This window comes from Cysteiniphilum litorale (assembly GCF_003428165.1).
Lineage (GTDB): Bacteria > Pseudomonadota > Gammaproteobacteria > Francisellales > Francisellaceae > Caedibacter > Caedibacter litoralis.
Genome location: NZ_QLIQ01000008.1, coordinates 1 through 57,671 on the forward strand (window position 1 = coordinate 1; position 57,671 = coordinate 57,671).

Annotated in this window: 61 protein-coding genes (1 of these 61 running past the window's edge); 8 read left to right on the top strand and 53 right to left on the bottom strand. The window is 37.1% G+C overall.

All coding sequences use genetic code 11. The features are described from left to right. Positions 1–574 precede the first annotated feature (574 nt). The 19 genes from DNJ75_RS04780 to DNJ75_RS04870 form a co-directional block, all read right to left on the bottom strand. A complete protein-coding gene (locus DNJ75_RS04780) occupies positions 575–1,231 on the bottom strand; it encodes a hypothetical protein (protein WP_117002050.1) in 657 nt (218 codons plus the stop codon). Between the two features lie 80 nt (positions 1,232–1,311). Further along, the gene (locus DNJ75_RS04785) at positions 1,312–1,878 is read right to left on the bottom strand and encodes a restriction endonuclease (RefSeq protein ID WP_117002051.1); all 567 of its coding nucleotides are present in this window, start codon (positions 1,876–1,878) and stop codon (positions 1,312–1,314) included. Between the two features lie 9 nt (positions 1,879–1,887). Beyond that, positions 1,888–4,149, bottom strand: a complete 2,262-nt coding sequence (locus DNJ75_RS04790; RefSeq protein WP_117002052.1) for a DNA topoisomerase III — start codon at positions 4,147–4,149, stop codon at positions 1,888–1,890. A gap of 18 nt (positions 4,150–4,167) precedes the next feature. Beyond that, positions 4,168–4,623 carry a hypothetical protein gene (locus DNJ75_RS04795; RefSeq protein WP_117002053.1) on the bottom strand — a complete coding sequence of 152 codons (456 nt, stop codon included), beginning with the start codon at positions 4,621–4,623 and terminating at the stop codon, positions 4,168–4,170. Positions 4,624–4,654: 31 nt separating this feature from the next. After that, positions 4,655–5,443 (bottom strand): hypothetical protein, encoded by a 789-nt coding sequence (locus DNJ75_RS04800; protein WP_117002054.1) that lies wholly within the window; start codon positions 5,441–5,443, stop codon positions 4,655–4,657. Positions 5,444–5,469: 26 nt separating this feature from the next. Then, entirely contained in the window at positions 5,470–6,093 is a 624-nt protein-coding gene (locus DNJ75_RS04805) for a hypothetical protein (protein WP_117002055.1), read from the bottom strand. Continuing rightward, positions 6,086–9,085 carry a TraM recognition domain-containing protein gene (locus DNJ75_RS04810; RefSeq protein ID WP_117002056.1) on the bottom strand — a complete coding sequence of 1,000 codons (3,000 nt, stop codon included), beginning with the start codon at positions 9,083–9,085 and terminating at the stop codon, positions 6,086–6,088. Before DNJ75_RS04810 ends, DNJ75_RS04805 begins: the two co-directional genes overlap by 8 nt. Then, the gene (locus DNJ75_RS04815; RefSeq protein ID WP_150468915.1) at positions 9,082–9,876 is read right to left on the bottom strand and encodes a hypothetical protein; all 795 of its coding nucleotides are present in this window, start codon (positions 9,874–9,876) and stop codon (positions 9,082–9,084) included. The genes DNJ75_RS04810 and DNJ75_RS04815 overlap by 4 nt, the downstream gene beginning before the upstream one ends. A gap of 29 nt (positions 9,877–9,905) precedes the next feature. Beyond that, entirely contained in the window at positions 9,906–10,238 is a 333-nt protein-coding gene (locus tag DNJ75_RS04820; protein ID WP_117002058.1) for a hypothetical protein, read from the bottom strand. Then, positions 10,231–10,503 (bottom strand): hypothetical protein, encoded by a 273-nt coding sequence (locus DNJ75_RS04825; protein WP_117002059.1) that lies wholly within the window; start codon positions 10,501–10,503, stop codon positions 10,231–10,233. Before DNJ75_RS04825 ends, DNJ75_RS04820 begins: the two co-directional genes overlap by 8 nt. Before the next feature lie 42 nt (positions 10,504–10,545). Next, positions 10,546–11,004: a hypothetical protein gene (locus tag DNJ75_RS04830; protein WP_117002060.1), complete on the bottom strand. Its 459-nt coding sequence runs from the start codon at positions 11,002–11,004 to the stop codon at positions 10,546–10,548. A 42-nt stretch (positions 11,005–11,046) separates the two neighbouring features. Beyond that, positions 11,047–12,123, bottom strand: coding sequence for a hypothetical protein (locus tag DNJ75_RS04835; protein ID WP_117002061.1), 1,077 nt, complete (start codon positions 12,121–12,123; stop codon positions 11,047–11,049). Positions 12,124–12,127: 4 nt separating this feature from the next. Beyond that, the gene (locus DNJ75_RS04840) at positions 12,128–13,198 is read right to left on the bottom strand and encodes a hypothetical protein (RefSeq protein WP_117002062.1); all 1,071 of its coding nucleotides are present in this window, start codon (positions 13,196–13,198) and stop codon (positions 12,128–12,130) included. Positions 13,199–13,259: 61 nt separating this feature from the next. After that, a complete protein-coding gene (locus DNJ75_RS04845) occupies positions 13,260–13,799 on the bottom strand; it encodes a hypothetical protein (RefSeq protein WP_117002063.1) in 540 nt (179 codons plus the stop codon). After that, positions 13,786–14,967, bottom strand: coding sequence for an ATPase, T2SS/T4P/T4SS family (locus DNJ75_RS04850; protein WP_117002064.1), 1,182 nt, complete (start codon positions 14,965–14,967; stop codon positions 13,786–13,788). Before DNJ75_RS04850 ends, DNJ75_RS04845 begins: the two co-directional genes overlap by 14 nt. Then, positions 14,952–15,212, bottom strand: a complete 261-nt coding sequence (locus DNJ75_RS04855) for a hypothetical protein (protein WP_117002065.1) — start codon at positions 15,210–15,212, stop codon at positions 14,952–14,954. Before DNJ75_RS04855 ends, DNJ75_RS04850 begins: the two co-directional genes overlap by 16 nt. A gap of 113 nt (positions 15,213–15,325) precedes the next feature. After that, positions 15,326–16,216, bottom strand: coding sequence for a type IV secretory system conjugative DNA transfer family protein (locus DNJ75_RS04860; protein ID WP_117002066.1), 891 nt, complete (start codon positions 16,214–16,216; stop codon positions 15,326–15,328). 1 nt (position 16,217) lies between these two features. Continuing rightward, positions 16,218–16,769 carry a DotD/TraH family lipoprotein gene (locus tag DNJ75_RS04865; RefSeq protein ID WP_117002067.1) on the bottom strand — a complete coding sequence of 184 codons (552 nt, stop codon included), beginning with the start codon at positions 16,767–16,769 and terminating at the stop codon, positions 16,218–16,220. 228 nt (positions 16,770–16,997) lie between these two features. Beyond that, positions 16,998–20,078, bottom strand: coding sequence for a P-loop NTPase family protein (locus tag DNJ75_RS04870; RefSeq protein ID WP_157968206.1), 3,081 nt, complete (start codon positions 20,076–20,078; stop codon positions 16,998–17,000). A 209-nt stretch (positions 20,079–20,287) separates the two neighbouring features. Between DNJ75_RS04870 and DNJ75_RS04875 the strand changes: the two genes are divergently transcribed. The 5 genes from DNJ75_RS04875 to DNJ75_RS04895 are packed head-to-tail and all read left to right on the top strand — an operon-like array spanning position 20,288 to position 23,272. Next, positions 20,288–20,476 carry a hypothetical protein gene (locus DNJ75_RS04875; RefSeq protein WP_117002069.1) on the top strand — a complete coding sequence of 63 codons (189 nt, stop codon included), beginning with the start codon at positions 20,288–20,290 and terminating at the stop codon, positions 20,474–20,476. Next, positions 20,469–21,242: a hypothetical protein gene (locus DNJ75_RS04880; RefSeq protein WP_117002070.1), complete on the top strand. Its 774-nt coding sequence runs from the start codon at positions 20,469–20,471 to the stop codon at positions 21,240–21,242. The genes DNJ75_RS04875 and DNJ75_RS04880 overlap by 8 nt, the downstream gene beginning before the upstream one ends. A gap of 46 nt (positions 21,243–21,288) precedes the next feature. After that, a complete protein-coding gene (gene ssb, locus DNJ75_RS04885; RefSeq protein ID WP_117002071.1) occupies positions 21,289–21,780 on the top strand; it encodes a single-stranded DNA-binding protein in 492 nt (163 codons plus the stop codon). A 50-nt stretch (positions 21,781–21,830) separates the two neighbouring features. After that, positions 21,831–22,799 (top strand): hypothetical protein, encoded by a 969-nt coding sequence (locus DNJ75_RS04890; protein ID WP_117002072.1) that lies wholly within the window; start codon positions 21,831–21,833, stop codon positions 22,797–22,799. An 11-nt stretch (positions 22,800–22,810) separates the two neighbouring features. Then, complete coding sequence (locus DNJ75_RS04895; RefSeq protein ID WP_117002073.1) at positions 22,811–23,272, top strand: hypothetical protein; 462 nt, start codon at positions 22,811–22,813, stop codon at positions 23,270–23,272. Between the two features lie 15 nt (positions 23,273–23,287). On the opposite strand, the gene DNJ75_RS04900 is transcribed toward DNJ75_RS04895, so the two are convergent. The 32 genes from DNJ75_RS04900 to DNJ75_RS15305 form a co-directional block, all read right to left on the bottom strand. Further along, on the bottom strand, positions 23,288–24,223 hold the full coding sequence (locus tag DNJ75_RS04900) for an Rpn family recombination-promoting nuclease/putative transposase (protein WP_117002074.1): 936 nt from the start codon (positions 24,221–24,223) through the stop codon (positions 23,288–23,290). Between the two features lie 59 nt (positions 24,224–24,282). After that, a complete protein-coding gene (locus DNJ75_RS04905; protein WP_117002075.1) occupies positions 24,283–26,646 on the bottom strand; it encodes a DotA/TraY family protein in 2,364 nt (787 codons plus the stop codon). A 2-nt stretch (positions 26,647–26,648) separates the two neighbouring features. After that, complete coding sequence (locus DNJ75_RS04910; protein ID WP_117002076.1) at positions 26,649–27,380, bottom strand: hypothetical protein; 732 nt, start codon at positions 27,378–27,380, stop codon at positions 26,649–26,651. A 10-nt stretch (positions 27,381–27,390) separates the two neighbouring features. Beyond that, complete coding sequence (locus tag DNJ75_RS04915) at positions 27,391–28,158, bottom strand: DUF4400 domain-containing protein (RefSeq protein WP_157968207.1); 768 nt, start codon at positions 28,156–28,158, stop codon at positions 27,391–27,393. Further along, a complete protein-coding gene (locus tag DNJ75_RS04920; RefSeq protein WP_117002078.1) occupies positions 28,142–28,837 on the bottom strand; it encodes a DotI/IcmL/TraM family protein in 696 nt (231 codons plus the stop codon). The genes DNJ75_RS04915 and DNJ75_RS04920 overlap by 17 nt, the downstream gene beginning before the upstream one ends. 3 nt (positions 28,838–28,840) lie before the next feature. Next, on the bottom strand, positions 28,841–29,539 hold the full coding sequence (locus DNJ75_RS04925; RefSeq protein WP_117002079.1) for a DotI/IcmL/TraM family protein: 699 nt from the start codon (positions 29,537–29,539) through the stop codon (positions 28,841–28,843). Positions 29,540–29,576: 37 nt separating this feature from the next. Next, positions 29,577–30,191, bottom strand: a complete 615-nt coding sequence (locus DNJ75_RS04930) for a TcpQ domain-containing protein (RefSeq protein ID WP_170137192.1) — start codon at positions 30,189–30,191, stop codon at positions 29,577–29,579. Further along, positions 30,181–31,107 carry a hypothetical protein gene (locus tag DNJ75_RS04935; RefSeq protein WP_117002081.1) on the bottom strand — a complete coding sequence of 309 codons (927 nt, stop codon included), beginning with the start codon at positions 31,105–31,107 and terminating at the stop codon, positions 30,181–30,183. The genes DNJ75_RS04930 and DNJ75_RS04935 overlap by 11 nt, the downstream gene beginning before the upstream one ends. Positions 31,108–31,154: 47 nt before the next feature. Next, positions 31,155–32,318 carry a thioredoxin fold domain-containing protein gene (locus tag DNJ75_RS04940; RefSeq protein ID WP_117002082.1) on the bottom strand — a complete coding sequence of 388 codons (1,164 nt, stop codon included), beginning with the start codon at positions 32,316–32,318 and terminating at the stop codon, positions 31,155–31,157. Between the two features lie 3 nt (positions 32,319–32,321). Continuing rightward, entirely contained in the window at positions 32,322–33,500 is a 1,179-nt protein-coding gene (locus DNJ75_RS04945) for a DotG/IcmE/VirB10 family protein (protein ID WP_117002083.1), read from the bottom strand. After that, a complete protein-coding gene (locus DNJ75_RS04950; protein WP_117002084.1) occupies positions 33,497–34,567 on the bottom strand; it encodes a DotH/IcmK family type IV secretion protein in 1,071 nt (356 codons plus the stop codon). The genes DNJ75_RS04945 and DNJ75_RS04950 overlap by 4 nt, the downstream gene beginning before the upstream one ends. Before the next feature lie 6 nt (positions 34,568–34,573). After that, complete coding sequence (locus tag DNJ75_RS04955; protein WP_170137193.1) at positions 34,574–34,822, bottom strand: hypothetical protein; 249 nt, start codon at positions 34,820–34,822, stop codon at positions 34,574–34,576. A 178-nt stretch (positions 34,823–35,000) separates the two neighbouring features. Then, entirely contained in the window at positions 35,001–35,819 is an 819-nt protein-coding gene (locus DNJ75_RS04960; protein WP_117002086.1) for a hypothetical protein, read from the bottom strand. A gap of 42 nt (positions 35,820–35,861) precedes the next feature. Further along, positions 35,862–36,470, bottom strand: a complete 609-nt coding sequence (locus DNJ75_RS04965; RefSeq protein WP_117002087.1) for a hypothetical protein — start codon at positions 36,468–36,470, stop codon at positions 35,862–35,864. 30 nt (positions 36,471–36,500) lie between these two features. After that, a complete protein-coding gene (locus DNJ75_RS04970; RefSeq protein ID WP_117002088.1) occupies positions 36,501–37,355 on the bottom strand; it encodes a hypothetical protein in 855 nt (284 codons plus the stop codon). Beyond that, a complete protein-coding gene (locus DNJ75_RS04975) occupies positions 37,342–38,478 on the bottom strand; it encodes a radical SAM protein (RefSeq protein WP_117002089.1) in 1,137 nt (378 codons plus the stop codon). Before DNJ75_RS04975 ends, DNJ75_RS04970 begins: the two co-directional genes overlap by 14 nt. After that, entirely contained in the window at positions 38,460–39,551 is a 1,092-nt protein-coding gene (locus tag DNJ75_RS04980; RefSeq protein ID WP_117002090.1) for a radical SAM protein, read from the bottom strand. Before DNJ75_RS04980 ends, DNJ75_RS04975 begins: the two co-directional genes overlap by 19 nt. An 8-nt stretch (positions 39,552–39,559) precedes the next feature. Next, positions 39,560–40,735: a radical SAM protein gene (locus tag DNJ75_RS04985; protein ID WP_170137194.1), complete on the bottom strand. Its 1,176-nt coding sequence runs from the start codon at positions 40,733–40,735 to the stop codon at positions 39,560–39,562. Then, the gene (locus DNJ75_RS04990) at positions 40,735–41,007 is read right to left on the bottom strand and encodes a hypothetical protein (protein ID WP_117002092.1); all 273 of its coding nucleotides are present in this window, start codon (positions 41,005–41,007) and stop codon (positions 40,735–40,737) included. The genes DNJ75_RS04985 and DNJ75_RS04990 overlap by 1 nt, the downstream gene beginning before the upstream one ends. Positions 41,008–41,111: 104 nt before the next feature. Further along, positions 41,112–42,218, bottom strand: a complete 1,107-nt coding sequence (locus DNJ75_RS04995; protein ID WP_117002093.1) for a radical SAM protein — start codon at positions 42,216–42,218, stop codon at positions 41,112–41,114. Then, positions 42,215–43,039: a hypothetical protein gene (locus DNJ75_RS05000; protein ID WP_117002094.1), complete on the bottom strand. Its 825-nt coding sequence runs from the start codon at positions 43,037–43,039 to the stop codon at positions 42,215–42,217. Before DNJ75_RS05000 ends, DNJ75_RS04995 begins: the two co-directional genes overlap by 4 nt. After that, complete coding sequence (locus DNJ75_RS05005; protein WP_117002095.1) at positions 43,039–43,419, bottom strand: hypothetical protein; 381 nt, start codon at positions 43,417–43,419, stop codon at positions 43,039–43,041. The genes DNJ75_RS05000 and DNJ75_RS05005 overlap by 1 nt, the downstream gene beginning before the upstream one ends. A gap of 29 nt (positions 43,420–43,448) precedes the next feature. Beyond that, on the bottom strand, positions 43,449–44,771 hold the full coding sequence (locus DNJ75_RS05010) for a type II secretion system protein (protein WP_157968209.1): 1,323 nt from the start codon (positions 44,769–44,771) through the stop codon (positions 43,449–43,451). A gap of 24 nt (positions 44,772–44,795) precedes the next feature. Beyond that, positions 44,796–45,359: a type 4 pilus major pilin gene (locus tag DNJ75_RS05015; RefSeq protein WP_117002097.1), complete on the bottom strand. Its 564-nt coding sequence runs from the start codon at positions 45,357–45,359 to the stop codon at positions 44,796–44,798. A 28-nt stretch (positions 45,360–45,387) separates the two neighbouring features. Further along, positions 45,388–46,545: a type II secretion system F family protein gene (locus DNJ75_RS05020; RefSeq protein ID WP_117002098.1), complete on the bottom strand. Its 1,158-nt coding sequence runs from the start codon at positions 46,543–46,545 to the stop codon at positions 45,388–45,390. Then, on the bottom strand, positions 46,542–48,350 hold the full coding sequence (locus tag DNJ75_RS05025) for a GspE/PulE family protein (RefSeq protein WP_157968210.1): 1,809 nt from the start codon (positions 48,348–48,350) through the stop codon (positions 46,542–46,544). The genes DNJ75_RS05020 and DNJ75_RS05025 overlap by 4 nt, the downstream gene beginning before the upstream one ends. Positions 48,351–48,384: 34 nt before the next feature. After that, positions 48,385–48,933, bottom strand: coding sequence for a type IV pilus biogenesis protein PilP (pilP, locus tag DNJ75_RS05030; protein WP_157968211.1), 549 nt, complete (start codon positions 48,931–48,933; stop codon positions 48,385–48,387). Continuing rightward, positions 48,926–50,284 (bottom strand): type 4b pilus protein PilO2, encoded by a 1,359-nt coding sequence (locus tag DNJ75_RS05035; RefSeq protein WP_117002101.1) that lies wholly within the window; start codon positions 50,282–50,284, stop codon positions 48,926–48,928. Before DNJ75_RS05035 ends, pilP begins: the two co-directional genes overlap by 8 nt. A gap of 9 nt (positions 50,285–50,293) precedes the next feature. Then, complete coding sequence (locus tag DNJ75_RS05040) at positions 50,294–51,949, bottom strand: hypothetical protein (RefSeq protein WP_157968212.1); 1,656 nt, start codon at positions 51,947–51,949, stop codon at positions 50,294–50,296. Between the two features lie 230 nt (positions 51,950–52,179). Beyond that, positions 52,180–52,581, bottom strand: coding sequence for a helix-turn-helix transcriptional regulator (locus DNJ75_RS05045; protein WP_117002103.1), 402 nt, complete (start codon positions 52,579–52,581; stop codon positions 52,180–52,182). Between the two features lie 28 nt (positions 52,582–52,609). Continuing rightward, positions 52,610–53,836: a WD40/YVTN/BNR-like repeat-containing protein gene (locus DNJ75_RS05050; RefSeq protein WP_117002104.1), complete on the bottom strand. Its 1,227-nt coding sequence runs from the start codon at positions 53,834–53,836 to the stop codon at positions 52,610–52,612. 58 nt (positions 53,837–53,894) lie between these two features. Next, positions 53,895–54,065 (bottom strand): hypothetical protein, encoded by a 171-nt coding sequence (locus DNJ75_RS15305; RefSeq protein ID WP_157968213.1) that lies wholly within the window; start codon positions 54,063–54,065, stop codon positions 53,895–53,897. Between the two features lie 179 nt (positions 54,066–54,244). On the opposite strand from DNJ75_RS15305, the gene DNJ75_RS05055 reads away from it, so the two are divergent. From DNJ75_RS05055 to DNJ75_RS05065, 3 genes are read left to right on the top strand one after another with little or no spacing between them, the layout of a single operon-like run. Beyond that, entirely contained in the window at positions 54,245–54,802 is a 558-nt protein-coding gene (locus tag DNJ75_RS05055; RefSeq protein WP_117002105.1) for a helix-turn-helix domain-containing protein, read from the top strand. A gap of 6 nt (positions 54,803–54,808) precedes the next feature. Continuing rightward, a complete protein-coding gene (locus DNJ75_RS05060; RefSeq protein WP_117002106.1) occupies positions 54,809–55,546 on the top strand; it encodes an ester cyclase in 738 nt (245 codons plus the stop codon). A gap of 8 nt (positions 55,547–55,554) precedes the next feature. Beyond that, positions 55,555–56,307 carry a class I SAM-dependent methyltransferase gene (locus tag DNJ75_RS05065; RefSeq protein WP_117002107.1) on the top strand — a complete coding sequence of 251 codons (753 nt, stop codon included), beginning with the start codon at positions 55,555–55,557 and terminating at the stop codon, positions 56,305–56,307. A gap of 259 nt (positions 56,308–56,566) precedes the next feature. Here DNJ75_RS05065 and DNJ75_RS05070 read toward each other — a convergent pair whose 3' ends face one another. Then, positions 56,567–57,241 (bottom strand): pyridoxamine 5'-phosphate oxidase family protein, encoded by a 675-nt coding sequence (locus tag DNJ75_RS05070; RefSeq protein WP_117002108.1) that lies wholly within the window; start codon positions 57,239–57,241, stop codon positions 56,567–56,569. 68 nt (positions 57,242–57,309) lie between these two features. Next, positions 57,310–57,671, bottom strand: the 3' portion of a protein-coding gene (locus DNJ75_RS05075; protein ID WP_117002109.1) for a hypothetical protein. 919 nt of this gene lie beyond the right edge of the window; only the last 362 of its 1,281 coding nucleotides appear in the window; its start codon lies beyond the right edge, outside the window; it ends in the stop codon at positions 57,310–57,312.

Sequence of the window (57,671 nt, forward strand, 5' to 3'; positions counted from 1 at the left end):
TGATATCACCATATTCTACATGATCAGGGTCATAGCCATGATCATAACCGAAAACACATTCACCTGATTTGACTAGAGCTGTTTTCAGCCTCCTGCCAATCGCTCCACGCGATCCTGTTATCATAATCGTCAAGTGCAATATCCTTAAGCTTCATCTGAAATAACTGACTTATGGGAATTAACTAAGTAGGATTGTATGATTAAGGAAATTGTAAATAAAGAAAGAAAATATAACGAAATGAATCAATATGTAATATTTTTGCTTTGGCTATCACCAGTGGGTATGTGCACTGGTATGAAGCAATTGTCTTACACAAGGATATGTCAACAGGCCATCACACTCGCCGTAGCAACGCGTCAATTACTACGTGATTGACAGTTTTTGTTTAACTTCTTTTCACTTAAGAAGACCTTAATGGAATTCCAGTATAAGCATCACATTGTATTACCGACAAAGTTGGGTATTTAGGTTTCATCTTGCTGCAACACTTACAGTAGTTATTATGGTCTTTGGGGTGTGTTATTTTTATAGCATGCAAACAGATTTAACATAAACCACCGTACATGACATACCCTACAGAATATTATCTTTAACAGCGACCTTGTGACAGGTGAAATCCAAGTTTTCATCTGTGCACGCATTTAACATCGTGTACAGCTCTTCAATGTCAGTTTTTTTCATAGGTTTTAGTTTACCGGATTTGATCAATCGGATATATTCACCCATTGACATGCTATAGGCGCTGGGCGTTACACCCTTGCCAAGGTAAGTATTGGTGTAAGCAACCACCTGATCGCCCTGATAGGCAACATAGGCTTGAGAATAGTTAACCTCTCCAAAGTCAGATTCAATAGGTTTTGTCACGCCAACCACAATACTTTTGACAGTAAACGCTTCTGGTTCAGGCACACGAAGTATCAATTTACGATACCATTTTTTATTCTCAAGCGCAGGAATCAGTTTAAAGCTCTGAATACCAAAAATAATTTCACTGGTAAATTCAATCGGACTCTTAATCAGATAGTAAAACCATAAAAGTGGACGTTTAATATTTAAATAAAACATCGGTAGGCGATTACCTATGCCAGGGTCTGATTTTCTAAGCTTGTAAATATTCATCATGTGATTAATCGAGTAAATAATTTCTCTAATTAACGTAATACCAGCACCAATCAGGTAAACATAAAGGATTATTTGAATGATCATTATTACAGCTCTTGTTTGTTGCATTATCATTATTGCTTATAGGGTATCATACCATAAGCATGAATATAGTCAGCAAAACTCGTCTATGTGTTCTGATTTTTGTTTCATCCAAGGCAATGAGTAATAAGTGTATGCAACTTGTAACCACTAACTAATAGAATATCACTCTCATCGCTACACATAGACTTGTATGATTTACCACCGGTCTTACCCGTATGGATAAAGAGCCCTTTTGAATAGCCTTTTCTAGCTATCGCTTTGCTAAAATCTTCAACGTGCGCTGGATTAATGTGACTATGGTATCGCTTTGCCTGAACTGGCCACCAAACACCACTCAGTTTGACATGGCCATCAAATCCCCCGTCACCTGTGTATCTTGGATTGCGTTTGATTTTAAATCCGCGCATGGCAAAACAATACAAAAGTAGCTCTTCAAATATCAGAGGGTCGATCTTGCGAATATAGCTAAAAAATCTTGGTGCCGAATTTCTAAAATCATCTTTGTTTAGTAGTTTCATGATCGCTCTAGCTTGTCTGATATTGCGATTATGGATGTGCTTTCGCACAATAAAATTCAGCCAGACATTTTCAATGAGCTTGTCGCAAAATCTTTGCATCTTATGTTGCAAATAACTTGCAGGTCTATGATTAATAATTGCATTGATTTCCATAACTGTTCCTTATGCTGATTCAAGATGCTTGCATTTTGGATAGGCTGAACAGCCTAGGAACTTGCCTTTTTTACCCTGCCGAATATACAAATCACTGCCGCATTTAGGACAAGGTTTATCAGCTTTTTCGGGTGCTACTTTTTCAAACTGTGGTTTGCCATGGTTATCAGAGTAGATTGCTTTACACTCAGGATAGCCGCTACACGCCCAGAACTTACGCTTCTGTTTGCCTGTTCTTAAAATCAATGGATGGTTATTGCATTCTGGACATTGAATATCAGAGGTAATGACAGCAGCTTTCGCTTTCGGTGAACCTCTATAGTCATCCATTTTAGTGTCACAGCCTTCTTTGTAACCTGAGCATCCCCACCAGTAACCTTTGCCTTGCTTGGTTTTATGTCTAATCATCGATTTACCACATTTAGGGCATGGGTTGGCGATGACTTTTTCGACCTTGCCATCCATCGAGCGAATAACATCAATATTTTGATGCAGGCTTGTCTGAATACCTTCAATAAAATTCTGGTAAGTTTCCCTGCCTTTGGCAATTTCACTGAGCTTCTGTTCCCAGTCTGCGGTAATCACAATATTGGTTAATGCATCAGGTAGTTGTTTAATAATTTCACGTCCCTTCGAGGTCGAGATAATATATTTACCATCTACTTTGACATAGCTTCTTTGCTTTAGTGTTTCAATAATATCTGCACGCGTGGCTTCAGTGCCTATACCCTGAACTTCAGCAAGCATCTTCTTAGCATTCTGATCGTCGACCTGACGACCACAGTTTTTCATAGCAGAAATTAACGTGGCATCTGTGTAATGCGATGGTGGCGTTGTCATTTTGTCATGAATATTAATTTCATCACAGTTTAATGGCTGATCAACCTGAACCACAGGTAATTCTTTTTCAGTACTATCGTTGCCTTTTTTATCCTGATCTTTATCAGAATGTTTTTGGATAGCTCGCTTCCAGCCTAGCTCAACTGGGACGATACCTTTTGTTTTAAAAAGCTCTTCTTCACAGATGATTTCAATCACTGTTTCATTAAAAACATATTTACCCATAAACTGTGCCAGGTAATAACGCACAATAATTTCGTAAACATTTGCTTCAACCTGACTCATGCTAGCTTTGTTTATCTTCCCACTATTCGTAGGGATAATGGCATGATGCGATGATTCACTCACTTTTTTATCATTCCAGCAACGCGATTTATATTGTGCGTCACAGTGCTGAGTAAGTTCACTATAACCCAGCTGATTAAGATGCCCTAAAATCTGTGCTGTTTCGCCAAATTGAGATAAAGGTAGATAGCCACAGTCAGTACGTGGATATGTCGTTGCTTTATGTGTTTCATAAAGTGCCTGTGCCGCGTTTAAAATGCTTTTAGCATCGTAGCCATGTTTTTTATTGGCAATCTTTTGTAACTCTGAAAGTGATAATGGCAATGGGGCTGCCTGTTCTTTCTTCTTTGTCTCACATGTCTTTACAGTACCAGACTGATTAATGCATTTCTCAACCACTGCTTCTGCAAATCCTCGATCAAGGCAATGCCCCTCTTCGTCACCCTTAAGAAAATCAGGAACTACCCAGTCACACTCTACCTGATCAAATTTGGCTTTTATGATGTAGTAAGGCTTTGGTTTAAAGTTTTCAATTTCAATATCACGTTCCACAATAAGGCGCAATGTTGGCGTCTGCACCCGTCCTACAGAAAACACATTGCTGCTGTCGCCAAAAACAAGTGTGCTTGCTCTTGAGTATGACATGCCACACAACCAGTCAGCTCTTTGCCTGCCAAGTCCCGCCCAAAAAAGATTCTCTGTTTCACTACCCTCTTTCAGATTACTGAGTGCTTTTTTAATTGAGCTGTCGTCTAATGCAGATAACCATAATCGTTTAAGGGGTCCGTTATATCGGGCATTACCCAGAATTAATCTTGCAATTAACTCCCCTTCGCGATCAGCATCGGTTGCAATCACTACTTCACTTGCCTTGGCAATCAGACCCTTTACCACCGCAAGCTGTGCTTTTGATTTAGGATTAGGTGATAACTTCCACCTTTCAGGAATAATCGGCAAATCGTCGAGATTCCAATTTTTATATCTTTCATCATATTTCTCTGGGTCAGCAGGCTGTAATAAATGGCCAAATCCCCAGGTAACTATGTCACTGTGACTTGATAAATACCCTTCTGATTTACTATTACAGCCCAGTACTCTGGCAACATCTCTACCCTGAGAGGGTTTTTCTGCTATAAATACTCTCATTTTATGTTCCTTATGCCTTTACACGCACAATGAAAAATCTTTAAATTCAGTGTTATTATAATGAGGATATGTTCTCATGCGCTGATGTAAAGCATTTCCCTTCGCTGTTATATGTTTAGCTATATAAGCAGTCACTTCAAACTCAAGAGCTTCATAACCATTTGGGTTATTTGTGATCTTCATACAGCCATCTTCATTACTCAATGACTCCAAAAGTTGATCAACTGCAATTGACAGTGCTGCGGTTAAATATTCTTTTTCCTGTGACTGCTTAATTGCTTCTTCCCAGTTATGTGGAATATCTTTGTTACATTTCAGGTAATCAATATAGTTTTGGTAATCGGATTTTTGCATTGCTTGTATATTCAGGTGATAAGCGTGCAGATGCTCATACTCGTCAAGTATAATCACTGTGCTTTTTTCAACGCCTTTTTCTGATCGATATTTGAAATCAAATTTAATTTCATATCCCATAGGTAACTCCAAAAAATTTATTGATGCAATATTAGCTGCTCATATCATGTAAGGCTGCTTCACTATGTTCTAAATCAGTTTGTTCTGATATTTCATTAGCAGTTGTGCTGCCAATGCTCTGATCATCATCGACTAAAGCAGTCACATTTTTTTCATAATCAATATTTTTATGCTTATATTGAATATCTAGCATGCTGTGGTGATAGACTCCATCATAAATGTCATCCGTCAAATTAAGCTTAAGCACAGACTCAAACTGATTATTTGACTCTACAAAAGCTTCACTTCGCGTGGCAAAATCTTCTGCGGTAATGCTTTGATGAACCTTACCATAGCGCATACATTGACTGCCAATCTCCTGCATTGGCGCAAGGATTTTGTTAATTTCATTTTTAGCTTCTGCCTGGGTGATACGTCCATAATAAACGCCACTTTTAATCACCGATAAAGGCAGGTTAAAACGGTAAATCTGTCTTAAAAACAGTGAGATCAGTTTATTATCATAAGTAACCCCCAATTTGATCATACGCTTAGGTCGCACTAAAGCCATGTTTTTCAATGAGTTACTTAAGTTACGATACGTTTGTGTGCCGGTATAAGCTCGCTCACGAGTAGGACATTTTTTAATGAAGTTCTTCAAAAGCGCAATGGCAAATAAATTACCTTTACTGGCATCTTCACAAAGCTGGTTGAGCTTTTTATTCAAGCTTCTAATTACCTGATTTTTTTCACCAAAGAAATGGTCTACTAATTCTTGCCAATATAAATTCGCCACGGCTGATAGTACGATCTCTTGATTATTAATCATTTCATTTTTCATGTGTTTCTCCTATTGTTATTTAATGTTTATTGAACTTCATTAACGTCAACTAAATTGATTGCTGCCTGATAATCTGCTATTGCCTTAATGGGTAGTGGTGGCAACAGATTATTTGCTAAAGCCAGAGGCATGACTTCTTTTTGACGCTCTAGATTAGCAACAGGTAAATCATTCAGATTCAACTGACATATTCTGTTGGTGACTTTATGGATAGACTTCATGTATTTATTTTCTTTCTGCCCCTTGAAAGTGCTGCTTTTAAATATGCCCGTCAATTTTGTGTATTCAAACTGCACATAAACAATATCAAGCAGACCAATAAGTGTGGCAAACTGAAAACAGATTGCGTTGTTTACCATCAGATCATAGTTTGCTTGTGGCTTGGGCTGCCACTTAAAAGGTGGCTTATGTGCTTTATTGATTTTTGTTAAAAGATTAATGTGCTTTCTGTAAAACTTAGCAATACGCATCATATCGCCAAGCAACTCAAAAAGCATAATATAGGCATTAATATCACCTCTTGACGCCATATGATTCAATCGACTGAGCTTGGCCAGCGCAATAAAAACTCGTCTTTTATCAGATATGCGACTATCAAAGAGTCGTTTAGCTTGATTAGAGACAATCTCAAGTTTAATAATCTTATCCATGACTACCCTCTTCTTTACTTCTTTGATCTTTCTTAGCTTTTTTGCCTTTCGTATCTTTATTTATTTGGTTAATTGTATTGCTCGGTTTTATGGTTCGGATGCTACGAATCGTAGCGCTTAAAGGTTGATAAATAGCGCTAGTCTTGAAAGCGCTAGTGTAGTAAAAGCAAACCTTTTCAAATTGTTCAGAACTATTACTATTGGATTGACAGGCATATACGGTATGGTCGATCACATCTGCCTGCATTGCTTTTTCTATTACTAAATCGACATCGTCGTCAATTTTTTCACGTTTGCAGAAGTACTCCCAAAAATCTACGGTGATATAAATACCCTCTTTTGGGCTTGAGCTATAAAATAAGCGATAAGGTTTCCCGTTAATTTCACGTAATGAAAATCGCAACCATTTTTCAAGCTGAGCAGGATTTATCCTCATATCCGCGTGATCATCTTGCTTATCATCTGCCACACTTTCATTTATTTGTTCTATAGACACTTGATTTGAATGTGTTTTTGATTCAGTTTGTCGCTGTGTTTTATCCTGTTTATCGTTGTCTTGAATATTGTGAGATGTATCAAAGTCAGCACTCTCGCCCTCAGACTCTATTGACCTTTTGATATGTCCACCAATAGGTGTTGCAAGTATTGTTTCTGCTTCATCCTTATCAATATCTATAAAGTTTACACGTTTCATAATATCGCGAATAATTTTTGTATCTGGATGAGTAATACCATCCTTGATAAAATCATTCGGCAATATATCTTGTGCAAAATCTGGGTTATCTGGCTTTAAAATAGGAAATCTAACCTTGTATGCTTGATTTGCCGCATTAATAAAAATGGCATGACCATTCGGTAATGACATTAATAGCTCAGGCGTTAACAAACTCACTTTTTCGCTATTGATCGTATCCTTGTTTGATGATCTGAACCCATGACCATTCATGTCATTGACACCACTATCTTGGGTCGCAGACTGCGCAATGATAGTGTCAAAGCTATCACAGATCACTTTAGCATCGTTATATTCTTTAATTCTAAAGATGAGCTTCCAACCCTGCGAGTTAGCAATTACCTGAGCTGCTTTTAACTCACTGCCATCATAAGCAGCTGCCAAATCTTTCAGCGTCTGCGTTGCCCATGAAATGCGAAATCCAGTACCACGAGCCTTATTCAGCAATTGAATAAACTCATCATTAGCAACTTCGGCTGTTTCATCAATATAAATAAAAGCACCTTCACCATGTTTACCAACTTTACGCCCCTGGTCATTCATGACCCCTGCATAATTCGTTAAATCAGCCAGAAAGCTTCTAATGATGGTTGATGACAGCACTTTGTTGGACAGTGAGCTAATACCTATATAAACAATGGCGTTGCGCTTAGGATTATCTAAAATTTCCTTAGCATCATATTCTTTCAGCTGCTTATAACCATTACCGGCTTTTAAGATACGATCACGCGTATGGTACGAAAATAACGTCATCTGTTTTGTGCCATTAATCTTACTAAATAAAGGAAATACGTTATTAATCATCTTGTCGCGATGCTGTAAATCCTTTTGAGAAACAATAAACAACTCAAAGTCGATGCGGTTTACCATATCAATATGATCGATCTCAATGCCTGATGTCTCATCGGTTAGCTCATCCATCTTGTTGCGCACAAATTCAACAATTGCGGCATTTCTTGCCTGAATTTCAGTAATGGGTTTGGCTTTTTCATTTAACTCATTTTCAGCAAGAATCGCCTCTGTACGCTCTGCGACTTTCTCTTTGAATTCAGGATATCGCTCAGGATAAATAGACTCGCAGTAACGCCTTAATAGCTCGAGTGGTCGAGTAATATAAAAATGAAGCGATGCTGGATCTGGTCTAACACCAATTTCATCTAGCGCTTTAGCTGTCTGATTAATTGCCTGCCACGCTGAAGCAGTAAAGGGATCACCTGCCTTTTGTGACATGCCACTGGTCATGCGCCCTGCAACTTGGCTGACATCACTGTAATTACCAAAAAGATTAGCTTTAGCTGATATATCATGCTGCCCCAGCAAAATAACAATCATATCTTCAAGTCGTCCACAATCATACGCAGCACAAAACATATTAATTAAAACATCAAGTGCACCTTTAGGATCACCGTACATAGTCAATCTGTCTCGCTTAATATCAGAAACAATATGCGAAGTCATGCTAACCGTTTTACCAGAACCTGTTGTTCCTAATGTAAAGCCATGACTTGCTCGATCAGCAAGGGTTGCGAAAATATACTGCTCTTTCATGCTATTGATTGCATGATAAGCGGGAACACCTGCCATATATGGCACTAATGGAAAACCAAGACGACTCATCAGCTTATCAAAATTGTTGCATAGCATTTGTAGATCACTAAAACGCGCTTCCATAAACTCTCTATGCATATGCTCTGCAATAACCTTCTTCACCCACTTACTTTTTGCTCGTTGCTGTACAAAAGTATGTAAGCGCTGTCTATGTTCAGCTGTCCATTTAAAACCAGTGCCCATAAACAGATCATATCCTTTGGCTGTTTTTTTACTCGCCATCGTTGGCAGTTGACTGTTTGTCATTATCTCAGGCGCAATAAAACTTAATCTATGCTGATAAATCCACGCTTTAACGCCCTTACGTATAAATAAAAAACCCCAGAAAGCGATAATCATCACAAATATCGTATGGCTGAATGGATCAAAAGGTATCAGCATAAAATCACAACTGATCAGTAAAGCACACACCCATAAAAACAGGCCTGCGATCAGATCAAAAAAGAACAGTGGCGTAAAACGGTTATCAATATTCTTTGTGACTTCAATCATATTAATTTTATGAAAAAAAGCATTAATAACATCAGCTATCCAAATAAGTGGCCTTATCAAGTAATCCACTACATCAATAACGTAGAGTAATACGGCTGATGCACGACTTAATACAGGATGTAGCTCAGCTGTTTTTGAGGACAGACTAGCTTCACTCATAACTGACCCCCTAAACGCTTACTATTAAGTTGGAGAAGATCAGTTGCTAACACCTGCTCCTTTTGTAGTTGATGCTTGTAATTCAACATGAGTGCATAAATTTCCTTTGCCTTCATCACCACAAGTTTTCTGATCACATAAGCCCGTGTTGTTGACTCAGTAATATCTTTAAGCGAATCTGTACTAAAACTGTCAATAGCTGAGTTACTCAACGTGTTGTAAATATTCTTTTGGTCTTCTGTGCTTGCTTTCATTGCACTATTAGCAGTTGATTTAAAAGCTTGCTCTCTTAACACCGGTAATTGATCTTTAGCTTGTGCGTTATTCAATATTTTCGGTGCTGTTTCCACCGTAATTGTCATTGGGTTGGTAATGGAGTCAGCTACATGATCATGACCTACTTTAATCGGCTGAGTTAAATCAGAAATAAATTTTTCTGATTCTTGTGAGGTTGCCTCCAGCGCATTACAGGTTAACTGGTTCAATGTGTCACTGACAGAAAGGTCATCACAGGTATCTATTGGAGTAGACTGTTGTTTTAACTCACTGTTAAAAACGCTGTTCTCAGTCTGTTGATTCCTGATAATTTCATTCGCAAAGCCATTATTCATGGTATCTATCAACGCCGCATTACCGTTAATGTCACCTGAAAGAATATTGCCTGATGCTTTCATTTTCTCATTATGTTGATGAGCATCTTGCAGAGTGTTTTGAACATACTGTTCAACTTGTAATACATCAATATTTAGAACAGCCACAGCACTATTAACTGATAGTACATACACTGCCATGATCGAAACCACCTTAAACCCACCCATCATTACATTCCTATCAGCTTTTTGATTTTATCGGCAACCTCATTACCACTTAGGGCATTAAGCGCCATTTCGCAAAAGCTGGTATTAGTGTATTTGCCCAATGGATTGTTTAAATCCAAGTCTGGCAAACTAGGTAAATGAACGCCATTACCACAAGAAGCATTTTGATTAGTCAGGAAATATGGATTGTCCTGTACTTTGTTATTTAAATTTAAATCCTTACAAACATCTGTCTTAATATCAGGCACATCAAATTTACAGGATGCTGCATAGTTATTATTAATCACGACCAGGCCAAACATTAATGACAAGGAAGCTAAAAAAATCTTATTCACGGATAATCCCCTTATTTAACAGATTCTTATAACGTGATCTAGCACTAGTGCGACAAATAACCACGTTATGATTTGCTCTTGTTCTTCTCACAATCATTCGCCAGAACTCAGCAGGTGAAACACCGGCAACATCACTAACCACAATAACGAACATCACAATCAGCATTAAAAATTGAATGATGGCAAAATGAAGAATCAGGACGCCCATCAATGGCACAATGAGTATCGGGTCAACGCGACTGAATATGCGCGGCTTAAGTGCCATATCCCGTCCCCTAAATCGTAACGCCTGCTCCATAACCCACCCTTAGTTAAACTGGACATCGCCACTTGATGCTTTCTGTGCCGCATTATCAACACCAACCGTTTTACCCACCATATTAATAAACGGGGAAGCAGCAATTAAAATAATACCAAAAATTATTCCAGCCTTGCAGGAATTAGAGGATGGCGCTTCCTGATCGCCTGCTCTTGCGCGTGTTCTTCTATAAAATCCATATAGTCCAACATACACTAGCAGAAATGTCCCAACCACTGCCATAGCAACAAATATGGTCGCTTTTAACTTACCAGCATCGCCAACACTTAAGATTGAAGTTAACCAGTCAAATATAGTACCATTTGTATCCGCAGCAAGTGTTAGTAATGGCGAGCATAATAACAATCCGCCAAATAGCGTTTTTAATGCACTGCGTATAATGTAGCTATTGTTCCCGACTACTTTGTTTTTTCTAATTGCTAGACTTTGTTTATTTTTATGTTTCATTGATTTCTCCTCGTTGATTAATGGATAACTAATGCAGAGCATTTACCCTGCCTGATAAACGTAACTGGTATTACCAATCACAATTTGCTTATTACTGATCAGTGTTACCGTGCCCACAACTGTTTTTTGCCCAACCTGCACGGTCAGATACTCACCATCAAGTTTAATGACAGCACCATTAGGCGTGTTACCCAGATATAAAAGTGTGTGCTGAGCAGCCTTGACTGTCTTGGTTTTGTTTTGCTGCTTATCATCGATGTTTTGTGTACTCGCCTTTGCACCTTTTACATCTGATACAAATTTTTTATTTTTCTCATTTTCTTTATTTGCTTCATTTGCCTTGCTTGCTTTATCAACAATCTGTGTTTCATCAAAATGTTCTGCTTGCTTATCTTCTTGGTAAGATTGTTGGCTGGCAGTTACATCATTTTTGTTGGTATTCATGGCTGTAATAGCTGATTCAATTTTCGATAAATCAGGCGTGCCAAGTTGCTTCATCTGCCCAAGCATATTTTCCTGCACCTGGTTCAAGTTTTTATTTAAGGTCTGTACATTCTCATTTAGCCTTTTCATTGCTGCTTTAATGTCGCTTTGCGTTGCATCCAGTGCTGTTAACTTGTCATTTAACTGTGTCAAGGCATCAGAAGATTCACTGCGTAAAACAGCGAACTGTCCTTTTTGTGCTTTCCATAAGCCCTGTGTAGTAGCGTTATACTGTTGTGTACTCAGGCTGTTATTACTAAAAACCGCTAAAGCTGAAAATATCACTGCACCAATAGCAGCAAGCAGAGTAATATGCTCACTTAGCTTAATTTTTTGCGTTATTTGCATTTCTTTCTGAGGATATAACGCTACCTGATCTACACGTTGCTTAGCATTACTCTCTTTGCGCTTTCGTGATGCAGCAATCTGTGCCTTTTTCTCAGCTCTTTTAGATTTTTTTTCAACTGCTTCTACCTCACTGACATCCTCATGCTCATTTGAGTCAATATCTGATGATGCTTCTTCGGTCTCTTCTGCCTCAGTAAGATCCTCATCATTGAGCTCTTGTATATCTTCAACATTTTCAACATCTTCACCCTGTTCAGATTCACTAAGCATTTTTTTAAATTTACTCATGGGTTTATTCTCCATAAACTTGTTTATTAGTTAGCGTAAGCATTGCCGCCTGAAGCATTTCCTGACGTAACTGTGATTGAAAGCTCATCACTGAAATATAATTTTCATAGGCCTGCATCTGCGTAAGGGAACGCAATACAGCTGAATCAGACATAAAATCAGAAACATCTTTCTGGGTATTGGTAATCTGCTTCAACCATTGATCTCCCTCTGGTGTGCCAAAGTGACTATCTGCAAACTTTTGTAACAATTGCATAACTGATGGCTTTTGAGGATTGTCATTCTGACCAACACGTAAACTTCTAATGGTATCCAGACTGGATGCAGCCAAAGCACGTATTGCATTGGGACGCAGGTAGTTATTTACATAAGCCAATTGATCGCTCGCATTTTTAGTGCTTGGCGCTTCAATTACACCAGGTCCAACGATAATGTTATTAAAAGTACTTGTCGCTTTCATGTTGGTTTTATCAAAGGTATCTCCCTCTGATCCCATCAACAGGTCAGCTCTTAATACACGCGGACTAATGGCATCTTTATCAGCACTGTCTGCATCACTATGCAACTGATCAGCATTAAGACTGCGTGCGGCTTCAATGATCTGGCTTGCATTTCTCTCGCCACTAGCCTCAGCGGATAATGTGGTATTTCGATTAAGTAAATCACTGGCTCGTAGTGCACTGCGTGTAGATACGCTACTTAAAAGACTACATGTAGCATCATTTAGTGCGTCTGAGATAGAATAGCTAGCGCAGGCATCAGATGAAGGTTGCATCTGCATGGCTAGTTTCTGATTATAAATACTATTTTGCGTTTGCTCATTACGCACAATTGAATTAGCAAAGCCATTATTCATAGTATCCACTTCATAAGAAACACCTTCAATACCAGCATTGAGCTGATTGCCAGACATTTTGATTTCTTCATTAAAAAATTCAACTGCTTGCTTCCCTAAAAGCTTTAAAGCAATTATTGCCGCCATGTCCATTGTTGGATAACCTGTTGCATTAGCCTGAGTCATAGCACCCGCCAGTGATAACCCCAGTAATGACTTAACCAGTAATTTCTTCATCATGACCTTTTTAACCTCTTTGTTTTTCTTAGCTTTACTGCTTTTACGTTTGTACTTAGTTACCTTAAATATTTATCGGATGACCAAGCCAACCTGATACCAATGCAATAACCTCACCAATATTCCATAACAGAACCCCTGCAATCATCAGCCCAATAATGGTACCCGGTGTATGCTTTGTTTTTGCACAGGCAAGGGCATACCACAACACCATGCTACGTATAAAAACCACCACACCAATGAGCTTGATAATCTGTATAATCAATGCAAAAGCTTTGGAAATCTGTGTGGTGTCATCAATGCCAAGATTTAGTTGTTGAAGCACACTCTGAACGTTACTACCAATAGTCCACGGATCAGCAGCTTGCAATGTATAAGCGTTGGTACCAAAGACAGTGCGTGAACTCATGTCCATATAATTTGATAACTGAATTAACATAATACCGATAAATACCATCACCATAATTTGAGAAAAGCGGTATTCTGATTTCCCTTGTGATGCGTCGTAGCCTTTAATGACTGCACTAACAAGTAAAAAAACACCGATGACTGATGATAAAATCAATAAGGCATTACGCAAATTCATGAAATCAGTGATGGACATCAATTACTCCTCTCTCTGCAAGTTGATTAAAGTGTTGCTGATAGCTGCGCCCATAGGTTTCAACACAATACTGAGTGGCTCTTGTCAGATCATCCATATGATCAAGCAAATAGTTTTGCACTTCTTCAGTAAAAATCAGATACTCACGCACCGCTACTCGACCCCCTCTTTTTTGAGAAGCATCAACCGCTTTACGGCGTAATAGTTTCTGGAAGACAACAATACCCAGCAAACTCAGCACTTTTTTAATTTCCCCTTGTGTCCTTAAATGATCAGGAATCATGCCAAGCATTCGATTGACCACCTGAGACACACTGTTGGCATGAATGGTGGTAATGCCAACATGCCCTGTTTCTGATGCTTTAATCATGCCATCTAGCGTTTCGTAATCACGGGTCTCACCGACCATAATGACGTCAGGCGCCATGCGTAAAAACTCATAAATAGCTCCAGGAAACGTTGATACATTTTTAGGGACTTCAAGTTGAGCTATAACAGAATTGCCTTCATCTATCTCAGTATAGAGATACTCAATAGGAGATTCAGCTGTGTAAAAATTCAAACCCTGTTGACGAAGTGATGACTCTTCAAAGATATAGCGATTAAGCGCAGCAATAGAGGATGATTTACCAGAACCTGTTTCACCAGCAAACAGTAAACATGTCCCCTTAATTTCATTATTGTTTGAAGTTAGCAACTTAACATAAGCCTGAATAATCTCCTTCTCAATGCCTAAGTCGCTGCATTTAGGAGGCATAGAATCAATAGGACGCATCACGATAAAAACACCGTTATATTCTCGGACAATATTAACACGGTAACGATATTTCTGATGGTTATAGCGGAATGTATAAGAACATGGCAACCCTTTACCAAATAGCTCAGCAGATAAACCTTTACCGCCATAAATCATTTCAGCTATCTGTGAAACTTGTGTTTCAGTTACACTAAACGTTGTCACTGCGGCATTATGTCCGTGCAATTTAACTTTAATTGCTCGCCTTGAACCAATCATGAAATCAGATACACCTAGATTCGTATAATGCGCTATGAGTGCATCAAACTTATCCTTATGAGTAATCTCATATTGCTGTAGTTCAAATTCAGACATACTATCACTACCAGCTTGATCTTGAGTCTTTGCCTCTGACATCAGTGACGCGTGCATTGCATATCCTTATCTGTACTTGAGTCGTCATCCTCACCATCAGTAATCACAACTTTTGGATAAAACCCTAGATTTTTATGAACATGTTTCACCAGCATACTTGCTGTATGTATGTCAATTTCAACTGTTTTAACGAGTTGATCAGCATGCGCTTCTTGATGCACATCACACTCAGGTTCATTTGACGCACGCTTATCTTGTGTGGCTTCTGATGTTGTGCTTTTTTTATCTTTATTAAGATTCATTGTCCGTTTTATCCTTTGTCATGGTTGGTTAACATTGTATTTTCAGGCTTAAGCTTACTAAGCGATGTAGATGACATGACTTCTCCACATATCTGAGTTTTTATCACCACTTTTTAATACTGTTTAATCGACATTAGTTCCTGCTGTGGCTTAAATGCCCATTCATTAGGATTACTGTTTAACTGTGCCGGTGTAGTAATACGATAAACATGATTATTCACACTCATTTCTGTTCTGTTGTTATTAGCTGAAACACTGTTCTGGCTGTAGGCAATAAATGGACTGGATACCTTATCTTCAGCATATAAGCGTAAGTAGGTCAGCATCCCGTTAAAATCTCGGTTAAGTAGGCTAATCCGGTAATTCATTTCCTGATTAGCCTGCTTAACGCCTAGCCCCCACCCAGTGTTAAAAGCTTCTTTCCATACTGCCTGTTCACCGCTGTCATGTGGCAAAAGCCAAGAAGCAATTTTCTCTGGCGCACTCACAGGATGAATTAAATAACTGCGCCAGCTTGGAACAACTGTGACCAAACGTGCATTAGCATATAACTGGTAATACTGATCTGAAATGCTAATTGACTTGCCCTGATAATCACCCTGAACATAATTATTAGATTTTAAAATAACGGGTGGTAATACATTAACAACAGGTGAGCCACCACTGGCATAACTTAACAGCCATGTGAAATTAAAAATTTTATCTAATGCATTAGCTTCTTTTAGAATGCGTTTTTGGAGATATTGAAGCTGATCAGCATAACCATACTGTTGTCCAGATCGCAGCGCATTACTCTTAATGCCCATATCTCTTGCTGAAGGTAAATTTTCCTGATTTCCGCTTGAGCTTGCATTGAGCATTACACTGTAAGCATTACTACTAATCTGGGTCTGACCATTATCATGCAATACGGTGGTATTATATAAATCATTAGTTTGCGCAAAGGATTGACTAAAAAATAATGCGCTAGAGACTAACAGATAATACTTGCCATAAAATCTCATGTCATACTCCAAAGCTCATTGTGACCAGTTTTGCTGTTGGCGCTAATTGAATAATCGCCTTATTATTTAACTGAGCATTCAAATCTCTTAATCCTTCAACCAGTGACTGGTTTTTAAGATCAAGTGTGACCATAATGGGTTGTGCTGGCGGATTGCCAACGAAACTCGCCTGATACCCTGCCAGATCAGCAATACCTTTCAAGGCTTCTTGAGCCGTCCCCACGAAATGAAAAGTTGTCTTTTGCTCAAAATTCACAGGAATAGATTGCAGATTAAACATAAAACTCTGCCACTGTTTATCATCAGCATGCTTATGAAGCTCAGTGGTTTTAATTTCTGTTAAAGTCTGAATATTCTGACTGGTCTGTACTGCCACGGTATCCAATGCATATAATGGCTCATTCGACCTTGGTGGCGTATCTGCTTGATTCACCGCACATCCTGATAGCATAAACATTCCAAAAGCCAAAACACCTACAGTTGACTGACACAGTGCTTTTTTTACTTTTTCTACTTTTTTAACATCTTCTCTAACATGCTCTGGCTGCTTCACTTCGCTCTCCTGAAATTAGTTAAATAAACATTACCTGTTTATTCATACGTAATTATCTGTGTTAAGCACCATATTGCCTGAGTTTTGAAAGTGACCTACACCACAATTGTGGTGTCAAAGTGAAAATAATTGAATTTTTTTATCTTGTTGCCGAAATTAACGAGAGAAACTTATAAAATGAAATGATAGCAACGGACTAAATAGATTAACATCATATTTTTTCTGACTTTATATGGGTAATTCAGTGTCAATTAACTCATAATAAGCATTGATACAATTCTTTAGTAAAATGTCATCTGCCTGATCATTATCATCCGCTTCACCTGAACTGATAAGACGCTCACGGGAACGTTTAATTGAACTAGAGGGGAATTGGTCAGATAGAATCAACCGAGCATGGTATACAGGTTGCTTACTAATCCCTTTGAGTTTATCTTCAAGTCGTTGCTTAAAAATATAGTCCACTTCATCTGTCTTAAATGCCCATAATTTATTGGTTGAGGCAAGATAGTAAACTGGGACAATAAAACGCCCACTTTCGCCATCTATATCCTGCACCACTAGTAAAAATGGCTGCCCATATTTAGAATGTCTGCCACGCAAATGCCGCTTAGCTAAAGCAAAGTGTGTTTCGTCAAAACCAAGATATTTTCGATAAGTATCTCGCTCATCCTCTGACTCACCCATTGAAGAGATAAAAACGCAACCCATCTGCCTGACCAATGCTTTATCCCAGTCTTCCAGTAATTGACTATCACCACCAAAGTCATAACCATATTTACGACCTTCCCGAACATCACGTGATAAGTCTTTATTGAAGTTTTTGGCTTTTTTAGAACGATGCTTTTCATACACACGAACAATTTTAGGAATACCAACTTCTGCCTTAATCAGTTTCTCATGATAAGCGTGATATTTCTCATCAATATCAAGATCGGATTTAAACGCCTGCATATTTTTATGGATATTAAATTTGTTACGAAAAATGTTCACATAGAGCATATACATCACTGAAGCTTGACGCTCTTCCTCTGTTTCAGCACTTGATTGGTCTTCATCCTGTTTGCCACACACATACTGCAAATCCAGTATATGCACCCTGGCACCTTCAATGTTATAACGTGTTGTAATCACTGCATTAGGGTATTTGGTGCAAATCAATTTGATTTTATTGATAAATATATCCAACAACACAACACCATTATCACTCTTAAGTTTACGTGCACTATCAACAATGCTTTTGAACTCAGGTAATACATCCGGTAATTCCTTGATCGTTGGCATTGCCTGCTGCTGGCAGCGATAAGCCATTCTGAAATCACCTTTATCATGAAAATGATCAAATAACTCCCACCAGTTATAATTTCTCAGTTTATAATAATCAAATCCATCTTGAAGCAAAACAGAATCGACTTCATTATCCATACCCTGAGTCCATAATTTTGGATGATCAGACTGATCACTGAAATACTGATAAGCCGCTATGACAATTTCATCCAGTAATGATGAAAAATCACGACCAAAACTAGACTGCCCCAGATCAGCAACACACTGATCTATGAAATTGACAATACTGGCACGCTGCGCATTGCTCGGATGTCTTGCACCATAAGGCAGATCAAATATGTTAACGGCAAATTTTTCATTCAGCTGTGGTTCATCATAAAATACCAGATGCTTTTTATCTTCTGGTAATGCATCTCTAATCGAGTTGGCAAACAACTGACCGTCATAACCAATTGTGACGACCCCTGTTAATGGTAGCTGTCGATAGGGTTCTCTAAATAAGGTTGCGTGAAGCACTGAAGCATTCAAAAAAGTTTTACCAGTACCAGGAGGTCCAATTACAATAACCCTTGGAAAGCTTTTCTGCTTTTCGCCTGGGTCAAATGGATAAACAGAATAATCCTCGGCATTGATAAAATTAATCAATCCATCCGACCAAGGTGAGCGAAAACGCTGCCATGGCATTTGAACAAATGCATCAAACACACAGCATGCCATTCCCTTATGAATGGTTGGCTCAGCTATAGACGGTAGGCTCTCCATCATTGACTGATGTGGCATGGCTTTCTCAATTTTTAGACTCTGCGTACCCCAGTCTTCAATCATTTTGCGTAAATTAGAGCTTTGCGTACTTAGTATGTCTTTATCCTGATGCCAGGTTAAAATTGACAGTCGATAAATAGCCAATGGCTCTGACTCACGTTTACGCACTGCCTCAATAACTGCCCCATCATCTTTAATGCGATTACAGTTATTTGGTCCTGGTATAATACCTGCCATACCAATCAGCGATGCCCGAGCTAATAGTGCATTAACCGATTTTGAACTAGCTGTTAAATGCCAGTTCATCAGATACGGCAAGTGCAGCGTTTTATTCAGTAGTGATTTAAAGCTGGTTAATATATTTTGAGGCACTTCAACACTCATTGACTGATAATGAAAACCATTAAAAGAGATGATTCCCTGTGCATCCAGCTTCATATCATCACCAATGATCTGCGTTAATAAAGGTGGTAATAAATAACCTGACAAACTGTTCTTGTCAGCACTTTCATCGATTCTCATCTGCATGAGGTTGACTGACTGCTCCCTTTTACTGTCATAGGTAACAGGCGTCCATTCTCTATTAGCATTTCTATTAAGAATACAACGATAAAATTGCAATGTTTCTTTTGATGTATGCACATGGAATTTAAATCCACCAATCGCGGTTAACGTAGCAATTACTGATTTCAGTGTATCCTGATGATAACGCATCACTGCTCGATTAAAGCTCAGTGGATTCTGTCCATAGTATTTTTGCTTAAGCACTGTTTTCATATCTCCCTGAAAACCAATCTGATTTAACAGCCTTGCCACATAACTATTACGCTCAATATTTGCCTCCTTAGCATTAAGTGTATCTAGCACGCCCTCTCCTGTTTCAATCGTCATCAACATGCGATCACTTCGGGTTAATCGTTTTAAAGTTTCTGCATCCTGACGATGGATGTCATGAACATTGAGATTAAGTCGATCTGCACACTTATCATAATAATTAACTGCCAGATCAAAATAGCTATGATCATCTGGATCATTCACAAAACTTACAATCAACCGACTATCCTCAGAAGCAAAGAAGTTGCTTAACTGATCAACAATATACTGAATATTCTGTATTGCATTCTGACTGCTTATAATTGAGCTGTAACCATGCAGCTCAATAGTTGTAGATAATTCTCCCTTGTCACACAGTAATGCTTCATAGTCTTCATTTTCACCATAAACAGGAGCCTGTAACTTGGTGGTATCTAGCAGATTCATATCTGCTTTAAAAATTTGCTTAAGTTGTTTGAATAGTGCTTCCATAAAAATATTAATACCAATTACTGAATTGTATGTTAATTTTATACTATGTCTATTTATATTTTGTTTCAACTATTTTCAGATATATATACTTATATCGTTGTTTGTATTTTTAAAATATATTGATATAATGAATTTTTATAAACAGGTAATGCAGTGATGATCAAATGTATCTGAAACACGAGAACAAAAAATTAATGCGACTGGCATTCATACTGACGCTTTTATTTGTAGCATTTGCTATTAATGTTGCTTATCAGATGATCGATCAGACTAAGCATCAACGTATGATTGGCATCAAACCATCTGGTCAGACAGTTGAGCTGAAAACGCTACATGAGGCACCCAATGTCTAAAATTATTATTTTTTGCCTGTTGCTGTTGACGACCTTATCTGTATCTCAGGCATTTGACCATTGTGACGGCCCGCCATGGGATCCCTGTGAACTTTTTTCGAGTGACGATGTCCCTGACAATCAGACAGCAGCTAATGGCTATATTAAAACGCTTCCACAAAGAGTCAATGAAATACACAACGCACCACTAACTATTGATAAGCTCGATATGATGGGCTTTCTAGGCGATGCTAATGAAAAATCACAAACAGCTACCTATTTAGAGTTCTTGATGTGGGAAGCTGGTTTTGAGGCAAAAGGGAATTATGTTGCTAATCAGCAACAACCATATACGGTATCTAATTTTTATAATCATCAATATGGTGATAACTTTACCTATTTCCTGCCCCCATTTGATTATAAAAAAGGTTGGAAGTATTGTCAGGCACTCAAATTCAGACCTACTGTTGAGCAAATTAAAAAAGCACAGTCTATTTTGCAAGAGATTAATGATGTGATCACTGTATTAACCACTAAATTACCTGAGTTTGATCCCAAAACAGAAACCTCAAGTGATTTAGTAAAAAAGAACAGACAGTATTATGATAATGCATTAAAAAAACTAAAAACATTTAACTATGATGCGGATATTAGTTATGCAAAGTCACAGTTTGATCAATATACGTTTGTGCAAAGCAAAAAAGCACTAACAGGTGAGCAGTACTGGATTAATCAACCGTGTCTAAAGGGTGATTCTGGTGGACAACTTACGGTTTATAACTATTAACGGTTTGATGAACTTCAAATAAATACAAACTTTTAAGGAGATAACAATGGCAAGAGGTACGGTTAACAAAGTAACACTGGTAGGTAGATTAGGAGCAGACCCTGAATTGAGGTACATGCCTTCAGGAATGGCAGCATCAAATATTCGACTTGCTACAAATGATGGCTATAAAGATCGCCAGACCGGTCAATTAATAGAACATACAGAATGGCATCGCGTCAGCATCTTTGGTAAGTTGGCTGAAACACTTGCGCAATACACAAAAAAAGGTGATTTACTTTACATTGAAGGACGCATCAGAACCACCAAATTTCAAGACAAGACGACAGGGCAAGATCGTTATAGTACTGAAATCATTGCTACAGAGATGCAAATGTTAGGCAGCAGCACCCATCATGAAAACCATGAAACCCAAACTCAGGTCACACCTTCAGCATCTTCTGTTAAGAGTCAATATCGTCAGACAAGTAAGTCATCAGAAAACGCTCCAAGCTTAGAAGATCTGGAAAATTTTGATAGTGATGAAACCCCTTTTTAAACACTAAATAACAGTATAAAAACATATTGCTCGACAAAACAGGAATGAACATGGTACTTACAAAAAGAGACGCAACAACGAATTACCCTATCTACCTATCTGCTTTAATCAGAAATTATCTGATGCGATACAAGCTTTCGATCGAAGTATTTGCAGCCAGCAGTCAGCTTGATAAAAAATTCTTGCAGGACATCGTAAATCAAAAAGTCCATGATTTAACTCGTGATCAGATGATCGATTTATCAGAAGATCTGGGGATTCCAGTGCAGGCAGTTGTCTATCCTTGCGAAATCCTTAAAAAAGATATTGAATCCGCGGTTGATGCTATTTACGATGCATTGCCTGAAAATAATCATGCCAAATATGATAAGCTGGATCCGGTCTCTCATCTTGAACGTATGTCGAATGCAACAGAAAAAGCCTTAATGTTGAAAGGTTACAAAAATATTGAAGATTGTATTCGAGCGAATCCTGCATTACCTAAAATGGTGCTTCACAGCATTGTAAAGCGCAAAATGAGCAGTATGCGTGCCGATACATTAGCGAGTATTTCGCACGCACTGGATATTGACCCATTGTTATTAGCAGGAATTAAAGTTAATACGAACAACAATGCACTTGATAATAGCAACGACGATAATATTAAACACATCCCATTATATGCATCAGTTGATGAATTAAGACAAAGTAAAAATGTTAATGGGTATATTGGTGTCCAAGGCATTCAAAAAGCATTTCATGAGGATGAACTAAAGGCGATTATCAGTCAGAACACTCAGCATAATGTCACTATCAGCGTTATTACTACCCCAAGGTTTGACCCATATACTAACACAAAACATTTGTATGAGCTGTCAGATGGCTATATCATAGAAGTCAGTTTATATAAAAGCTCCGTAACCACATCTAGAATTGAGATACTTGATCGTGTAGAGAGTATCACGGATGAACACAAAGCTAGAATTATTGGACGCTTAGTAACATCAATTACTCAGTACAAAGCGACAGATAAGAAGTAAGGAATTGAATCATGAATAAAGCACAATCAGTTTTTGAAAGAACCTATCAGGAACAACAGGTGCAAAGTATCAATGAACAGAATCAAGAGGATGATAAAAATCGTATTAAGGATCTATTGAACATATGCAATACAAATCTAAATCACTTTAAGCAAATGGTCACACATGATGAATTGCAAACCTACAAAAAAGCTCAGGCTTACGATTTATGGATGAAAGACCAGACCAGACGTGGAATCAAGGTGTTTGTTTGCTTGACAATTGCAATTATTGCTCTTTTCTTGTTTGGTGGCTCTAATGTGTCATCTTTATCAATTTTCGCATTAACTACATCAGCAATGCTTTCTCTATTTTGGTTATGGTATTCATTAATGCTTATTTTTTGGATAAACACGCTAATCCAGGATGTTATAAGTGGACAAAAGAAATTACGTAAGGATAAAGTGTTTCTATATCAAAAATACTATAGTTAAAATACAGCTACAGGGTTATTTTTTATTCAGCTCTTTTTGCAACTGCATTACAGTCTTCTTATCTAAACCAGTACCTTCAATTACTTTATTTACAGGGATACCCATTCTTAGGAAATTAGCAGCAGTCTCTTGCGCTTTCAAGAATGCCCCTTTTTCTATTAATTGTTGCGCAGCAGTCATAACGAAGTTTTCCTCTTCATTTAGGGTTTCTTTATACTCTTTAATCATGGTGTCTGCTGATGTCTCCCACGATCTTAAGGCATACATCCACCATTCATGTCTCAACTCAATTTTAGTGCATTTTTGCAATCCATGCATTAAGTTTTTGATGACATTATCATCAACATGCTCATCAAAAGTATGCTTCAAAGCAATTTCAAGTCCAGAGATTTCACCATGTTCAAGCAAGTTCTCATCAGTAGACTGACGGTAATCAATCAATATAGGTTTTAAAAAATATTTCTGCGCTAATTTTCGATGCTCAAAATTCTTAATAATATCGGTTGCATAAGGATATGGTGACGGCTTGCCGTGATAAACAAGAAAACTGACTACTAAGGGATATTTATCAGGCTTTTCAGTTTCAATAAAATCTTTTAATGCAGAAATATCATATAATGCATTACGCAATGGATAATGTTTATCTGGTGTACTTTGGTGCTCACTATGCGCAATTAATAAAACTTCTGCTTCATCATGGGTTTCGCAACTATAAACAATATCGCCAATTTCTTCTTTAAGTTGCTCAAATAACTTAGCATCTTTATCAGGATCAATATTGTATTGCAGTATAATAAGGTTGCGAATAAATGCGCCGCTCATTTGCCTCAGTTTTAAGGTTTTAAAATTGAGCGTCTCCTTTATGTCTTCTGGCAAATAAATTTCACATGCTGCTTTAAACATATTAGGATTTGAGAAAGCCTTACGAAACTGTAAATCGTGTGCACCCATATTTTTATTCGCCTTCAGCCATATTTGTTCCACAGACTATATCAGTTTTATCCATGTTATCAATTCTTGTCACCATATCTTTCTCTGTATGCCTGTTCATGTGTAATACGATTGTCAGGGTTTGCTTTGTTATTTTTAATCACATCAGCACTAGCTTTTGCCACTCTTGAAAGCTCTGCTATCGCTTTTGTAGCATGTGGATTGCTTAAAACACCACCACCTGCTGATCCACCACCCATGCTGGGATTAGTAAAGTCAGCTGCTGAACCAAATGCTGATACATCACCATAGCCTGAACCCATCCATTGCAGAATCTTATCAGGCATAATGAAGCTTACATTATAACAAATCATAGCAAACTTGATTAAACCATAAATATAGACGCTTATGTAAAAAAACTGGGTATAAAAACTTCCACCAACTACAGTACCAGTCCCCCAGAAAAATAAGGTATTCCAAATCGTCAATGCTATAGGAGAAAGTGCGTAGGCGCTTGCTAACCCCACTACAAATAAAAATGGTCTTAATAATAATGAACACAGCATCATGATTGTTCTAATGACTCGACCAGAAATAAATTGCTCATCTGGAACAACCCATAATGCCATTCCTAAATTAATCGCAATAAATGCTTCAATCAACATTATAAAGTAACTGATCAGCAACATTCCCCAGATGATAATGGGTGTAAATGGCAATATCACCAGTAGTGTATTGGTTGGAACCATTAACGCAGTGGCCCAGCTATAAAATGTTGTACTCATCCACTCTAGAATGGAAGCCACACCTTCTGTCGCAATTGCTGCACCAAATTTTCCAATAATTGTCTGGCTTGCGCCATGTGCCACACCAGCCCCGACTTTAAACAAGACTGAACCACCATACAAATACATATATGATTTAAATAGAGATGACCCTAAATCAGCCGATACCGTAAATATTGACTGCTGATTTTTGATATCCGTGATGGTTTTATAATCATAATTATCGAGCGAAGTCAGATACTTTTCCGATCCTGTATACTTTACCAAAAGCCAATTCAGCGAATCACCGATAATACCATCAACCCGCTCAAACGAACAACCTGATGCACTACAGGCATTGCTGATCTCTGCACTCGTTTTTGCGTCTTTAGAAATATTTATATTATCAATTATGGCATCATTATTTTTCTTCTGCATATAAAGAAGGTTTGAGGTTAATATTTTATAATTTTCATCGGTAACACAATATTTATTGCTACCAAACCAACTCCACCACCCTATCTGGCAAACAGGTATGATATTAGCTGACATTGTACTACTGTAGGCAATAGCATTACTGACAAAAGATGACTGTATATCTGCTAGCACTTTCCACCATAATACGCCCAACCCCCAGCCTGATTCATCAATAAAATCAACAAAAGAGCTATCATCTAAAACATTTGTCTGAATTTTGCCTGGGATTGCCTGAACTTCCTGAATATAGCGATTAACAGCGTTTAAGTAAATTTCTTGTGCTCTCTTTGCCTGCTCCTGAGCATTTTCATCGCCATTATCAGCAATCTTAATGCCACCCGTATTTTTATCAACACTTAAGCTAGTTAATAACTCAGCTGATGGTGCAATATTGTTTACCAGATTAATAACTGCCTCACGCAGACGTGTGCTTTGTTCATTAACTACCTGTGTTTTAAATGAAGTGCCATTCGCTAATGCAGGAAAATTAATTGAACCACATATGCCATTTTCACCAAAATAAAGATTCTGCATCAGCTCATAAGAGTTATTGGTAACTTTCAGTGATTTGTATTCGCCTAATGCTCGGTTATATTCACCTAATAATATGAGCGCATTGGTATTAGCCATAACTGGTTTTATTTCACCATTATGATAAATCTCCTTCATATCAAGATTTGCTTTACCATCATGTGCTTGAATCGCCAATGTGCAAACTTCTGCCTGTAATATATCGTTAGATAATCGAGTTGGGTTGATTGCTCCAGCACTTAATACAGGTGGTTTTAGCATTTCAGCAACGGTACTCTTATAAGCTATATTCGCAAACGAATCACCAATTAAAGCTGTTTTAATGACTCCTACACGTTGTGCAACCGATGTGCCGCCCATCCCGATAGGCGCAATAAATATTCCAACTATAAGCGCTTTCCATACCTGCACTGTCATGCTTTTAGCCTGCTGTGTATTATCCTCAGATATTCGCCATATGTTCCAGAATGAGGAAAACAAAACAACACCAAGTAAAAGCAATCCAGCATAACATGACCAATAACCAAGATGCGTTATAATCGTGTACATACTCCCCGCATTATCACTGCTGGTCTGACCATATTGCTTGATAAAATCACCAAATAGCAACTGTATTAATCGATACACAAAACCCCAGTTATGACCAAGGTCACTCCAGTCAAAACCACCCATAGTTAAATCCCTCTTCCCTTACATAATTCAATTAAAAATCGGCTTATGGTGACTTTTTTCCTATATTTACACTGATAGCGCATGTAAAGCGGTATCAGGCAAAAGGGTATGACAATGAATGCGTAATAGCTAAAGTGACCATCCATGATCAAAGATAATAAATACATAATTAACGGTATCATAATAATAAAGATTGCTAAGCAACTGAAATTTAAACTATATTTTTTGGCATCTCTTTCACTCATGTCGGCAAAGCTTCCACCGATTGTATTGTTGGTGTGCTTAGGTGCTTTAATCATCTTCCAGATATCACTGCCAATATCAAATGAATAACTGAAAGGATTGCCAATCATCCGTCGTGATTTTCTTAAAACAGGCAAAATATTCAAACTGAAAATACTAACGACACCCATCAATACTTTCTTTTTAGTCATTCCATCACTGTATTTAGCTGCAACTGTTAACGTAAAGTTATGTTCAACCGCATTATATCTGCCATAAATTACTGTGCGTGGCTTAGCATGAATAACAACAGGGTAATGCTGAGTAATTTCCTGCGGTAAATTCAGTATCTGCCAGTCAGCATTGTGAATCTTAATTAAGATGGGAATTTTATGCTTTAGCTCAATGTGTTCTTCCAACTTAATCGGTTTAATAATAATGCCATCAATAATTTCAACTGGATCATGGTCAACGGTTAGATTAAAGTTCATCGTATCTACATGGTTGTTCATATTAAGTTCCTTATAAATATTTCTTAAATGAGCCAATGAGATAATGCAGCAGAACATAGCATATAAAGCTTGAAGTCAGTGCAACCATCATAGGGTTGATTTTAAACGGCATAACCAGGTATAAAATAACCCCCAAACTAGGCAGCCATACTGTTAACCCTCTGATAATATTATGTTTCGCCTCACTTTCTCTATCCACACAGTAACGGCGATATAACCGCTTATGATTACCTGTAATAAATGCCAGAATTATGGCCATGATGTAAAGCTGATAAAAACTTAAACTCGTTAAAAATTTAATCACCGTAACATAAAAAGCAATCTGAATAAGTGACCTTCCCTTTTGCACAAAGCTGTATGACTGATTCATCAATGAATTGACCTGATCACTCACTGGAATGTCTGATAGCGTATCCTTATTGATATATGAATTTTCCTGAACCCATTTGACACTATTTGCAAAATACTGATTAACCTCTGTAATTGACTGAGTAAGGCTATGATACAACTGATTAATCCAGCCACCTATGAGTGAATTCGGATTAATATAAAAGTGCGCAATATTATAATTGTAAATCTCAATAAGAGTATTGTATGCATGCTGATAGGAAGTTAACATCCAGTAAATAAGATAAAAGCAGATGAGAATAACACACCCAGTTACTGCAAAGCCTACTAACCATATGGTCAATTGAAAAGGTATTAAAATTAATCTCAACAGCTTATTTTGAGTAGCCTCATCGCGCTGAGTCTGATGCGTATTAATAGCCGATGTCATTACCGATATCCTTAAGATCATATCTCATAATTTTTGCGATTGATAACTGTGACGGGAGACTCATAAAAGGTGTTTTCAGCACATCAATTTCAAGTTTGGATTGTGTCCTTGAAAATGTCTGACCATTTGTAGCATATAAAACAAAATGATCAAATGCCACTTTCCACATGACAACATTACCATTACTGGTGTGTATGCTGGAGAGCTTCACGCTTGGATTGCCCAGGCTCTCTACTGCAAAATACCACCCTTGCTGCAATCGCAACAGCAATCCTGAATCACCTATTGCGGATTGCACTTGATCAGAAAAGCCCGTCACTGCAAAGTTAAGATTGAATAATTCATTATGCTTTTGTTGATAGTTCTCGGGTGTCACTGCAAAAATTTGATATATACGATCTGTTGCATATTGGATAATATCATCACGTGTAAAAGGCTGTGGCTCATTTAAAGGATAAATGGAAGCTAATGCACCTTTATCATCGAGTGCGAAGTAATAGGTCCATTGATGAGATAACTGATTGCGACCATTGACCCATAAGAGAATCACAAATCCAAGACAAAGCATCAGAATATAACGTCTTAAATAAAGACGCTTACGAATCTCATTTGACGTATATTCAGTCGCTAGCTGATGAATTGGGACTTTACGTCTACCTTTAAAAAACCATGCTAACATCTTTTACTCCTGCCAATTCGCGTTCACTTGAATATGGAAAATTTGCATTCCATAACTGTTAAGTGTGGTTCCGGTATCGTTAATGACTAACTGAAATTTAACACGCTTAGATGTACTCACACGTCCATTAAAGATATTGATAATTGCTGGTACCTGGACACGCCACACAGAATGTGCTTTATTCAAGCTACGGTCAGTGATGAAAGAAGATATAATTTTTACCGAAATAAATGAGCTATTTTCTTTTAGACCAGGCACAATATTTTCATTGATGTATTTGCTCAACTCATCTTTTGCATCAGAGGTGAAATAGCGTGGTAAATTCTGATCCAACATATAATGATAGTTGGCAAAATCAAAATCCATTGACTCAGGTATTGCCTCAATAACAAACTGCTCGACTGAGGCGTTACTTAATGCACTTGAATCATTACCAACAGGTTTAATAGCAACTTTCCCTTCCCCACTTACCGTAAAAAACGCAATATCAGGTCGTTGACTCGAGATATAAAGGCTAATCAACACAAGTGCTGTCACCGCTACTACAAATACATAGCTCAAGAGATTAAAAAACTGAAAATAGTTTTTATCTGCCCACACTTCAAGACTATTAACTGGGCTTTGATCGAGCGGTCTTTTTTTCTCTATTTTAGCTGTCTTAGACGTTTTCCCCGCCAATTTCTTTTTGAATTTATCAAGCATGGCCTAACCCCCATTCATTCTTTTTGTATTGTTAAGTTTACTGAGGTGTCAAAAAGCTTGAGCTAAAAGTGCCTGGCTTGATCAGAATAACCTTGTTTGCCATCACTTCCGCTTTAAACGGCATTGATGCTGATTTTAATGAATCCAATAATGTACTTAACGCACCGCCATGACCCAAGAAACTTCCATAAATGACTGAGTCCGTCTGAACCTGATAATCATCATCAGACTGAAAAAAAACCGTATATCCATTCAGGTTGCCCCAACGCTTAATTGTTTGACTAACCGTATCCCCTTTGATGATATAATAGACCTGTGGCTCTTTCGATGAAAGTGCCTTCGCCTGCTTTTTATCTGCGGCAAAAGCAATGATACCATCTTGTTTATTGACATACATGGCAGGTGATAATTTTACATTTGAATTGTTACCACCGTCATGCTTTTCAAGGTTTTGCTGTCTTTGCATGAGCGTTGATGTACGCATTGTCAAATGCTCAGTAGCATAGACATTTGTGAAACCAAACGCACCTACTAAGCTTATAGTAAGAAGATATTTGACACTGTTTCCTTTGTTGATTGTTTTTATTGTTTTTATTGTTTTTATTGTTTTTACTCTTTTCCATTTTCCCATCGTTTTTACATTAAGCATCATTCTTCTCCCATCCAAGTGCATCTGATATCAACTGATAAAGTGGATTATCTGCTAAGTTATTTGTTGTCAGTGATCCTGCATAAATCACATTTGTTTTTAATGAGGCATCGGGTAATACATCAGCGTTAATAGATAGCTTATCTTTCTTTGCCCATTGATATATAGTTGCCTTCAGCTGACTGCCTTTAATTGCATAATAGACATGCTCTTGAGCAAGTGTTTTTGCAATTGATTCAGTGGAAGCAATCGATAATTTATGTGTCTTATCATTTTGATAAAAAGAAAGATGCTTTTCTTTTAGATAGTCTTTAAACTGTTGACTTAATAGATGTTTTTTATACATATTGTCAATTTCTATTTCTAGCTCATCACTGATAAATGGCGAAACAACTAGCGTTAATGCCTGCGTCTTAGTCGTCGTATTTATATGCTCTGCTTTTATATCTGGCACAGGATATGGACTATCTGCATATGCTTTTTCAAGCGCCTTTTTCTGAGCTGCCAACTCAGCCTGTGTTTGACTCAATAAATCAGCTTTGCTTTGAAGATCTTTCCAACCATTTAAATACGACTGATATGTGATCGTCTGTTGCGGTTTAACTGTTACAGTCTGTTTGTCAGGATTGACATCAAAGCTCAAATGATAAATTTTTGATACCTCCTGAAGAATAGATACCGCGTCATTTTTTGTCGCAGGTATACTGATAGGAATATCATCAACCTGATTTAAGCTGATCGTATAACCAGGATATATTGAAAGCAGCAATGCCTTCAGTGGAATATTATTCAGCTGCGCATGGATTTTAGAGCCATTTGATGTTGGCACTTCCGGTATTGATGACAATATCGACATATCAGCGTAAGCACTTACAGCACTCGCAAGAAGTAACGGTGCCATCAGTTGTTTTATATTCATGATAATCCTCTAGATTTTTTCTACATTTTCTCTACATTAAAATTGTTTTAGCGCATTCCAAGCTTATCAACTACCGACGTACTGGTAGTAAAACCAGAAGTAGTTCGACCATTGGATCCAATAATATATGGAGTACCTGTAACATTAGCCTCTTTAGCCCATTCGTAATATGAGCTTACATCAACTGTACAATTACTTTTTTCTTTTATGTCATCAGGTAGTAATCCCTTGCTATACAATGCGTTTAATGCCTGAAGTGGTTGGGTTGCGCATATTGCCTTTTGCATATTCTGCGCCACAATGGTATTGAGCCCCTTTCTAGGTAACGGAAGATATATGACTGAATAGCCATTATCTAAAAACTCATTGATGTGTTCATGCAAGGTACGACAATGCGGACAGGTATAGTCAGTAAATACATACAAAGTTCCTTTAAGAGGCTGCCCATCTGCTTTTTTTAATCTGGTCTGATAGGTTAGATTATGTTTAGCCCATACAATCGCATCGTTAAGTTTTTTCTGTTTCTGTTTTTCCTTATCATTGCTCTGATCATTCATTACATGGTTATTTTTAGTACTATTATTTCCATTTTCTTGCTGACCTAGAACTAACCCATTAATTTCACCTCTATGTGCCAGTAATTCATCTAGAGAAACATACATCCCAATAATAATTTCATTAATGTTCTGCAAGTTTTTATTGGTAATACCCGTTGCTTTATCAATCAAAAAATAGTTATAAGCGCCTTTATCATTATGATCAATGATTTTAAGATGTGTGTTATCCTCAATCAGTTTGATAAAGTTTTCTGGTTTAGCTAAATCTAAATTATTTGTATTGAATAATAGATAGTGTTTTGCTTTTAAAAGCACCTCTCCTGTAGTGCTGATATCAATAATACCTGAATTTGTATTTAACTGATAAAATCCATTTATATTTAAAGGCTTAATATCACTAATTGTCAGATAAGTAAAAACCTGTTTTAACTTACCAATTATCGGTATGATGCGGTTTATATCAGAAGGTTTTTTAGGTAAAGCGCTGTGATTATCTGGGATCACAATTACCTGTTGCCGATCATTTATTGCATCCTTATAACCATTAACGGCATCTAAAGCAGGCGAAGCTGCATAAGCATAATGCATTACCCCAGCGCTCAGCATCCAGCAAGTAGCCAATACTTTTTTAAAAACTCCACGACGATTCATCATCTGCTATTCTCCTTTTACTTTAATCTCTGATGTTTCTGTAAATAAAATGCCTATGCCATGTCCACGATTAACGGTGACGGTTGTTGGTCGATCCCACAGGCTGGTAAAAACAGGTTGCAACTGTCCTGCAATACTTGTCGCTGCACCTCCTGCGGCACTGAATGCAATTTGTTTGGCATCAGGCGGTGTATAAATTTGCGTTTGGCTACCGCTGCTTCCAACAATAACTGTAGGTGTGTTTTTCCCCTGGTAAGGTTGAGCAGCACCTTGGATTGCACCAAAGGTAGCTCCAGCAATTAAGCCACTGAATCTTTGCAGATAGTGATGATCTATGTCGTCATATAAGTTAGGTAAATAGTCTGCATTCACCGCTATTGCGTGAATAGTGAATGTAATCCCCTTCCAAATCATTTTGTTAAATTCAATACTGATGCCATCAATCCATTTATCTCTGACGGTAAACTTCCCAAAAACTTTAGCACCTCTGTACTTACCCATCTGAATTTCAGCAATCACAGGAGTCTCAAAGTCACTGTTAATCTGGTTGATGATGACACCATATAATGTGGTGCCAGCATCAATCTGACCCAAAATAGACTGCGTCATTGATGTTACTGCCTGAGTTAAAAGACGCCCAGTATACTCAGGCGGTGTAACCGTCTTATACCCTGATGCATTTGCGGTATGAGTACTTAATTCCAATTTATCTAGACCGTATGCTTTAATAGCTTTTTCAAACGCATCACTTATCTGTATATCATTGCTTTGAGTTTTAGTCTTTGATGCAACTGAATCTGTGTTGTCCTCTTTTTTCTGGCGTGCTTTTAAAGCAGACTGGTAGTCATAATCCTGTTTAGGCTTAGTCAAGGGCTGTGATTGTTTGATCGGATTGATTGAACCAACTGTGCTGATAAAACTCGTGTTATCATCTCTTGCCTGTTTCTCTTTTGCTTCTTCATAGGCTTCATGCTTCTGACGAATTAAAGAAGAGTTAACTAAATCACTACGATTTGACCCGCTGTCAAAACTGGTATTAATGCTCACCCCTACTGACGATGAAGATTCACTGGCTGACAGGAACAATTTATAACCCGCCAAAGATACAATAACCACTCCAACAGCAATAGAGATTAACAATTTTGTGTTACGTACCTTATGAACCTTTTCTTCTTTCATATTCATTGGGCTTCTCCATCATTTTCTCCATCGATTGACATAGGTTCAGTAATACTTGCAGGAATAAGTCGCCCATGATCAACAAAACTAAGGACGTGATTACCTGATGCAATTTGAAAAACTGTATAGCCACTCGATGTGCTGGCGCGTGAAATATATGCTGGTGACTGAAGCTCTGCTTTAGTTCGAACATAGAAATAACCACTGTATTGCCATACACTTGCATTTGAAATAGAAATATCCATAGGTCTAGCACCTTTAGGTGCCGTCCCATTTAAAAACTGCATCATTGCATTACTTGGTCTTGTGAAATCAACCCCTGTGTATTTAACTTCCTGCAATGAGCTTTGGGTTAACCCATCTATACTAATATTGACCTGATAGTCATATTGCTCATCAGATGAATCTAAAAATAAATGCACAGGCATTTGTTTATCAGCAAGATATATAATTAAATCTCCCTGTGCATAGTCCGTTGTGCCATCGATGGTTAATGAGTTACGCATAGAAGCTGGTAATAGGTCAGTCTTCTTATCACTTTGCTGATCAGATTTCTTTTGTGTTTTATCCGGTGTATACGCATAGTCTTTTCTGTCACTACTCTGCACAATGGTTGCCGCATTACCACCTCCTCTTTGAAAGACTTTAAAAGCATTTTCATCCGATATGTTATAGTCTTGAATGGGATACGGATTGCCGGCATTATCTACAAACTGAATATTAGTTAATCGGTTTTTAGCAATATAAATTGTCGGCGGCTGATCATCATGATATAGGAATGTCCGCCTGTTTTTCTTAAGTTTCACAATCATATTCTTTGCTGCTTCAATACTTCGGTTATATTCCTTTAACGCTTTAATCTGCGATGGTTTAAGCGTTTTTCCTGATTGATAAAGTGCGATTAAATCTTTATATTTCTGCTGATCCTGATCATTTAGAATCGCCTGATATCGCGCCTGTGGACTTAGCTCTTTGTTTGTCTGCTCAACCTCAGTACCTCGTGCAACACCAGACGTCATGGCAACAAGTACAACCAATACCACTAATAGGCTTTTCAACTTACTGAAGATCATCTCTATCTACGACACCATGGCTAATTGATTTAATTCTTCCATTAGCATGGCTTTAATATCCTTGCTAAAAAGCTCAAATTGCTTTGAATTAAGTACTTGCTTTAATGAACCAACATAGTGATAACCATTTGATCTGACCGCCAACAGTTCTATATCCTGATCAATAAACAACAGGTCTCTGTCGGTATCACAAATACAGGCAGATGACTCAGCAATGAGATGTTCACTATTTGTTGCAAAACTAATATTCATCATTAATAACCGTTTCTTGATGTCGTATTGATGATCATATTGCCCTAGTTTGAAAAGCAACCTACACCACAATTGTGGTGTCAAACGCAAGAAAAATGAAAAAAGTTTTAAAATAGTGTCTGAACACTATCGGGCTATGGGTGAGTAGGTTGGCTATTGAGGTGACTGGATCAGATGCGTTTTACTTTTTTACCTTTTTTACCTTTTTTACAGGAATCTCAATCAAATTGTTCGGAATGGGGCACTTGTTGGTATGATCAACAATAATCACTTTGCGCCTTATGTCTGGGAATTGAATAATATTTTCGCTGGGTAATAATTTTGTTACCATTGAATGATACTTTTGAGGCATACCTATTTTATTTAAGAATGTTTTATATTGAGATCTACCATCTTTTGCCTTAAGTAACTCTATGATCCTTTCAAAAAACTTTGAATGCTTAAATTTAAATAGAAGGTTTTTATTGCAATCAAAAGTCATTAAATTAAGAAAATACCCTGCAAAAATAACTGAATCATCTAAATCATGTTTGTTTAAACTGATACTTGGCTTCTTATGCCCAAGCTTATCCTTATGCAACAGTAAATTTCCCAACTGTGTTGCCAGTACAATGTTAACCTCACGATTCGTACAACATTTACTGAGATTGATAAAAATAACACCATTCTGATAATGCCAGAATGCAAAGCTGTCTATCCTGTCTTCGAGAAAATCAGGAACAGCGAATACTTTGACACCATTGACCTCAAGCAAATTAAGCATATCACCAATAAACTCATACGTGCGTTTAAATGCCAATCGCATATGATAAGCGTATATACTATGCTGTTTTGTAGCACTAATATCTTCATTGCGCATCAAATGATAAATTTCATCCTGTTGCCACACAGGTTCTATCAATGTCACACGCTGATCAATATAGTCATTAAACTTTAATGCCTGACGCATTAACAGATAAACATGAATCACAGTTTCTCTATCAAATGGCATATCGTTCATGATTGATGTACTTATGTTACTTATTCTGCCTATTTTACCTATTCATCTATTTTCCATAACTTTGGTTAAAGCCATATGTGTTGCCTTAAGATATTCTTTCAGATCAACGCCAAGTTCTCTGATAATATCTTGTGTTAACTGGTTGAGTTTTTTATCCGCCTCTTTTTGTTCCAAACGACAATAAGGATAATAAATCTGAGCAAGTATATTCTGGTATTTTGCTTGTTGATCTTTAATCAAACTTTTCATCATCGCTTTACGAATAAATAAAGACACTGGATAAAGCTTGGTTTGAGGGGCGATACTCTCGTCCATCAGATATTTCTTTGCAATAGGTTTTAAATAAGCAATATACTCATCTATATTTTTTTCCTCAGTACCTGTAACGATACTAATACTCACTTCAAAGAGCTTAAAAAGACGCTCAATTAACATTTCCTTGTCACTTAATAACTCAAGAGTACTTATATCAACGACAACAGTCACCTGTCTGATGATATAGGTAATATTGACCAACGCTTCAAAGTAATATTCCACCACCTCACCTGAGTCAATATGTGATGGCTCTAGAAATACCATAATACTCTGTATTTTGGGATCTAGCATGCAAAACTGCTGTGCCGTTTCCTCATTAATATGTATTGTTTCCATTAAAATCTCCTTTTATTGCTTGTTTTTATGTTAGTAGTACAAGGTAAACTCGTTAATTGCTTCACCGTCATTTAAATCGTCAAGCCAGCATGATATATAGGTGTTCCCCATAAACTCAGGCGTGATATAACGTTTATACAGCGCATCAATTTGTCTACTATTTAGCAGACGTAGAAGCTGTTGGTCTGATTTAGGGTTAATATGAACATAGTTTCTTTGACCACCTTCTTTTTCGATCAGCTCTACATAATTTCCCTGTTTTAAAATGGCAAGCTGATTTTTCGTTACACGACCTTTAAGAAAGTGATTAAGTGTGTCAAAGTCGGTAAAAACTCGATAACCTTTTGCTGAAATTTCTGTGTTTTTTTCACTAACTTTATTTAAGGTAAAGCCAATTGCCTGCGCATAATTATTGACGGTACAAAACGCCACATTAACACCAAGTTGCTCGAGCAGTTTCGCCATGCTTTGATCTATCTGTTTCGGCAAATAAAAATAGATTTTATGCTGATAACCTGACTTGGTTTTTTCTATCCCTAGACAGAATTTATTGTTATCAACATTATTGCCAAGGATAGATAAAAGCTCCTCAATCTCGTCTTTATAGGATGAAAGCTCCTCAACCTCATCAATATAAGTTAAAATTGTTTGTGTATTTCTTTGTAGTGTTGAGCTGTCAATATAAGCCACAAAGCGCACTGGACTAATATGTCCATTGGTATATTTTACTGAGCACTCAATATATTGTTTCCAGTTATGATCAATCGACAATCCTGATATCTCATAGCAACGCTGAACACAAGTAATATAATTTTGCAAACAAGCATCAACAGCAACTTCTGACAGCTGTAAATGCCGCTTAACCTTATTGCTAACACAGTGCATGGAAACATGCCTTAATTTTACTAATCACATCGAACCATACATCACAGTAATCTGGCTTGGCATATAAATCACCCTGCTCCAGTACACCCTGATAACCACATCCACCCTGACATTCATTCAGATGAGGACATTTGATACAATCCATATTCAATCTGATCTTACGTTTATGCATTGCCTGATATGCATCTGAGGCATGAATGCTGTCAAAGAAATTATTCGCCTTGTTTAAAATCTTATTGTCATTATTGCAATACAGTCTGTGGTCAAAGATGTTTCCATATTGGTAGGTGCGGTCTTGCGTGTTGGCAAAGGAGGAGCAAGTATAAACGTGCCCATCTTCATCTACTGATAGAACACCTGAAGCACAATTACTCTTAAATGGGCATCCTGCCAAGCCTGTGTCTTTCATGTTATTAATAAAATGACTGATAGGATTAACATTAAATGTTGGATTGTCTTCATAAATACGATCAACCAGTGAAAGTAGAAAACTTTTATACCTTGTTTTGCTAAGCGTTTGAATCCCTTTATTTTTAGCCCGACCCTCTGCATAAACATAGTTGTATTTTATATCGAATCCATAGCCATATCTTGACTCATATGCCCTTGATAAATCATATAATTGACAAGCCTGGTCAATATTATCATCGGTTAGCACAGTAACAACGCCCGTTAGAAATCCATCATCATGAAGTTGTGCAAATCGTTTCATAAAAACTTTATGATAAATGTCACTGTTGCCATGAATGTTACGTGTTGGACCATAATCATAGGATGTGCCAATCACACCACTTAAGACCGTCTCGATAACCTCATGCCATTTCTCAGAATAAAGCAGCAAATTAGTCTGCATTGAAAAAATAACATCATAACCCTTTTGACGGATATATTCGTAACTCTGCAAATAAAACTCAGGCTTCATTAGCATCGGTTCACCACCATGCCATATCCAGTTGATTTTGCGCAAACGATATCTTTCAGATTGGCATATCTGATCAATAACCAACTTAAAGTCGTCCAATGTCCACTTGCGCTTACTACATATCGCCGCACTACAGTAATCACAGGTTGCATTGCAGTTTAGCGTAGGTCTAGCAATAACAGTTAATAAATGGTTTTGCATAAGTTCATGTACTCTTTTACTTTTTGGGGTTCTGATTTAATAAATGCCTGAATATGTTTTAAAAATGGCTTGTAGCCACTGCACACATCATCAATCTGTTTATTACTGGTAATTGGGCAACCACTTCTGCAAAAATGTCTAAACTCGCATTGCATACAATTGTGATGCGGATGATGCAATCGACTTTGTTTTAGCCAGAACTGACGCACCTTTGAGCTCATGAGCTTATCAACTGAAAACTTGGCATAGGAGTAAGCTGGCTCAGAATCAATCTTATCTGGACAGGCATTAATTTTGCCATCTGGATTAAACACTAGAAAGTCCTGCATACAGGTCGTGCCCCACCTACCGGCTGACTTACCTTTTATGACCCCTGTCAGTGCTTCATATATCTGTCTGATTACAATAGACTTGTTATCTTTAACGACATAGTCAAACGCATCAATTAACATATTGCTGTAATCCTGATTCGTTGGCGCATCATCCGTGGGGATATGTGTGCCAAAGGTATTATAGCGCTCAAAGTTAATGCTTTTAAAGCCATGCGCCATAAAGAAATCAATCACAGGGGTTATATTGTCACATTCGTTTTTATTAGGCACCGTAATCGGGTGAACACTCAGGTTATTACTTCTAGCTAAATCAACCTTATCCAACCATAGTTTTTTATATGCCTCATTTGATCCATTAATCGTGCGTCCCGTAAAGTCCATCGATGAACCAATTGAGCGAATATATTTTTTTAAAACAGGGATATGCGTCTGTTTCAATGGAATTAAGGAGCTCTGCACAGCAAAACCATAACTAAGATTACTTTTTGAAAGCTCTGTTTCAAGAAATTCAAAGGATTTCTTTAAATAATGAACACTCAGTGACAAAACCTCACCGCCATGCAAAACAATCAAGATCTGTGATTTATTGACACGCTTAGCATATTCAACCGTTGTCCTGATGGCATCCCTTAATGTCTCCTCTGACATCTTCGTTTTATCATGGCGATCTTCCTGTGGAATGTAACACATTGAACAACCAACGTTACAGTAGTTGGATAGCTTAAAGTAACTGATAATCATAGCCACACCTACACAAATGCCAGTGCCCGCGAGCCAGGTGCGTATCGCGTTGGAGAAAGTCCACGTTTTTTAAGCAGGCGATCCAGTTTACCTTGCGCTAAATCCTCCTTTACTTTCGTTAACAGCGCTTTCCATGTTTCACAATAATAAAATTTACTGCTAATACTGCCATCAAACAACATACTGTCAGATGGGCATCCCCCCTGGCATTCTCTAAAATGCGGGCATTTAACACAATCAAGGTGCACCTGATAGCGCCTTGACTTAATTACACGCAATGCTTGCGCCTCATTAAGGTGCTGAATAAAAGCATCTTGAGGCACCCTCTTGTTATCCACTATCAGATCAAAGACATTACCAAAGGAAAAGTCTTTATTGCGTGTATCTGAAGACACTGCGCAATTATATAAATCCCCATTAGGTTCAACAGATAGAAAACGTCCACCGCATGATCGCGTATATGGGCATTTATACGACTTATGAACACCTAATACACTGTAGAGGAAATCAGCTAAAGGGATAACGTCAAATGCAGGTGCATCATTCACCCATCTATCCCATAACGCCAGTAACGTTTGCGTATATTTATGTTCACTCATCAATACGCCATGGTCTTTGACTCGACCCTGTGGACGCATGTAGTTAATACGAATAGAAGGTGCTTTAATATCATGACTTATTGCCAGGTCATACATTTTCACCGCCTGATCAATATTCCTGTCAGAATAGGTGCCGATAATGCCTGTACTAAAACCATCATCAATAATGATTTTTAGCTTCCACTTAAAGACCTTTTCAAACTTTGCAGCATCCCCAAATATGGTACGCATTCCTCCATACTCAAATGAGGTGCTTACACAGCCATTAAAGACCTTCTCAATCGTATCTTTCCAGCGAGATGATTTATATAAAGTAATATTGGACTGCATTTCAAAACGCACATTAGGATGTGTTAATTTAGCATATTCATAACAACTGGTATAAAACTCAGGTGACATTAACAGCGGCTCGCCACCATGCCATATCCATTGTACCTGCTGATTTAACCCGGGCTTTAACGTATCCCAGATATGCATGAACTTCTCAACTGTCCACTTTTCTTTATCATAGGGAATGGCACTGCAATAACTGCAATCAGCATTACATGCCTTGGTTGGCTTAGCGATGACAACAAAAATATCCATTAGTGACATGCCTTACTTAAAATATTACACGTGCTTAATCGTGGCTTAGCAATGCCGACAATCATTGACTTACAAATCGTTTCGCTTTTGCTATTTTTAATACGATTTAAATACCCTTCATACTTTCCACAGCGCTTACAAATAGTCTTAACATAGTATGAACTGATTACAACCACATTATGATAGGCAAGCCTTACTGACTGATAATAAGTTGACTCAATCCATTTATAAAAAGTTGTTCTAGGATTACGATTAATACTGGCTACTTTCATAATCTTTGACTTATTTGTCTATTTTGCCAGACATAGTCGCACATATCGGAAAATGACCTACACCACAATTGTGGTGTTGAATGAAAAAAATATGCAAATAATTTTTAACTAGTAGAGTAAGCAGATTTACGACTCTGATGCAGGTAACTAAGAAGCACCGACTTAAACTTCAAATCAGTACAACGATGTTTAATATGCTCTAAAAACACTTTATACCCCATACATTCCTCTTGGTTTTGTGGCATATGCAGGCACACTCGACGATTACAGTTTTTAAAAAACTCACATGACAAGCAGCCTGACTGGAAGCTATTCTGCTGATATCTGATATTTTTTAGCCGATCAGGCGAAAAAAGTATTTCATTAGGCGTCTCACTATTTAAACGTCCAACGCCCTTATCAACAGCTGACTGAATCGTACAGGTACTTACTTTTCCATCAGGTTCAATAACAAAATAACCTTTCTGACATCCCTCTTCCTGAATCATTGGCAAATGTAATGCGATCCGTGAATAGCTCTTACAAATATCGACATTAATATATTTTCCTTTAGCGTAAGCATCTAATACCAGATCAAAAATATGGCAATACATGTTAGACTGCTCTAAATTACTGGGAATTTCTGCCTGTTGCACTTCAGGAACGCCTGTTTTAAAGAACTGTGATATCTGAATATTCTCAATCCCATAGCTCATTAAGGTGTCGATAAGATGCGCTTCCTGACCTATTTCGCTTTTCGTTAAGGTGCAGTTGACAATCATAGGCTTACCCAGCTTTTTTACTGCGTGGTATTTCTTCAACCACAGCTGATGATAGTTATTAACTGAACCATTAATTTTACGAGTGCTCAAATCTAATGACGTTTTTATCAGGTCAACATAATCACTGATATAAGCTGCGTGTTCATCACGATATGCAATTAATGAGGTATTGATACGATGCTCTATGAACGTATCATTGTCTAATGTTCTTTTAATCGAATTATACGCATTGACTAAGAAATCATGATTAAGCGTTAAAGGCTCGCCACCGGTAAAGCTCAAACGTAACGTCTTTTCATTTCTAAGTTTAAGATGCGTATTAACAAGCCCTCCAATACGCTGATAAAACTCATTTGATAACCGTAATTTATTGTGGCGATTAACCAGAGGGATCATGCAGTGATCACACCCCACATTGCACCAGTTGGTCAGTCGAACCTGCAACATCATGCCTGTTTACTCCTGTAATAGTCATACTCAACGCCACAACGATAGGCCTGATACTGCACCTGATTTTGTATTAACTCATTAATCATCAATGCCGCAGCAATATCATGTAGACGCTTTTCATATAAGTTTTCATTCGCTTTTAAATGCCTTCGCCCAAGAATTAAACCCTGTTTCTGATTTATAGTGCTTTCATACTGCTCCAGATGTCTTGCCCGATCTAGACCTGTATGTATGACGCAATTAGCACTGAATCCCATATAGCATTTAGGTACAAAGAGTGACCTGATCATCTTTATTAAGCCTTTGTAGTATTTAATCTGGTTATCTTTAATCGTGCATGATCGTTTATGAAATGATGGTGAATTAAGTGTTAACGTAGAATGCATCTTTAATCGTGAATACTTTTTATATCGCTCTTTTGAAGATAACCATGGGCGTAAAGGTAAGAAGGGATAAGCGTATTGATAGCGCTGTGTCTGTTCACTAGGATGTAGCTTAAAACTAACATCTAGAAGGTGCGCTGGCAGTACGTCTATATTACGCTTTTGGCATAGATTACACCATGCTCTGTCTATTGATCTAAGATCAACCCCCATATTTTTGAACACATAAAGTGCAAGTTTATCATCAAAAAATGTGTATATGCCACGTTTGATGTGATCAACATTGATCGTCGTATAGACAGGCGATAGACATACCAGTATTCTTGAATCAGGGTAATGATTTAATAGACTCGCCAACGTAATGACAGTTAAATAATCATCATTGTTATTTACAATAAAATCATAGTGATTAATTTTAACTGTTGACTCTAGAATCATTACCAGCTACCTCTTCCACAATCACTGTGATTTGAATAGCAAGGGGTATAAGACTCAACATAGCAGGGTGTCACCACATCTTGTTGATTACTTATTCCATTAATATTATTCGAATCATTGTTATTGTCCCCACCAGTCATAAGATTACGGTTTTCATGCAAGATCTGCCCTGGACTTTTATAAAACATTTCAGCATTTGCCTGCTGTTGGACAGCATTTGATGGTGTGACAGACAGATCTCTTGCTTTTGACTGACTGATCGCCTGTCCTAGCGACTCAACTGAGTTGATAGATTGTGTCGTATCTGCATAAACAGTGCTTGATAATATAATGGCCTCTGATGCCAGTGATATTAAAATAGCTCTATTAATATTTCCCATTGATGTAGAACTCCTTAATTTATCTTGGTTTATTTATTTGAATAGTCACAGTAAATTTCAGCAATGGCTTCAAATTGAGTTAGATTATGCTGAACAATTTGCCAACTATTGCCATTTGTCTGCGCTCTTATACCAGAGGTGGCATAAGGAACAGAAAACGCAATATCTACATAATTATTAAAAGAGCCACGCGATACGCTGAATTTCACCGGAAACTGTTTAACTTCCTGCATCTGTTGCAATAAAAATATCTTATTGATGCCACCAGTTGCCGTGCAATGCGCATCAAAAGGAATGAGCGTGGTATTCTGATCAATTTTATAGCTACGCACAAAGACCATCCCCAGATAATCAGTTAGCTTAGTATTGCCTTTACTAGCAATGGTTAAATCATTAACATGAACATTGGAATCACCTTTTACACCATTTTGTTTACCAAGATATATATCACCACCACTATCACGATTAAGTGATAATTCACCAACTGAATTTATCCCAATATTATTATTAGCTGACATGGTAATATTACCACTGCCATCGCCAAGCTTGACTGAGCTTGCCGCACCAGATAAAAGTAAAGGCGCACCATTTGATGTGATCTGAGCTTGAGTTGCTGATTGCATTGAAATAGTTGATACATTTAACAATTGACGTTTATCATCTGCAATAGAAGGATTATAGGTAATATTATTCTGCATGGAATTACCTCCATCAACGCGCAGCCAGACATCTTGCGTTCCTTGTAAGACAATATTCACCTGAAAAGTTGCATTGACTTTATCAAAGTCATAACTGGTAATGCCATTAAATGCTCCATTGGACACTGAGCCATAATAAGCACGTGCCGCATTAACAACACTTGCCGCAAGCCCAGGATTAGGCTCTAAGACACCATTTGTTGTCATACTGGTAATCGTACCAAAATTGATTGTCACACTTAATCGACTACCGGTTCCAATATTGTTAACCGTTACAACAGGCGGTGTTCGCATTACCTGAGAGTTAATAATAAAACCACAAGGCAGATATGCCGTTGTTGAACTACCACCACAACTTGTTGGCAAAAGCCAGTTTACACCAGTAAACGTATCACCTGCATGTACAGTGTCTGTTGCAAGCTTAGCATTAACTGCAGCAATATATTGTGCCACATTATTGCCCGTTGCTCTTGCCTCTGACTCGCGTGCCTTATAGCTACTCCATGACATATACGCCATGAATAACAGTCCAGCAATAACAAGCACCATCGCTAATTCAATCAGTGAAAATCCAGCCTGTCTCGAATGTTTCACTTTAATGAGACGTGTATTCTGGTTTTTTTGATTACTTGGTCGCTGGCTAAAAACTCGCATAAAGTGCTCCATCTAACTATAAAATTAATAGAATGTCAGGACAAGCGTTGCTGGATCATTCCCGGCACATGCCGTGGCTAAGGTATCGGATGTAGTAACTGCCTGACCATTTGCAGTAACGCCTAATGAGTTGCCATGCAGATACTTTGCCCCTATCGTTGTACAATTATCTTTAGGTATATTTGTCACAGTGATCTGAAACTGTGTCGTATTATACGGTGCAACCGTAATAACAGAGGTGTTATCCTTACCATACCAGCTCGTTCCGATGACCTGTGCGCCAACGGCACCATGTAACATATCTGACATGACAAAACCCGCATTAATGACAGTTTGTGTCGTCAGCCCAGTATAATCACCACCTGAAGGTCGATATAATTTCGTTACCCCTTCAGAAATCATCGATATCTGTTTGGTCATTTCTTCATTTTTAACATTCCCTGACAGGCTGTTATATATAACAATAGAGCCTATAATCATTATCGCAATAACAGCTATGACCAGTGCTAGTTCAATTAATGAAAATCCCTGCTGATTTTTATATTTGCTATATTTTTTATGTTTGATTGAAAGTTGTTTTATTTTCATTTTAATCTCCTGTTATAAAATATAAATATTAAGCTGATATGGTGCCTAGCGCCTGAAGTGCTATGACAAAGAAAGCCAGATATGAGCCCATAGCCAGAAAGAACACCCCTGAAATAACTTTGAAAGAGCGTTTGATCTGGTTAATCTGTTCATCAAAATAATTAACTGCCAAATCATAAATCCCCTCACCCAGTTTACCCGCATCTGAGTAAACCCCTATTAATGCCGAGATATTTCGATCAAAAAAACCTGTATTCATTAACGTTTCGCCAGGGGCTGTCCCTTGATCAAGAAAACTCAGCATTGCATTAACATACGAGGCGATATAGCCATTAGCATTGTTTCTTATGCTTAACAGTGAAAAATGCAAGGAAGCCTGAACATTATGCTTATCCTTACTGTCTTTGTTATGACTACTCAATAGCAATGACAGTGATACCAAAAATTTAACCGTTGATATTTTTTTATAAATAGAAAATGGTGGTAAGTAATCCAGTATTCGACGTACTTTGTTTTTCTGTTGAGGAATGATGACGACAATACCTACAATCAATACAATTAAAATGACAGAAATAATAAATACATGATCAACCATCCATTGATTAAAATGACTGAATTTAAGTGTAATAGCAGGCATTTTATCTTTTGGAATCGATGCATTAAGACTGGGCATAAGTTTCATTGCAGAGAAATACATCATGCCCACCATCGCCAATATAAACATTGCGGGCTTTGTCATACTAATCAGTATTGCTCTGATTAATGCACCTTGTTTATCTGCATGTTTAACGACATTCTCAAGACCATTAGCTATTTCATAACTGTCGGATGATAGAATTGACATCTCAGATTTAGGAATATAAGGACGAATGGCATCAAAAAAACTCATCCCTAATTTGCTGTAACGAAAATTCACATCATCTAGTATGGATATTAAAAGCGCATCTGGATTAAATAGCTTGCGACCACATTTCTTAAAGTTGTAACTCATCCTTTCTAGCGCCATATTCATCGACATCCCAGAGCTTAAAAGCATCTTTAAAGATTTATAGAGCTTCATGCGCTTAGTACTCGTAAACTGACTGGCAAGCCATTTCACCTGTAGCTTTGGAAATATATGTAGCTGATTGCCAAACCTGTCCTGCGCTGGCTTAAAAACGCTTGTAATATGAAACGCCATACTCATGCGATAGCCTCATTTAATATATTTTGAAGATGCTCCTGCTCCACCAGCTCATTGCCAATTTCAGCATCCAAAGCACCTATCTTATATTCAATGGAATAAGGACATATCTTACCTTTAAATACCTTAATCAAAGCATCTTCCTTAATGGTCATTCCTCCAGCATTTCGCCAGGCACGATAAGCACCTATCTGATCACCTTTCCTAATACTTTGCAAAATATTCGCATTCGGTTTAAGGAATTCAGCAACAACCGTTCGACCATTTACCCCTGAATGATCACAATGTTTACATCCATTGACATTGCGAATACGTACATTATGAATCATATGCTCTGGTAACGCGTAAGTTTTAACCACTTCAAGTAATGACTGTCGTATACTCATGTAATCTATATTTTGATTCATTGCATCATCAATGCTTAGAGCACATGAAGGGCACAGCGTCTGTACCAGTGTCTGATACACAATTAACTGTAGGAAATTTAGTGAACACACTACATCACGATCAATGCCGATACCACATAAACGCTCAATAGTTGAAATGGCATCCTGTGCATGAAGAGTTGAAAAGAACACATGACCTGACTGAATCGCTTTCTGGCTGAATTTTGCTGTACCCTCGTCACGAATCTCATTGCAATAAATCACATCAGGATCTAGGCGAACTACCTGTTTTAGCGTTAAATTAAATTTATGCGTGATATCAGCTTCACTTAATTTGACTGAGTCGTGCACAGCCAACTGATCTACGCCATCGATAATATATTCAACCGGAGATTCGACGGAGTAGAACTTTTTAGTGCCAGCTGTGTCACGAACAAAATTGGAAATCAAGGTTGTTAACGCCGTTGATTTTCCAGAACCTGTCGTGCCTGAGAATAAAATACCACCATGTGGTAACTTAAGCACGTCATTGAAATATTTAATCTGTGCATGACTATACCCAAGATCCTCAAAGGATTTAATGGATGTTTTATCTGTTGAAAGTATACGCATAACCACTACATATGATTTACCCAATGACACATCTTCAATATTGGGAGACTCAATGGCATGAGTAGCAAACCTTATTCGGTATTTACGCTGATTAACAATGCGTTCAAAAATAGTCTGCTGCATTCTTCTTGGGTCAAACATATCATCTTTCTGACCTTCAACACCCTTAGAGTTATACATAGCGCTCATCATTTTATTGGCAAACTGCGCATCATAATTTGCATAGGTGCATCGTTTAATTTCATCATGAACTCTTAGTGAAACGTCACATACCTGACCGCGAATTCTAAAATGTATATCAGACGCATCCTGTGATATGGCGTGCGCCAGTAATTTATCGAACTCACCTGCTAATGCTTCATTAGACTGACTATGATCACTGCTTTTAATTTTTTGCTGACAATCACTTAATACAACAGGTCTAGCAGTAATGGTTTTAATCGCTTTTAAATCGTATTCTTTCAGAGCCTCTGTTTTGTACTTTGCAAGCTTATCGGCAATATCTTTAGACATATGCAAATTGACTGATTGAATAACTGCCAAAGCACGCTGACCATCTTGCAATATATGCTGAACGAACAAAAACTTTGACTGCTCTTCTTTGCTGAAACATTTAACGTGAGATGGATCGCAGTAAAGCAACTTTTCTGCTTTGATATTCAATTCATCAAAACTGTTACATACTTTAAGATTATGCTGTGGTATAACCATCTGCTCTGCATTAAGGATAGGTCTAAGCTGTGATGTGCTCTTGGTTATCTTTAACCCAGGTGCTGCTCTTCTCTGTGTAAGCCATGATTTTATCTGCATAACAATATCTCCCTCGTTTATTACTTTCATGCTGTTATTTCTGGGTTAAATACAGATACTTTTTCTTTTTTGAAACAGTATTGAATAAAACAATTTGTGTTTCATGCACAGCCATTACCTCCCAGATACCATCAAGAGTATCACCTTGCTTGACAGGGATAACATTACTGCCATATTCAACAACTGCTGTCAGATTATTGCCCATGCCATACACCTGCTTTAGTCCATAGTCATACTGCGGTAATAGTGTCTGATTAGCATCTTCATGAGTTGGTTTATGTACTTGAGGCAGTGCTATAGATGACGGTGGTGCAGTTGTTGGTTTGTCTGCACTTAACTGTTTTAACTTTTGCTGTAGCGTCTGTGCTTTAAGCTGTGCTTCAAGTAACTCATTATGTGCACTTTGCATATCTGTCTGCTCAGAAAGCTGTTGCATATTTTCAAGATAACTATCAGCACCAAAAGAGATACCCTGCAAAGCAAAAATCATTAAAGCAATTAGACCAACTTTTCTTACTGATTTTGCTGACTTTACTTCAGATATTTTTCTTATTTCTCTTATTTCATTTGCTTGCTTATTCATACATACTTCCTTTAAATTGCCATTTTCTAATTTGCCCATGGTCAAATACCACGGTGAATGCTTTAATTGTTAAATAAGCATTATTTGCCGTTGCTTCAATTAATTGTCTAAATGCTGTAATTCCCTCGCCTGAGACGCTCAGCATCTGTATATGATTGCCCGTGTTATCAGACACTGTCTTATCTAATGCATATACCAGATGGCTATCCTGTAATGCACTGATTAAAGAAGCTAATGCATTAAATCTGCCTTTTTTATCTTTAAAGTCTGTCAGCGTGATGTTATAAGCACGTTTCTGTGACAGGTAATCAAACTTAACTGTTAATGCTGCTGAATCTGTATTCTTAGCCAACTCCATCTGCGTAGCACTGATAGTGTCCTTCAAAAGAATCAAATCTTTCATATTGGCATAATGCATCCGCTGATATGTTACTACAAGCTCACTCGTTTGCTCCGCATCAAATTGAACTCCGGACATTTGCCAACCATGGTTATAGTAAGGCATACGATTAACTGCATTTAGAAAATTGCTCAACACATAAAAAGCATTTTTTGACTGAATATTTTTTATAAACAAATCATGCTGACGCTTCAGATTTTCTGCTTGAATCCTCTGTCTTTCCAACTGCTGCTGTTGCAATACCCTTTCTCTAGCGGTCTGATCTAAATGATCTTTGTAATATGAATAGCCATACCAGAGTGCAGAAACAACTATAATTGCAGCTATTACTACATACTTAAGCTTTGGTTTCTTGATAACAACAATACTGTATCTACGCCACGTGGGATGTTCTTGTGAAAGAAGGTCAAAAAGATTTAATACCTGTATCTCAGCAACATCTATTAATCCACATAGATTAATCAGTGACTCATCTTCTATATCTAAACATACTGTATAGGATTTAGTGCTTCCCTTTATTCTATGACCTAAATAGGGCAAAGCAGCGCTAAGCGCATCATGTGATAATATTTCATCACCAGATATATTAATATCCATCTGACTTTCCTGTGCAATACTACCATTTGCTAACAGCGCATCCGTTGCTTCCTGATGAGATAGCAAAGTACCACTAATGACAACTGCGCCTCGTTCAATCATGCAAAGCCAGTAAAGAGGTTTCCCATTTTTATCTTTAAAATCTAATTTATCAGTAATCAACAACAGATTTTCAAACTGATCTGCCAAAATCGCTGCAACCGATATCTTGGAAATATTTTCCTTACTATGAGTTATAGCCGTGCGTTTTGAACTGCCTTGATAAAAACCTGTCTGCCCTAGATTGTCTCGATAAAATTCTTTTTTACTGGCGGTAGCTATCCAGGTAAGACCAAATGCATATTTATCTAACATTCAAGCCCCCTACTTACCCATAATGTATGGAGTCACAATAACAACCGTCACTGTATGATCATGATTAGCTGCATTATTGCCTCCAGCAAGAATTGTGCCAGGAATTACTGAGTTCTGACCCGTTGTATCTTCACTGTTTTGAAACCCAGTCAACACAATTGTCTGACCAGATGTTAATAATACTTTAGGGATCATGAATGATTTATTTCTAATATCAGGCAGTTGCATATAACTACCTTTATCGTCAATTTTTACATTCTCCATGTTAAGTAGTGTTGCAATGCTAACCGTCAGATTTATCATGACAGAATTATTGCCAACAAGCTTAGGTGTCACGGCAACATTATAACCAACGTTGACTGTTCCAGGAGTTGCACTTTTCTCAATATTGTCACTGCTTGATCCACTACCACCCAATGTATTAACAGACACCTGTTTGATATAGCTGATTGACCTTTGGTTCTGAATAGGTACGACTGAGTTATTTGCAGTATAAACAGTTGTTGAAGTCACCTTTGATGTTTTACCCAGTTTACTCAGCGCGTTAACAATTAGCTGTGAACCAGCAAATGGACCATGTGATATCCCGCCTGATATTTTTGCTGTCTGTATCGTGCTATTCAATGCATCACTTGTAGCTACAGGAATTGGTGTTGTGTCCCAATCCAGAGATCCAGAAGTAACTTTGTACATCAAATTCCAGTTAAATCCATAGTTCTGTGCATTGGTTTGCTGTACATCGTATATATCAACCCTTACAGCAATACTTCTACCAATAGTTTTGTTGATTGTTTCAATGTATTTTGAAACTAGTTTCATCTGAGGTGGTGTGGTTACAACCGTCACATATCCTGTTTCAGGTGAGGACTCAACATGACCATCCTTACCAACAAAAGATTTTATTGTATCAATCACCTTATTCCAAGCTTTGTCATCCGTTGAATCATATGCAGTTTTAGTATTTTGAACACCTTGAACTTCAGGTGAGTTACTATCAATACTGGTTTTTCTACTTAATACACCTGGCAAATCATCAAGCAAAAAGAATTTGGTATCATAATAGTAAAAGTCTACAGAGTTTGATTTTTCATTATATTTCCACCACAGACCATAATTTTTAGCTAATAACGACAATAAGGTTTTGACATTACCCGTGTAATACAAGGATGTCTTAGACTCTAATAAATTATTATCTCTGCTTTGCGAAGTGTTGTTACTGGTATCCTGCATAACAATAACAGGTTGAGCAGAAGAAGTGCTGTCTGCGTTTACAGTTTTTTTCTTATCAGATGCTGAAGCATTTTCTAAAAAGCCATAGGCATCTGATGTAAGCCCCATTGGAATGTTTGTCTGTGATCCAATTAGCTTAAGAATATCCTGAATAGTCATAGGCTGAGATGTATTAAAAGTTATTTTCTCATTAAATATATCTGGCAACTTAGCTTTATTGTCCACCCGCTTAAAAGATTGACTGGCCACATAAATATTATCGTTATAACTTATAAGGTCAGGCTTATAATCATTAATCGTATCTGCAATCTTATTTGCCTTATCAATATTATGCTTGGCTATATCATCTGTTTTCTGCATTTGTGCACAACCAAAAAGGCCAGATGACACCACTGTCATCATACACAAATTGTACCAGAGCTTTTTATTGAACATATGGTTCTCCATTTTTAGTGTTTTAATTCTATAGATATCTGAATTATCAATCTCATAGAGACCATATTGCCTGAGTTTTGAGAGCGACCTACACCACAATTGTGGTGTCAAAGTGAAAATAATTGATTTTTTTATTAGCTATCTGACGAATGATTCAATCAAATGAAAAAAGTTTTTTAGAAATTATATTTTTGATCGTTTAGAAAAGAATAAATAGGTAAAGTTTATAGTTACGACATTTTCGCCACAAGATATCCCACACTAACACCAAGTTGAAAGAGCGTATCAACTCCAAATTTGGTTTTAGTTTCTATAGATATTTTACGTATGTAGCTATGATCTAAATGCATTTTATTCGCAATGGCCTGTGTTGACAGTCCTTGTATTTGATAAAATATTACCTCTAGTTCTCGTTGTTTTATTTGATTTTGCCCTATGCTTAAAGCTTTATTTTTATCTTTTTTTTTATAGTTATCTAAAATACTAGCATCTGAAATTATCGCACGATGTAGCTCTTGACAATTATTCACTTCTAAATCACTCACTAGCTCTCTAAGAAAGCTAGGATTTAATTTCAAGATGTTGTTTAATGAAAATGAAGACCCACTACCACTTTCAACTTTATTGCTCATCTTAATTACTCCTTGTTTACACCAGTAATTAGTTGTTATTTACCGATATAGCTAAATATGAACCCTCTGACAGTTTGATTATTTCACTTCCAGTTTGAGCTATTTGCTGCCAGTTACTTCCCGTATTGTTGTATTTAAATATTTGTCCAGTAGTGCCAGAAGTCGCTAGGTAAACGATTTCATTATCTGCCCCTCTTTCAATATAGAAATCTTTGGTATCCTGCGAACTCACCACTGGGTTTAGAGAACTATCCCATATCCCTGGATTATTGATGTATCGGTATGTGTTATCATTAGTAGCAAACGACATTAATAAATCACCACTGTTTTTATCAAAACCAAATCCAAGTACATTAAATGAAGCTGGACCCGTTGGTAAATTCACAGCTGTCCAACCTCCACTTGAAGTAGCCTTGTATAATTTCGTTGTAGCCCCCTGCTTGCCGGCAACAAAAACACTGTCATCTGTCTGTACTGCCATATCATTTATTTCAGTCAAATTAGGAGGTGAGTCAAAAACAGACCATGAATTATTCTGGTATCTGAAAATTGACCCACTTCCTTCCCCCGCCGCAAAAAGACTATTATCTGACGTGAAAGCAATTGCCCGCACTGAAGTAACTCCGACTGAGTCTAAATCCCTCCATGTTGATCCATCAGCATTTAACTGGTAAACATGACCATTATTTCCACCAATATATATAACGCCATAATGATCAACAGTTAAAGCTGTAACATTTGTGACTGCTGCTGGCTTACTGATAGTGCTCCAATTTGTGTCTGACTGTTTTTTATAGTGTATAGTTCCATCCGCACCCAAAGAATAAAGAACACCAGTATCACTAAGGTTATAGCTTAATGATTGAGCTACATTATTAATAGTAATGCCATTAGTTTCTGTTTTCGTGCCAGCTGTATAGCCAATACTATTTTTGGCATTCACATATCCATAACAACTTTGACCAGGCTGAAGCACGGTTAACTGATCACATGAATCAGGGCATGTGGTTGGAGTGCACCATGACGTGACGCTCGTTCCATCATAAACAGTAAAGTTTGATGAACCATCTGGCAGTCCAAAGTTAATATGACCAGTAGCGTACTGATCGTTGTTCATTACGGTCATTTTAATGGAAGATCCAGACATTTGTGTAAAGCTCACTGTAACTTTTCCATATTCCTGCGGGCCGGGTGAAGCACCACCTTTATCACCTCCGCCACCACAGGCGGATAAAATAACTGATGACGCTATCATAGCTGATATTAACTTTATATTTATTCCTTTCACTTCGTTCTCCAGTTTTTTTAGTTTGTTATTCGTATACTGATGCATTTATCAAATCATTAATCAATTTTTCTGTTACTTCCTGTAGTGTTTTTCCTGCTCTTGCGCAATATGATTTATACAACAAATGCAGCTCACTAGAAATATGTAGCTGTGATGTTTTTTTTCTTGCTTTTTGATTTTCATCCGTAAGACTCATGCCGTATCCATCTTAATTTTCTCATTTTAACAAAAACATATTAATTCATATTTACAAATGGTACAAGTGGTTTTTTTGGTTTATTTGCTAAAAATATAATGCAATTGCGCTACACTAAATCTACAGATCATTTTTTTTTTAGTAGTATTAATGATAATTATGAACTTGGTTGAATTTTTATGAATCAACTCGCTGAAAATTTAAAGAAATACATGGAAAACAATCGTATAGGATTGAGAGAATTTGCAAAACATATAGGTGTTAGCCATGCAACTTTATCTAGAATAATAAGTAGACCACCTCAAGAATTACAACTAATAACCAAACGAAAAATCTCTGACTTTATTGGTGTTGCATTTGAAGAGCTTTGCAATCATGATCTTGATGCATTGCTCTTAAACAAAAAAGGTAATTATAAGGTTGGATTTATAGATTTCGATGGAAGATCAACAAATGAGCTAGTTGAAACTGATGAGTTATACACCTTTGCAATCAACATAAAGAATAATGATTATGAACCTCTTTTCCCAAAAGGAAGCATACTGTTCTTTGCACATGAGCCAGCTTATCAAAAAGATATCTGCTTAATTAAATATAATAAAGAATTACTTCTTTGTTCTGCTTGCAATGCTTACAGATTAGAATTGGAATTAGTCGATTTGCATACCAAAAAAAAATTCATTACCATACGCAACAATGTAAAAGGGGTGCTTATGAAGTCCTTGAATCCGAAGTAATCTACTATGAAAAGCAAATCAGCAATATACAAAAAACAAGTTGATAATCTACTAAATACACTGTGGAACGATAAATCTTTAGATATTATTGACGATCATTTTAGTGGGCTCTCAGTCATTGACAGTCCAATTTCAACAAGTATTGGAGGTAATGCTAAAAAAGAAATTGTTAAAAAATGGTTTGGTGCATTGCCTGATGTTTCTTATAAAACTGATTTAATCATCTGTGAAAATAATACAGTTATTTCAAATTGGACATGCAAAGGTTCACATCTAGGTGAATTTATGGGTGCTAAAGAGACTGGTCATTTTATTGAGTATCGAGGTAGTTCAACATTTAAATTCGGTGCAGACAATCAAATTTGCTATTATCATGCTATTGCAAATATTACTGATATAATGAAATCTAAAAATATTGAACTGGATATTAACAAATCTACAAATTTTAAAGACCCTGCCAAAATTATTGGCGCATTAAATTATGCTCTAAAGATTCCCCTAACTGAAATTGAAGCACGCATCTTATCCCTTTGGTTAAGGGCGCATAAACCAAAAGAAATTGCGCTGTTGTTTGATAAAAGTTATAGAACAGTAGAAGGTCAGTTGTCACATATAAAGTCTAAAATAGGATTACACCGACCGCCTGAAATCATTGAGTATTTGAAATCAAAAAATGCCTACATCATGTTTGAGCTAATTTTTCAAGACACACTTATCAAATATCGCAAACCTATAATAAAGTAAGAATAAATATGACTAACCAACTGAATGCTGAATACTACTATACAAACTCCGATTTACAAAAAAAAATAGCTATCGATTTATTTCAATACCATAAATTTTCAAATAATGAGAGAATTTTAGACATTGGCAGCGGGGATGGATATATAACAAAACTTATGTCGCAATACGGCCATATTATAGGGATAGATTCATCTCATAGTATGATTAATTTTGCTAAAAAATATAATTCAAACAAAATTACAGAGTTTGTAGAGTCTACAATACTAGAGTATAACACTGAGGAAAGATTTTCCCTTATTACAGCCTTTAATTCGATATACTGGTGTGGAGATATTGATCAGATTTTTAAAAAGATAAATGAACTTCTTGAAAAAAATGGTAAATTTTTAATCGTAACATATCCAAAAGAATCACCATATTGGTTACCGATAATATCCTTACTACAACAAAAAGCATGGGTAAATTGGCAAGAAAAATCAATATATAAACATTGGATAGAATCAAAACAATATACGAAAATAATAAATGACAATAACCTATCACTTATTAGAACAGACTCTTCTACAGAAGAGATTACTTATAACAACTCAGGTGAGTATATAAGCTACTTAAAAGGTTGGCTTCCATTAATGTTTAATATCAGCGATTTCCCAATTGATGACTTTATAAATGAGCTAGTATTTTCGATATGGGGCACAAATACTAGCAAAGCTATTAACTTGTCATATAAAAAGCTCGTATTATATGGACAGCCAAAATGACCAACAAATATACAAATGATTAGGTGTTTTTTACGTATTCCTATTTTTTAATCATATTTTACAATGTACATATTGTTAAAATGTGAAATTTAATAAATCAATGGAAATAGTAGAATTAGTATTCAAGGAACAATCTCTAGTTGTTAAAAACAATGGCGTTATCAATAAGATTGCATTTAAGACCTTAACCAGATATCAAGATCTCATCGAAAATGATCAAATAAGAGCAATATTATCCATGATAAATTTAGCCTAGATATTATGGCACTACTCTAATCATTTGCCATTCTTTATCATCTTTTTTAAGTATATAAGAATCGGACATTCTGTTATCATTCATCTGGTATAATTTAATTACAGAAGGATATATTTTATATCCAACGTATGACTCTGGATAGGCAGGTGCCTTATTTGCATACTCTATTTTATACTTAGCAACCAAATCATCTAATTTCTTATTGCTATCTATAACATCACCAGAAGTTGGACCATATGCCAAAAATCTAATTTGTGCTCCTTTTGGATATGTCTTCCAATATGCAATATTGTCTTTTGTTGAGATTGGCTCAGCAATTCCATCATATATAATTTGTCTTTTGTGATCAGGCAACATAATAGTCATTGACACATATTTATTATTCTTTAATTGTGCTACTTTACTACTGCCTTTTTGTGTGAAAAATAAAATGTATTGATCGGATATTTCCCTAATGGCTACAGTTCGACTCTTTGCATGATTTGTATTATCAACGTTAGCCAGTACACCCATTAAAAATGGCATTTTCTCTTCGTCCGTCCATTTTTTTATCCATGTGTTTACCTTTTGTGATGTCAATAAACTTTCTGATGCTAAGCTCAATTGAGGTAATAACAATGCCAGTAGATTAATCACAACAGCATATCTAGCTATCTTTTTTTTAATTATTAGTTTCAACTTATTTTACTCCTTAAGTATTATGGCTAACGAATTCTATCAAATATATTTACAACGTAAAGGATATTTTATACGTAACCATAAGGCTTTGAATACTGTCTTTTCCCAGTGTTACATAACATTTTTTTAATAATACTAAGGCAATGTTTAAACCCTTTACCTTGGAAGTGAAAATCCGGATTTGACAGTTGATATTCAATCCATGCATAGACTTCATTAATGCAGCCAATTACAGCTTGACCCGTTGACTCTAACCATTTCAAGGTTTGGATGATTGCAATATGCTGACGAGGAGTTAGTGTATTCCTTCGTTTGTCTTCTGCTTCAAAAATAGCCTTTTTATATTTCAATCTTTTATCTCCAGTTGGGAGGATGGTATTATCACCTTTTTTCCTGAGCTCAATTTTAATCGCATCATTTATCATTTCGA

Coding starts and splice junctions, on each gene's coding strand:
- DNJ75_RS04875 (WP_117002069.1), top strand. CDS start 20,288: ATGTATCTGAAACACGAGAACAAAAAATTAATGCGACTGGCATTCATA.
- DNJ75_RS05025 (WP_157968210.1), bottom strand. CDS start 48,350: ATGCAGATAAAATCATGGCTTACACAGAGAAGAGCAGCACCTGGGTTA.
- DNJ75_RS04790 (WP_117002052.1), bottom strand. CDS start 4,149: ATGAGAGTATTTATAGCAGAAAAACCCTCTCAGGGTAGAGATGTTGCC.
- DNJ75_RS04835 (WP_117002061.1), bottom strand. CDS start 12,123: ATGAGTAAATTTAAAAAAATGCTTAGTGAATCTGAACAGGGTGAAGAT.
- DNJ75_RS04850 (WP_117002064.1), bottom strand. CDS start 14,967: ATGCACGCGTCACTGATGTCAGAGGCAAAGACTCAAGATCAAGCTGGT.
- DNJ75_RS04905 (WP_117002075.1), bottom strand. CDS start 26,646: ATGGGTGGTTTTGACTGGAGTGACCTTGGTCATAACTGGGGTTTTGTG.
- DNJ75_RS04815 (WP_150468915.1), bottom strand. CDS start 9,876: ATGGCAGTGTATGTACTATCAGTTAATAGTGCTGTGGCTGTTCTAAAT.
- DNJ75_RS04860 (WP_117002066.1), bottom strand. CDS start 16,216: ATGAGATTTTATGGCAAGTATTATCTGTTAGTCTCTAGCGCATTATTT.
- DNJ75_RS04950 (WP_117002084.1), bottom strand. CDS start 34,567: ATGATCTTCAGTAAGTTGAAAAGCCTATTAGTGGTATTGGTTGTACTT.
- DNJ75_RS04980 (WP_117002090.1), bottom strand. CDS start 39,551: ATGATTATCAGTTACTTTAAGCTATCCAACTACTGTAACGTTGGTTGT.
- DNJ75_RS04910 (WP_117002076.1), bottom strand. CDS start 27,380: ATGAACAACCATGTAGATACGATGAACTTTAATCTAACCGTTGACCAT.
- DNJ75_RS04965 (WP_117002087.1), bottom strand. CDS start 36,470: ATGGAAACAATACATATTAATGAGGAAACGGCACAGCAGTTTTGCATG.
- DNJ75_RS04810 (WP_117002056.1), bottom strand. CDS start 9,085: ATGAGTGAAGCTAGTCTGTCCTCAAAAACAGCTGAGCTACATCCTGTA.
- DNJ75_RS04855 (WP_117002065.1), bottom strand. CDS start 15,212: ATGAATCTTAATAAAGATAAAAAAAGCACAACATCAGAAGCCACACAA.
- DNJ75_RS04925 (WP_117002079.1), bottom strand. CDS start 29,539: ATGCTTGATAAATTCAAAAAGAAATTGGCGGGGAAAACGTCTAAGACA.
- DNJ75_RS05060 (WP_117002106.1), top strand. CDS start 54,809: ATGAAAAGCAAATCAGCAATATACAAAAAACAAGTTGATAATCTACTA.
- pilP (WP_157968211.1), bottom strand. CDS start 48,933: ATGAATAAGCAAGCAAATGAAATAAGAGAAATAAGAAAAATATCTGAA.
- DNJ75_RS04945 (WP_117002083.1), bottom strand. CDS start 33,500: ATGAATATGAAAGAAGAAAAGGTTCATAAGGTACGTAACACAAAATTG.
- DNJ75_RS04895 (WP_117002073.1), top strand. CDS start 22,811: ATGAATAAAGCACAATCAGTTTTTGAAAGAACCTATCAGGAACAACAG.
- DNJ75_RS05035 (WP_117002101.1), bottom strand. CDS start 50,284: ATGTTAGATAAATATGCATTTGGTCTTACCTGGATAGCTACCGCCAGT.
- ssb (WP_117002071.1), top strand. CDS start 21,289: ATGGCAAGAGGTACGGTTAACAAAGTAACACTGGTAGGTAGATTAGGA.
- DNJ75_RS04940 (WP_117002082.1), bottom strand. CDS start 32,318: ATGATGAATCGTCGTGGAGTTTTTAAAAAAGTATTGGCTACTTGCTGG.
- DNJ75_RS05020 (WP_117002098.1), bottom strand. CDS start 46,545: ATGAGTATGGCGTTTCATATTACAAGCGTTTTTAAGCCAGCGCAGGAC.
- DNJ75_RS04795 (WP_117002053.1), bottom strand. CDS start 4,623: ATGGGATATGAAATTAAATTTGATTTCAAATATCGATCAGAAAAAGGC.
- DNJ75_RS04780 (WP_117002050.1), bottom strand. CDS start 1,231: ATGCAACAAACAAGAGCTGTAATAATGATCATTCAAATAATCCTTTAT.
- DNJ75_RS04900 (WP_117002074.1), bottom strand. CDS start 24,223: ATGGGTGCACACGATTTACAGTTTCGTAAGGCTTTCTCAAATCCTAAT.
- DNJ75_RS04970 (WP_117002088.1), bottom strand. CDS start 37,355: ATGCACTGTGTTAGCAATAAGGTTAAGCGGCATTTACAGCTGTCAGAA.
- DNJ75_RS04800 (WP_117002054.1), bottom strand. CDS start 5,443: ATGAAAAATGAAATGATTAATAATCAAGAGATCGTACTATCAGCCGTG.
- DNJ75_RS04995 (WP_117002093.1), bottom strand. CDS start 42,218: ATGATGTTGCAGGTTCGACTGACCAACTGGTGCAATGTGGGGTGTGAT.
- DNJ75_RS05040 (WP_157968212.1), bottom strand. CDS start 51,949: ATGTTCAATAAAAAGCTCTGGTACAATTTGTGTATGATGACAGTGGTG.
- DNJ75_RS04825 (WP_117002059.1), bottom strand. CDS start 10,503: ATGGCACTTAAGCCGCGCATATTCAGTCGCGTTGACCCGATACTCATT.
- DNJ75_RS05055 (WP_117002105.1), top strand. CDS start 54,245: ATGAATCAACTCGCTGAAAATTTAAAGAAATACATGGAAAACAATCGT.
- DNJ75_RS05015 (WP_117002097.1), bottom strand. CDS start 45,359: ATGAAAATAAAACAACTTTCAATCAAACATAAAAAATATAGCAAATAT.
- DNJ75_RS05010 (WP_157968209.1), bottom strand. CDS start 44,771: ATGCGAGTTTTTAGCCAGCGACCAAGTAATCAAAAAAACCAGAATACA.
- DNJ75_RS04985 (WP_170137194.1), bottom strand. CDS start 40,735: ATGGATATTTTTGTTGTCATCGCTAAGCCAACCAAGGCATGTAATGCT.
- DNJ75_RS04915 (WP_157968207.1), bottom strand. CDS start 28,158: ATGACATCGGCTATTAATACGCATCAGACTCAGCGCGATGAGGCTACT.
- DNJ75_RS04870 (WP_157968206.1), bottom strand. CDS start 20,078: ATGAATCTGCTAGATACCACCAAGTTACAGGCTCCTGTTTATGGTGAA.
- DNJ75_RS04840 (WP_117002062.1), bottom strand. CDS start 13,198: ATGATGAAGAAATTACTGGTTAAGTCATTACTGGGGTTATCACTGGCG.
- DNJ75_RS05045 (WP_117002103.1), bottom strand. CDS start 52,581: ATGAGCAATAAAGTTGAAAGTGGTAGTGGGTCTTCATTTTCATTAAAC.
- DNJ75_RS04890 (WP_117002072.1), top strand. CDS start 21,831: ATGGTACTTACAAAAAGAGACGCAACAACGAATTACCCTATCTACCTA.
- DNJ75_RS05000 (WP_117002094.1), bottom strand. CDS start 43,039: ATGATTCTAGAGTCAACAGTTAAAATTAATCACTATGATTTTATTGTA.
- DNJ75_RS04785 (WP_117002051.1), bottom strand. CDS start 1,878: ATGGAAATCAATGCAATTATTAATCATAGACCTGCAAGTTATTTGCAA.
- DNJ75_RS04805 (WP_117002055.1), bottom strand. CDS start 6,093: ATGGATAAGATTATTAAACTTGAGATTGTCTCTAATCAAGCTAAACGA.
- DNJ75_RS04955 (WP_170137193.1), bottom strand. CDS start 34,822: ATGATGAATATTAGTTTTGCAACAAATAGTGAACATCTCATTGCTGAG.
- DNJ75_RS04880 (WP_117002070.1), top strand. CDS start 20,469: ATGTCTAAAATTATTATTTTTTGCCTGTTGCTGTTGACGACCTTATCT.
- DNJ75_RS04935 (WP_117002081.1), bottom strand. CDS start 31,107: ATGAATATAAAACAACTGATGGCACCGTTACTTCTTGCGAGTGCTGTA.
- DNJ75_RS04930 (WP_170137192.1), bottom strand. CDS start 30,191: ATGATGCTTAATGTAAAAACGATGGGAAAATGGAAAAGAGTAAAAACA.
- DNJ75_RS04845 (WP_117002063.1), bottom strand. CDS start 13,799: ATGTCCATCACTGATTTCATGAATTTGCGTAATGCCTTATTGATTTTA.
- DNJ75_RS04975 (WP_117002089.1), bottom strand. CDS start 38,478: ATGCAAAACCATTTATTAACTGTTATTGCTAGACCTACGCTAAACTGC.
- DNJ75_RS04830 (WP_117002060.1), bottom strand. CDS start 11,004: ATGAAACATAAAAATAAACAAAGTCTAGCAATTAGAAAAAACAAAGTA.
- DNJ75_RS05050 (WP_117002104.1), bottom strand. CDS start 53,836: ATGATAGCGTCATCAGTTATTTTATCCGCCTGTGGTGGCGGAGGTGAT.
- DNJ75_RS05005 (WP_117002095.1), bottom strand. CDS start 43,419: ATGGGAAATATTAATAGAGCTATTTTAATATCACTGGCATCAGAGGCC.
- DNJ75_RS05065 (WP_117002107.1), top strand. CDS start 55,555: ATGACTAACCAACTGAATGCTGAATACTACTATACAAACTCCGATTTA.
- DNJ75_RS15305 (WP_157968213.1), bottom strand. CDS start 54,065: ATGAGTCTTACGGATGAAAATCAAAAAGCAAGAAAAAAAACATCACAG.
- DNJ75_RS04920 (WP_117002078.1), bottom strand. CDS start 28,837: ATGTTAGCATGGTTTTTTAAAGGTAGACGTAAAGTCCCAATTCATCAG.
- DNJ75_RS04960 (WP_117002086.1), bottom strand. CDS start 35,819: ATGAACGATATGCCATTTGATAGAGAAACTGTGATTCATGTTTATCTG.
- DNJ75_RS04990 (WP_117002092.1), bottom strand. CDS start 41,007: ATGAAAGTAGCCAGTATTAATCGTAATCCTAGAACAACTTTTTATAAA.